Genomic DNA, 56,014 nt, shown 5'->3' with positions numbered 1-56,014 from the left:
TTTCTGGAAGGTTATGGCCAAGAAGGACGGTGCCATCGAGGTCGAGGGCCGCGTGGTCGAGCCCCTGCCCAACGCGATGTTTCGCATTGAGCTGGAAAACGGCCACAAGGTGCTTGCCCACATCAGCGGCAAGATGCGGCAGCACTACATCCGCATCCTGCCCGAGGACCGGGTGGTAGTGGAGCTGTCTCCCTACGACCTGTCTCGGGGCCGCATCGTGTACCGATACAAGTAACAAAGCCCGACCCCTACCAGCGAGAAGACAGAACAGGATCGAAACAGCCGTGAAGGTGAACCCGAGCGTCAAGCCGATCTGCGACAAGTGCAGGGTGATCCGCCGGCACGGGCGGGTCATGGTGATCTGCTCCGATCCGCGCCACAAGCAGCGCCAGGGCTAGAGCGGCGATCGCAAGCGCGGCACAGCCGGGCGCTTCACAACTGAATGCAGACCTCCCAGCACCAGTGAGCGGATAGGCCGCTCATCCACGCCCGGAACGGAGGCCGGGCCCCGGAGCAGTCAGCCGGGAACGGACTGGGATCAGACCTCCGCGAAGAAAAGAGGAACGCCACTTATGGCACGTCTAGTGGGCGTCGACCTGCCGCGCGATAAGCGCATGGAGGTCGCGCTGACCTACATCTACGGCATCGGCCGCACCCGGTCGAATGAGATCCTGGCCGCCACCGGCATCGACAAGGATCTGCGCAGCAAGGACCTGACTGACGATCAGTTGGCCCACCTGCGTGACTACATCGAAGGCAATCTGCGGGTCGAGGGAGATCTGCGCCGCGAGGTGCAGGCCGACATTCGCCGCAAGATTGAGATCGGCTGCTACCAGGGCTTGCGACACCGCCGCGGTCTGCCGGTGCGTGGCCAGCGGACCAAGACCAACGCGCGCACCCGCAAGGGGCCCAAGCGCACCATCGCAGGCAAGAAGAAGGCCAGGTAATCAGCCATGCCACCAGCCAAGAAGGCAGCGTCCGCCCCCAAGAAGGGGCAGAAGACCCGTCGCCGGGAGAAGAAGAACGTCCCCCACGGCGCCGCCCACATCAAGAGCACCTTCAACAACACGATCGTGACGATCACCGATCCGCAGGGCAACGTGATCGCGTGGGCGTCCTCGGGTCACGTCGGCTTCAAGGGGTCGCGTAAGTCGACGCCGTTCGCTGCGCAGTTGGCCGCCGAGAATGCCGCGCGCAAAGCCCAGGAGCACGGCGTGAAGAAGGTCGACGTGTTCGTGAAGGGGCCCGGTTCGGGTCGCGAAACCGCCATCCGGTCGTTGCAAGCGGCGGGTCTGGAGGTCGGTGCGATCTCCGACGTCACCCCGCAGCCGCACAACGGTGTCCGTCCGCCCAAGCGGCGCCGGGTCTAGGAGGAGAAACAACCCATGGCTCGTTACACCGGACCCGCCACCCGTAAGTCGCGCCGGTTAGGCGTCGACCTGGTCGGTGGTGACCAGGCATTCGAGAAGCGTCCCTACCCGCCCGGCCAGCACGGTCGCGCGCGGATCAAGGAAAGCGAATACCGGCTGCAGCTGCAGGAGAAGCAGAAGGCGCGCTTCACCTACGGCGTGATGGAAAAGCAGTTCCGCCGCTACTACGCCGAGGCGGTTCGCCGCGGCGGCAAGACCGGCGAGGAACTGCTGCGCATCCTGGAAAGCCGGCTCGACAACGTGATCTACCGCGCCGGACTGGCACGGACCCGTCGGATGGCCCGCCAGCTGGTCAGCCACGGCCACTTCACTGTCAACGGCGTCAAGGTGAACATCCCCAGCTACCAGGTGTCGCAGTACGACATCATCGACGTCAAGGACAAGTCGCTGAACACGTTGCCGTTCCAGATCGCGCGGGAAACCGCCGGCGACCGTCCGATCCCCAGCTGGTTGCAGGTGGTCGGGGAACGTCAAAAGATCCTGATCCACCAACTGCCGGAGCGGGCACAGATCGACGTCCCGCTCACCGAGCAGCTGATCGTCGAGTTCTACTCGAAGTAGTACGCCCAGCACCAACCGGTGTAGGGACTGACCGGCATCAAATAGCGGGTGCCGAGAAGGAGAAGAAGAAACACCATGCTGATCTCACAGCGACCCACCCTGTCCGAAGAGACCGTCAGCGACAACCGTTCGCAGTTCGTCATCGAGCCGCTGGAGCCGGGTTTCGGCTACACGCTGGGCAACTCGCTGCGCCGCACGCTGCTGTCGTCGATCCCCGGCGCGGCGGTCACCAGCATCCGCATCGACGGCGTACTGCACGAGTTCACCACCGTGCCCGGTGTCAAGGAAGACGTCACCGACATCATCTTGAACCTCAAGAGCCTGGTGGTGTCCTCGGAGGAAGACGAGCCGGTGACGATGTACCTGCGCAAGCAGGGCCCGGGTGAGGTCACCGCCGGCGACATCGTGCCGCCGGCCGGCGTCACCGTGCACAACCCGGATATGCACATCGCGACGCTCAACGACAAGGGCAAACTCGAGGTCGAGCTCGTCGTCGAGCGTGGCCGCGGCTACGTGCCGGCGGTGCAGAACAAGGCGTCGGGTGCTGAAATCGGCCGTATTCCAGTCGATTCCATCTACTCGCCGGTGCTCAAGGTCACCTACAAGGTGGATGCCACCCGTGTCGAGCAGCGCACCGACTTCGACAAGCTGATCCTGGACGTGGAGACCAAGAACTCGATCACCCCGCGCGACGCATTGGCGTCGGCCGGTAAGACCCTGGTGGAGTTGTTCGGCCTGGCGCGCGAACTCAACGTCGAGGCCGAAGGCATCGAGATCGGGCCGTCGCCGGCCGAAGCCGACCACATCGCGTCGTTCGCCCTGCCGATCGACGACCTGGATCTGACCGTGCGGTCCTACAACTGCCTCAAGCGCGAGGGTGTGCACACCGTCGGTGAGTTGGTGTCGCGCACCGAGTCGGATCTGCTCGACATTCGCAACTTCGGTCAGAAGTCCATCGACGAGGTCAAGGTCAAGCTGCACCAGCTGGGCCTGTCGCTCAAGGACAGTCCGGCCAGCTTCGACCCGTCGGAGGTCGCCGGCTACGACGTCGCCACCGGAACCTGGTCCAGCGACGCCAACTACGACGACCAGGACTACGCCGAAACCGAACAGCTCTGATAGCCGGACTCAAGACAGGAGCGTCCAATGCCTAAGCCCACCAAGGGGCCTCGTCTCGGCGGGTCGTCGTCGCACCAGAAGGCGATTCTGGCCAACCTGGCCACGGCGCTGTTCGAGCATGGCCGGATCAAGACCACCGAGCCCAAGGCGCGGGCACTGCGGCCATACGCCGAGAAGCTGATCACCCACGCCAAGAAGGGCACACTGCACAACCGGCGCGAGGTGCTCAAGAAGATCCGCGACAAAGACGTGGTGCACACCTTGTTCGCCGAGATCGGACCGTTCTTTGCCGACCGCAACGGCGGATATACCCGCATCATCAAAGTCGAAGCGCGCAAGGGTGATAACGCTCCGATGGCGGTGATCGAGCTGGTGCAGGAAAAGACGGTGACCTCGGAAGCCAACCGGGCCCGCCGGGCAGCCGGATCCAAGGCGGCGCCCGCGGCTGCCGCGGCAGCGCCGCAGGCCGCCGTCGAACCGGAGGCGGCGGTCGGTCCGGAGGCTCAGGAAGTGTCCGACGCCGAAGCCGGCGAGGCCACCGACACTGTGGCGGACGACGAGGAAGCCAAGGCTGACTCCGACGAATCCTGACAATCCTGTGAACGGGCCCGCCATCGACGCCGGTGGCGGGCACGTTCGTCTTCGGCTCGATATCGCCTACGACGGAACAGAATTCGCGGGCTGGGCCGTGCAGGCGGGCCAGCGCACTGTCGCCGGTGTTCTCGACGAGGCGCTGTCGACGGTGTTCCGCACGTCGGTGCGGCTGCGCGCGGCCGGACGCACCGACACTGGCGTGCACGCCACCGGTCAGGTGGCCCATGCCGATGTCCCCGTCGAGGCGCTACCCAACGCCTATCCGCGCTCGCCGCGACCGGCTGAACCGGAATTCTTGCCGCTGCTGCGGCGACTCGGTCGGCTGATACCCGCCGACGTCCGTATCCGCCGAATCATCCGCGCACCGGCGGCTTTCGATGCCCGCTTCTCGGCGCTACGCCGCCATTACATGTATCGGTTGTCGACTGCGCCCTACGGGGTGGAGCCGCACCAGGCCCGTTACGTCACGGGGTGGCCGCGGGCGCTGGATGTGGAGGCGATGGCGGCGGCGTCGCGGGAGCTGGTGGGATTGCGCGACTTTGCCGCATTCTGTCGTCACCGTGACGGCGCCACCACGATTCGGGATCTGCAGCGGCTGGACTGGTCGCGCGAGGGCGAACTGGTCACCGCCCACGTCACCGCCGACGCATTCTGTTGGTCGATGGTGCGCTCGTTGGTCGGGGCACTGCTGGCCGTCGGCGAACACCGGCGCAGCGCCGTATGGTGTCGTGATCTGCTCACGGTTACCCACCGGTCCAGCGACTTCGCGGCCGCACCGGCGCGGGGGTTGACGTTGGTCGGCGTGGATTACCCGCCGGACGACCAGTTGGCGGCGCGGTCACTGGTGACTCGCGATCTCCGATCGCGTGACTGAGCGGATGGCTAGCGCAACCGGTCTGCGACGAAATCTGCGGCCTGATCGACCATGCCCGCCTTGATGTAGGCGGGAGCCATGTGCTCAGGCCAGTTGGTCCGCCAGGTGTTCGGGTCGGCGGGATTGCAGATCGGATCGGCGCCGTGACACAACTCGATGGTCCGGTCGTTGTAGATCGGGTTGAAACTCGTGATCGGTCCGACCCATTGGCTTCCGTTGCCGAATAGCGCCACCGCGGCGACGTGTTCGTCGGTGCCGGCCGGTAGCGGATTGCTGAACCCGAAAATAGCGGTAGGAACGGCGAGTACCACATCGGTGACTGCGGCGCCCAGCGAATAGCCGCCGAGCACGAGTCGAGTGTCGGGGCAGTTGTCAGTCATGTACTGAACGTGCCCGCTCATATCGTTGGCGCCCCGTTGAACATCGGTGTTGGCCGCGTAGTTGACGGCGTACAGGCCGATGTTCTTCTCCGGCACCCTCGACCGCAGCGCGCTGAGCAAGGCAGTGCCGATCTGGCCGGCGCCGGCCGGCTCCAACCGGCCACGGGCGAACACCAGCTGGGCATCCGAGCAGGATGCCGCGGTGGCCGCCGGTGCGGGTGCAGTGACCAGCATGGCCGCGGCGAGCAATACCGCAACGACGAGCGGCCGTGGATCCACCGAGAGAATGCTCACGGCACGATATTAGCCGCTCTAATTGATGTGCACGCCGTATTGCATGTGCGGCTGCCCTACCAGCAGCTTGGCAGCGACGAACGTCGCGGCCTGAGTGGTGTAGGTGGGCACGTAGCCGTCGGTGTGGTCGCTCCACTCGTTGCCAGGGCCGGCGTGGCAGATCGGGTCACCGGGGTTGCACAGGTCGATGGTCTTCGATCCGAGCAGTGCGCTCTGACTGGAAAGCGGGCTGCCCGACCGGCCGACGATATTGCCGAAGGTGGCCACCGCCGCAATGTTGTCGGCGTATTGGGCGGGCAACGGGCTGCCCCACGAAACGCCGCCCACCGGAACTCCGGCGACGATGTCGATCACCGACGCGCCCTGCGAGTATCCGCCCAGCACGATCTTGGTGTCCGGGCACTCTTGGGCGACCTTCTTGACCCGCGAAATGGTGTCGTTGGCGCCGTCGCCCCCGCCCAGTTGGAGCTTGCCGGCCGGATAGTTCACGCCGTAGGTGTCGATGTTCATCCCGGTCTGCTGGCGCAGCGAGCCGACCAGGGCATCACCCACGCGTCCCAGGCCGCGCGGCTCGCCAGTACCGCGGGCGAAGATCACCTCGGCGTCGGGGCAGTCGGTGGCTGCGGCCGAGGGGACATTGGCCGGGAACACGCTCGGTGCGATCACCATTGCGGCGGCGGCCAGCACTGCAGCGCTCAGGCTTGCCCAGCGACGGTATCGGGACGCCAGCTGACTCATCTGGTGGTAGTGCACGTGGAGATATTACCGTTAGCCTGCCAAATCTTCATTTCGGCGAATGCCGACTGTGGATCGACGGGCACGGCGACGCCGCTCGGTGGCCTATCGTGACGCCAACCCCGGGGGGCCGCATGGCATCACGAACAGCTACTCGATTGCACGTCAGCGGGTACCGATTTCTGCTGCGTCGCATCGAATGCGCGCTGCTGGGCAGAGATATCCGCACCGCCGACGAACCGTTCCGTACCCCGGCGCAGGCCTTGGCGACTGGGGCTGTGCTGGCGGTCGTGGTGATTACCACGTGCGCGGGGCTTGCTGTGCTGCGCCCGCAGCCATCGTTGGGCGACGGGCCGATTCTGATGGGCCAACAGTCCGGAGCGCTCTACGTCCGGGTTGGTGATGTCGTGCATCCGGTGCTGAACCTGGCCTCGGCGCGGTTGATCACGGCAACCGCGAGCAATCCGCAGCCGGTACCGGAGTTGGTGTTGAGCCACACCAAACGCGGTCCGGCCATGGGTATCCCCGGTGCGCCACAAACCCTGGCGCCGCCGCTGCCGGCCGACCAAACGTCGTGGACGGTGTGCGACGACCGCGAGGGCACCACAATCATCGTCGGCTCCGCGCAGACGGCCGCACATCGCCTCTCGGCGGCCCAGACCGTGTTGGTCACACCGGACGCCGGTGCCTCGACCTATCTGCTGTATGACGGGCGGCGAGCGGTGGTCGATGCCGCCGATCCCGCCGTCGCGCGTGCGCTTCGGCTGGAGGGCGTTGTGCCACAACCGGTGTCGCATACATTGCTGAACGCTGTTCCGGAGGTGCCGGCGATTGTGGTGCCGCAGATTGCCCGTGCCGGCCAGCCCGGCCCGGTAGCCGGATTCCTTGTCGGCAGCGTGCTGCGCATTACCCGTGCCGGCGGTGACGAGTTGTATGTCGTGCTCCGCGGCGGAATTCAGCGCATCGGTCAGGTTGCGGCGGATCTGTTGCGGCTCAGTGATGCACACGGCACCCGCAGCATCATCTCGGTGGCGCCCGACCTCATTCGGGGCATTCCGGCCGTGAACGCGTTGCCGGTAGGCAGCTTTCCCTTTGCGTCGACGCCGGTGGCCGTCGATACGGCGCTGTGTGTGCGGTGGGCCATCGCGGCATCGGGTGGCGCCGAGGTCTCCTTGGGTACCGGTGGCCTGCCTGTGCCCGCGGGCGAGGCGCCGGTTCGCCTGTCGCAAGCGGACGGAACCGGTCCCGTCGCCGACGCCGTGTACCTTCCGCCCGGCCGCAGCGCCTATGTACGTTCGGTGGGGATGTCGGGCGGCAACGCCGAAGCCGGCACCCGATATGTGGTGACCGATACGGGGGTGCGGTTCGCCGTCCGCGACGCCGATGCCGAGCGCGACCTTGGCCTGCCCCCGACGCTGATCCCGGCGCCCTGGTCGGCGTTGGCTGCGCTGCCGTCAGGTCCGGAGTTGAGCAGACAAAGCGCATCAGTCGCCCGCGACACCTTGGTCGTGGGAGGTGGCGGCGGCTGACCGCGCACGCCGTAGCCGGGCCGATAGCGTGCCGGTGCTCAGTGCCGCCGCCAGCACCGCCAGGCAGATCGCCGTGCCGGCGAATGCGGTATCGCGGGGGCGGCGATCCGGCGCCGGAGGCGGGACCGCCGACGGGATGGCCAACTCACGCGACTGGGGAGCGGGGTACACCGGTGCATCGCTGCTGACGGCGGCGCCCATGTCGATCATCCCGTTGCCTGTTAACGGATTCCATCCGCCCGGCGGATGGTGCGCGCTGCCTTCGATGCGTTGCATGACTTGCCTGGCTGTGAGTGTCGGGAACCGGGAGCGGACCAGCGCGGCCAGCCCGCTCACCACCGGCGCCGCGTAGCTGGTGCCGGACAGCGGCGTCGAATCACCGCGGTCATCAAGCGAATTCATGGTTCCGGTGCCGGACGGGCTGAGTGAGGTCACCGACTCGCCGGGTGCGGCCACATCTACCCACGGTCCGGCGAGCGTGAACGTGGACGGCTCACCGTGTGCATTGACCGAACCCACCGTCAGGACATAGTCGTCGTACCACGCCGGGCTCACCACGACGGTCGCGGTGTCCCAGGTGGTATCGGCTCGTGGTGCCGGACACTGCCCGGAGCCACCGGTATTGCCGGCCGCGGTGACCACGACGGCGTTCTTGACGTCGACCGCGTAGGAGAGCGCGGCGCCCAGCGCGCGGTCGTCGAGCGCCGATGAGGCCGGGACGCAGGCGACCGACGAGATGTTGATCACCGATGCGCCGAGGTCGGCTGCGGTACGAACGGCTTTCGCCATGGTGTCCACATCACCGAATCCGGCGCTCGACGGATCGCCGACCGCTCCGAATTTGCTGCTGGACTGCCGGATGCTGATCAGTGTGACATCGGGGGCGACGCCGCTGAAGCCATCGATGTGTTTGGGATCGGGTGCGGCAGCGATGATCCCGGCGACGGCAGTGCCGTGCCCATCGCAATCCTGCAGGCCGTCGCCGGTGAAGACGTAGTCACCGCCGGGCGCCGTTTCCGGCAACCTTGGGTGCGGCGAAACACCGGTGTCGATGACGGCGACCCGTTGACCCGACCCGCGGCTGAGTTGCCAGGCCTGCGTCACACCAAGGCCGGCAAGCTGGTCGGCGGCGTGGTCTGCGGCCGGCGCCATCGACGGTACCGCGCACATCTCACGCTGCACGGTGGGCTGCGGCGGCGTCGGCGGCGCCGGTTCGGGCAGTCGGCTGTTGTCGATCGGCGGCGGCGTTACCGCTTCCGCGACCGGCGTAGGGCACGCGGAAAGCGCGAGCAGCACCACAACCGTAACGGCGCGCAACGCGTTCGTCGCAGTCATCACAGGCTGAGACCGCGAGCAACGGTGTAGAAGCCGCAGATCCAACAGGCCAGCGGCGCAATGGTTGCCAGCACCAGACACTCCAGCAGCGCAAAGGCTCGCTGCGCGATCGGAGAGAAGGTGGCCGCGGGAACGATGAAACCCAGCCCCAGCGCAACGGCTGCAAGCGCCGGTGTCGCCGCAGCAGTCCACACGATGTGAGCCGCACCCGCGGTTGCCGCGACGACGAACGCGACGCTGAACACTGCTGATCCGGTCACAACGAGTACCACGGTTCGTGGTATGCCGCGTTGGGAACGTGCCCGTGCCAGCAGCACCAACCCGGTGAGTGCCGCGAACGCCATCCCCAACATGCGCGGTCGTGCGGTAACTGCGGCGCCGGCAGATCCGAACGCCGCTGAGGCCGCGAATGCGGCGACCAGACTGGTCAGCCAGGCGTCGGCCCGAAACACCCTGGCGCGCAGGCTTCCCTGCTCGGGCAGCGCCTCATCGGCGGGCTCTGCGGCCAGTCGCGGTGACAACCCGGCCAACATGACCGACAACCGCGGAGAGGCCTGGAGTAGAGCCAGCGATATCAGCGCGGAAGCCGCGCCGACGGCCTGCAGCGGCGCCGCGGTGGCCACGCGCAGCAACGCGGCAAGGGCGGCAACGCTCGTCGAGCAGGCTATTGCCGTCAATGTGATGGTGCCGCAGCCGCTTCCGTGCATCGCCACTACGGCTGTGACGGCCGCCGCCGCCGCGGCGAGCAACGCTTTCGCGGCGCTGATCCCCCCGGGGACCGCCAGCGCGCCGGCGAGTGCGACGAAGCCGGTGGCTAACAGGCTCAGCGTCAGGCCGGCAACAGCGTCGTCGAATCCGCGATGCGCCATCACGGCCGCCAGCAGCGCGCCGCAACCGGCAGCAGCCGCAACGGCGGTCGCGGCGCCGACATGGCGGGCATCGGTGGTAACCAGCACCGCTCGGATCAGCATCAGCGCGCCGAGACTGGCCAGCCAGGTTGCTGCCAGCGCACCCGCGACCCGAGACGCCCGCAGGTTCCACGGGCGGGCATGCTCGAGCAGTGTGGCCGACACCGCTTCGGCAGCGTCGTCAGCAAAGCAGGGCGGTGCTAATGCAGTTGACGAGCTGGACAGGCTCAGCACGGCTCCATCGCGGATACCATGCTGCGCCAGAGACTTCGATGCGTCCAGTGCGGCCTGGCCGGGGACAGCGAGTTGGTATCGAAGCGTCCTCGGTTCACGGTAATGAGCACGCTCAACGCCGAGGATGTCCACGATCGACGGGATCAACGCTGCGAGCGTCACACCGCCCGGCAGCACCAGGTCGGCGCTGACGCCGTCGGCGTATACCGATACGCGGCGCGGTTGTGAGTCAGCCACCACCATCTCCCTCGAGTGAATGCGGACGTTGATTGCGGCACGTTAGTCACCCGCGCGAGTGTGCGTGTGCACTGATCCACAGCTGACTTGTCAGCGGCTGCGGCACTGCTTACGGTTGCCCATCGCAATTCGGTAGGAGAGGGCCGAGGTGGAGCAGCACGAAAGTAGTTCTGCGACCCAGGGGTTCGTGCCCGGCCTACGTGTTCCGGCGCCTACCGTCGAAACCGGGGACATCGCTGTGGCCGCGCCCCCGCAGGTGTCCCCGGCCGGGCAGGCCAAGCCGGTGACTCGACTGCTGCCGGTCGTGATGGCGGGCGCCACGGCGGCAATGATGGCGATGTTCGTCTTCTCCCGGTCGGGCACTGCGCGCAATCCGATGTTCATGGCGTTTCCGCTGATGATGGTGATCTCGGCGGTCGTCACCGCAATCACGGGACGGGACCGAGTGCGCACGGAGATCGACCGCGACCGCGCGGACTACCTGGACTATCTCGGCGATCTGCGCCGGGCCGTTACCAAGACTGCTGCCGCACAACGCGCATCGCTCGACTGGCGACATCCTCATCCCGACTCGCTGTGGACGCTCGTGGGCAGCGCCCGGATGTGGGAACGGCGACCGACCGACGCCGACTACTGCGAAGTGCGGATCGGCACCGGCACGCAGCGGCTTGCCACCGGCTTGTCGCCGCCACAACTCGAACCCGCGCACACCTCGGATCCGGTCACCAGTACGGCGCTGCGTCGGTTTCTGCGCGCGCACTCCACAGTTGCCGACCTACCCGTCGCGCTCGCACTACAAGGCCAGTCCAGGGTGGTCATCGACGGTGACCAGGCACACGCGCGCGGACTCGTTCGTGCCATGATCTGCCAACTGGTCGCGTTGCACAGCCCGGGCCAACTGTTGATCGCCGGCGCCATACGCGACGATAACCTCGAGCATTGGGACTGGCTGAAGTGGTTGCCGCACAACCATCATCCGAACGCCCGGGATGACAGCGGCCCCGTACGAATGGTGTATCCGACGGTGGCCGCCGTCGAGAACTCGCTCGCCGGCCTGCTGTCGGAGAACACCCTGGCTCCGCAGCTGGTGGTGGTCGTCGACGGTACGGTTTTGGAGGTCAATGTCGGCCACGCTACGTCGGCCGCCTCCTGCAAGCTGCGGGTAACCGACAAAACCCTGGTCCTCGACGGCGAGATGCTCGGCCGTCCGGACCGGATGGATCTGGTCGCCGCGACCGTGTGCGCTCGCAGGCTGGCCGCCTATCACGCGGAGCCGTCCGCGGAGTGCACGCCCGTCGGCTCTGCCCGCTGGCAGGACCTGCTGGGCATCGACGATCTGACCGGGCTTTCACCGAAACCGTTCTGGGACAGTCAGCTTCCGGCCCATCGGCTTCGCATCCCGATCGGCACGACCGACACCGGTGCGACCGTGGAACTCGACATCAAAGAGGCCGCGCACAACGGAATGGGACCACACGGGCTCTGCGTCGGGGCCACCGGATCTGGAAAGTCGGAGCTGCTGCGATGCATTGCGCTGGGCATGATCGCCCGGCACTCACCAGAGGTGCTGAACATGGTCCTCGTCGACTTCAAAGGCGGCGCGACGTTTCTGGATCTGCAATCAGCACCGCACGTCGCGGCGGTGATCACCAACTTGTCGGATGATGCGCCACTGGTTGCGCGCATGCGAGACGCCCTGACCGGCGAGGTGAACCGCCGCCAGGAATTACTCAGGACCGCAGGCAATGTGGAGAGCATCGACGCATACCGGCGGGTACGGCGGGCTAACGCGGAATTGCCGCTGCTGCCCGCGCTGTTCATCGTCGTCGACGAGTTCTCCGAGCTGCTGAGCCAACAGCCGGACTTCGCCGACGTCTTCGTGTCGATCGGTCGACTCGGCCGCTCGCTGGGCATGCATTTGTTACTTGCCAGCCAGCGGTTGGACGAAGGCAGACTACGCGGACTGGACTCGCACCTGTCCTACCGGATCTGCCTGAAGACGCTGTCGGCCAACGAATCGCGAATAGTACTGGGAACTTCGGAGGCGTACGACCTGCCGGGCACACCGGGGGCAGGCTATCTCCGCACTGCGACGGGCGAGCTGACCCGTTTCCAGAGCACATACGTCTCCGGGCCCTGCCCACCAAGTTTCCAGCCTGCTGCATCTGCTTTCACCGACCCGCGCGCCGATGCCGTACAGCGCCCAATTCGACGGTTCACCGCCGCGCCGACGGGACCGATCACAGTCGGTCGCGCTGCGGACATCGTCTCCGACGGACGCACGGTCCTGCAGACGGTGATGGATCGAGTAGCAGGGCATGGACCACCAGCGCATGACGTGTGGCTGCCGCCGTTGGGCGAGGCTCCGGCACTGGATATTCTGCTCCACGACGTGTCAGGGACCGACCTGGTCGTTCCGATCGGCATCGTCGATCGCCCATTCGAGCAGCGCCGCACACCATTGACCATCGACTTATCCGGCGCTGCCGGCAATGTCGCCGCGGTCGGGGCGCCTCAATCCGGCAAGTCGACAGCGCTGCGCACGCTGATCACCGCTCTGGCCGCCACCCACGACCCGAGCCTGGTGCAGTTCTATTGCCTGGACTTCGGCGGTGGTGCGCTGACGTCGGTGCGGCCGCTGCCGCACGTAGGGTCGGTGGCCGGCCGGACGGAAGCCGACCTGGTGGTTCGCATGGTCGCCGAACTGGAGTCACTCGTCGCGTCCCGGGAGGCGCTGTTCCGTGGCCACGGGATCGAGTCGATCTCGCAGTATCGGCGGCTCAAAGCTCGTCGTGACCCGGTGTGCGATCGATTCGGCGACGTGTTTCTGGTCATCGACGGCTGGACTGGGCTGCGCCACGATTTCGAAACGCTCGAGCCATCGATCAGCACCCTAGCCGCCCAGGGGCTTTCGGTGGGCATGCACGTGGTGGTGGCCGCGTCGCGCTGGGCGGAGCTGCGGCCGGCGTTGCGGGATCAACTCGGCACCCGCATCGAGTTGCGGCTCAGCGATCCGGCCGATTCCGAACTGGACCGCCGACGCGCTCAACAGGTGCCCGACGGGAAGCCCGGGCGGGGACTTACCCGTGACGGCCTGCACATGGTGATCGCGCTACCCCGCCTGGACGGCGTCGCCTCCAATACGGGGCTGGCGGAGGCGAGTGTGCAGGCGGCGGAGGTGCTGCGAAGCCGCTACCCGGGAGAATCCGCCCCGCCGATACCGCTATTACCTGCGCGCGTCGATCACCACGATGTCGTCTCGTCGGCCGGCGATGAACTGCGAACAGCTATCCTGCTCGGTCTCGAGGAACGGCAACTACGTCCGGCGACAGTCGATTTCGAGCAACACCCGCATCTGCTGATTCTCGGTGACGGTGGGTGCGGGAAGACGGCTACGTTGCGCACCCTATGCCGTGAAATTGTGCGGACCGCGACCGCCACCCACGCGCAGCTGTTCATCGTCGACCTCCGCCGCACGCTGCTCAGTGTGATTGAGTCCGAACACCTTGCTGGCTACGCGATGTCGCGGGCGGGGCTTGACGCGCTGTTGCCGGAACTTCTCGACCTGCTGCAGAGCCGACTGCCCCCGCCGCAAATCACCCAGGCACAGCTGCGCGCCAAGTCCTGGTGGTCCGGACCGAATACCTATGTCATCGTGGACGATTACGATCTGGTGGCCACCGACGCCGGCAATCCGTTGACACCGATCCTCGAGTTCCTACCGCACGCCGGGGACGTGGGTCTGCGGCTGGTGGTGGCCCGGCGCAGCGGCGGGGCCGCGCGTGCCATGTTCGATCCGTTGCTGGCCGGGCTGCGTGACTTCGGTTGCACCACACTGATGATGAGCGCACACCCCGACGAGGGCCCGCTGATCGGCTCACTTCGGCCGATGCCATTGCCGCCCGGGCGTGGCACCCTGATCACCCGAGCAGGCAGAGATCTGGTGCAGGTGTCTTGGAGCCCGCCGCCGTGAGCACCCACATCGTCGCGGCGGGCCCGACAGCTATCCGGCATTTGTGTTGCGGCACAAAGGCTGACGTTGATCACGAGATCGCGAGGGCCGCGCTGGACGGCATCGACGACCCGGTGGCTCTGGTCGGAGACCATCCGGTATCGGTCGAGTCGTTATGGCGCACAGCGCTGCAGTCACTGGGCTGCGCAGGGCGGCAGGGTGCGATCGTCGTTCATCCGTCGTGGTGGTCGCCGGCACGGATCGAGTTGGTCAGCGCCGCCGCCCACAACCTGGCCGGCGACGTCGCGATGCGACCGCGGTCGTGGTTGCTGGCCCGAAAGCCGCCGGCAGACTCATCGCCTGCCCCGGTGATCGTGGAGATCGCAGAACACATGGTGGTGATAACCGGACCGGTGATCCGGGCACAACCTCGCCGCGGAGAGCCGCAGCGGGTCGCCGACGCCGTCGCGCGCCTCATCGCCGGGATGACCGCGAACGATGTCGCGACGCTGGCGATCGACGCACCGGATGCGGTGGGCGGCGCCGGTGTGCTGGCGAGGATGATCGCCGATCGATTGCGCCAGAGCAGCGGGATGACGGTGTTTCGCGTCGACGATGCCGAGTTTCGGCGACTCGCCGAGGCTGTCGTCGCCGATCACGCGACCTCGTCGACCCAGTCCTCGCCGGCGCGTGGCGGCCGTCGTGGTCATCGGTGGGTCATGCTGGTCGCCCTGGTGATCGCGGCGACGCTCGGCTTCACGGCAGTCGGCCATCGCCAAACACCGGCGCCCAACGGGATGGCGACGACGTTTCTGGTGGAAGGCCGGGTGGTGATAGAGGTGCCGGCGGCATGGGCGACGCAGCGGATCCTCGCCGGACCTGGATCGGCGCGGGTGCAGATCACCTCCCCGTCGGATCCGAATGTGGCGTTGCACCTCACTCAGTCTCCCGTCGCCGCGGAGACACTGGCCGACGCTGCCGAAGTGCTGAAGCGCGCGATCGACGCGGAGGCGCCGGGTGTCTTCGTCGACTTCAACCCGTCGGGGTCCACCGCCGGCCGGGCTGCGGTGACCTACCGCGAGGTGCGCGTCGGGCACGACATCCGCTGGACCGTCCTACTCGATAGGGCTGTGCGGATCAGCATCGGATGTCAAAGCCGATCGGTTGACGACGACGCCGTGCGCGACGCGTGTGAGCTGGCGGTCCGGTCCGCCCGCACGCTGAGTTGAATTCGGCGGAACCCAACACGGCTCGTCGCAGTCCTACTTGTGTGACCAACACCCTGCGCACCGACTTCGATTTGATGCGTTCCATTGCGGCGACCACTGATGCCCGCAATGAGGAGCTCCGGGCGATGCTGCACACGTTCATCTCCCGCATCAGCAGCGTGCCGCCGTCGGTGTGGGGCGGAGCCGCGGCCACCCGGTTCAGAGAAGTGGTGGATCGCTGGAACGCCGAGTCGATCAAACTGCATCACGCGTTGCACGGCATTGCCGAGACGATCCGCTACAACGAGGCCGCGCTGCGCGAAGCGGCCGACCATCACGCACACCACATCGCCGCCACCGGCGGGAGGCTGTGACCATGGACCCGGTGCTGTCGTACGACTTCGGCGAGATCGAGTGTTGTGTTCGCCAGGAGATCCATGCCGTCTCTGCTCGTTTCAATGCCGCTCTGGAGGAGTTGCGGTCTCAGGTTGCGCCGTTGCAGGAAATGTGGACCCGCCAGGCTGCCGCGGCTTATCGGGCTGAGCAGCTCAAATGGCATCAGGCGGCCAGCGCGCTCAACGAAATCCTGGTCGATTTGGGAAATGCGGTGCGTGACGGCGCCGACGACGTCGCCGGCGCCGATCACCGAGCGGCCGGCATTTGGGCGCGATAGCGCCTTGAGGCTCTGCGGGGGTCCCGGCGGAGGGAGAGGCCGTCGGGACCCCGCAGTCATGGACCGAGCGTTTTGACCTGCGCGGATGCCCACCGGTAAGCTGCACCGTTGGCGTACGGATACGCCGGGGCTCGGGTCAATGTCGGTCGCCGAGAACTCCCCCTCCGTTAACGCCTGACCGGCACCCGGGACACCGGGATCCAACCCGAGAGAGGTCAAGCGCTGTGCCTACATACGCGCCTAAGGCGGGTGACACCACGCGGGCGTGGTACGTCATCGACGCCACAGACGTGGTGCTCGGCCGCCTTGCCGTCGCGGCAGCCAACCTGCTGCGCGGCAAGCACAAGCCGACATTCACCCCCAACGTCGACGGTGGCGACTTTGTGATCATCGTCAACGCCGACAAGGTCGCCATCAGCGGCGACAAACTGCAGAACAAGCTGGCCTACCGCCACTCGGGTTACCCCGGCGGTCTGCGCAAGCGCACTATCGGTGAGCTGATGCAGCGCCACCCCGACCGGGTCGTGGAGAAGGCGATCATCGGCATGATCCCCAAGAACAAACTCGGCCGTCAGATCAAGCGCAAGCTGCGCGTCTACGCGGGCCCGGAACACCCGCACACCGCCCAGCAGCCGGTTCCGTTCGAGATCAAGCAGGTGACGCAATGACTGAAGCGGTAGAGACCGAAACGACCGAAGCCCCGGCTGCCGAGACCGCGGACGCCGCAGCCCCGCGCTCGGATTCCTTTGTGATCGAGCGCCCCATCCAGACCGTCGGCCGCCGCAAAGAGGCCGTGGTACGGGTGCGACTGGTGCCCGGCACCGGCAAGTTCGACCTCGACGGCCGCAGCCTGGAGGCGTACTTCCCCAACAAGGTGCATCAGCAGCTCATCAAGGCTCCGCTGGTTACCGTCGACCGGCTGGAAAGCTTCGACATCTACGCCCACCTCGACGGCGGCGGCCCGTCCGGGCAGGCCGGCGCGCTGCGGCTGGCGATCGCCCGGGCATTGATCCTGGTCACGCCCGAGGACCGACCCGCGCTGAAGAAGGCCGGTTTCCTCACCCGTGACCCACGGGCCACCGAGCGCAAGAAGTACGGGCTGAAGAAGGCCCGCAAGGCGCCGCAGTACAGCAAGCGCTGATCGGCGATCACTTTCTGGGCCGCGAGCGTGCGCAAAAACGGCCCCTCGCTGGCGTGTCGGGCCGGGGACACGCACGCTCGCGGCGGATAAAGGATGGCTATGGGTCGACTGTTCGGCACCGACGGTGTCCGCGGGGTCGCCAACCGTGAGTTGACCGCCGAACTCGCGCTGGCACTGAGCGCCGCGGCGGCCCGGCACCTGGCCGGCCCGGACGGCGACCGCCGCCGGGTCGCCGTCGTGGGCCGCGATCCGCGCGCTAGCGGCGAGATGCTGGAAGCCGCCGTGATCGCCGGCCTGACCAGCGAGGGCGTCGACGCGCTGCGGGTCGGCGTGCTGCCGACGCCGGCGGTGGCCTGCCTGACCGGCGCGTACGACGCCGACTTCGGCGTGATGATCTCGGCCTCGCACAACCCGATGCCCGACAACGGGATCAAGATCTTCGGGCCGGGCGGGCACAAACTCGACGACGCCACCGAGGACCTGATCGAGGAGGCGGTGGCGGCCGGGCCGGGGCTGCGCGTGGTCGGCGCTGAAATCGGCCGGGTCGTCGACGCCGAGGACGCGCTGGACCGCTACCTACGCCAGGTGAGCAAGGCCAACGCCGTCCGGCTCGACGGGCTGACCGTCGTTGTCGACTGCGCCCACGGCGCGGCGTCGGTCGCGGCGCCGCGCGCCTACCGCGCGGCCGGTGCGCGGGTCATCGCGATCAACGCCGAACCCGACGGGATCAACATCAACGACGGCTGCGGGTCCACCCACCTGGATGTACTGCGGTCGGCGGTGCTCGCCCATGGCGCCGACCTGGGGCTGGCCCACGACGGCGACGCTGACCGGTGTCTGGCGGTGGACGCCACCGGTCAGGTCATCGACGGTGACCACATCATGGTGGTGCTGGCACTGGCGATGCAGGAGGCCGGCGAACTGACCGGCAACACCCTGGTGGCCACCGTGATGAGCAACCTCGGCCTGCACCTGGCGATGCGCTCGGCCGGAGTCACCGTGCGCACCACCGGAGTCGGCGACCGCTACGTGCTGGAGGAGTTGCGCGCCGGCGACTACCGGCTCGGCGGCGAACAGTCCGGTCACATCGTGCTGCCGGCGCTCGCCACCACCGGTGACGGCATCCTGACCGGGCTGCGGCTGATGTCACGGATGGCGCAAACCGGCTCACCGCTAGCTGAGCTGGCCTCGACGATGCGCACCTTGCCGCAGGTGCTGATCAACGTCGAGGTTGTCGACAAGGCCACCGCCGCTGCGGCGCCCGGTGTGCAAACCGCGGTGCGACAAGCCGAGGCGGAACTCGGCGATACCGGGCGAATCCTGTTGCGCCCCTCCGGAACCGAGCAACTGATCCGCGTCATGGTAGAAGCCGACGACGAGGACACCGCGCGCCGGCTCGCCACTGTTGTCGCGGATTCGGTGCGCGCTCAGAGCTGAACGGGAACCCGCGCCCGGCGCCACGCGTCCTAACAGGTATGCGCCAAACCTTCGTCGACGTCAGCGCCGTGCGCGCGGTCGCCAACCGGTTCGATGCCACCGCGGAACTCATCCATGGCGCAGCGCGTGATCGGTTGTCGCGGCTGGCTTTCGACGGCGCCACCGCCGGGCAAGCACATGTCGCCAGCGGTGACGCCCTGCACACGGCGCTGTACCGGCTCAGCGATGCGCTGGCGCTGTGGGCCAGAGCGTCGGCGGAAATCGCTTCGGCGCTGCGGGCCGGCGCCGACCGGTACGCCGACGCGGACCGGCGCGGCGCGGTCCGGATCGGCTAGATCCGCGCCAGCGACGATGCAGAGCGAAGCGATGAGAAGGAGCGGCGCAGGCGGCCAAGCCGAGCGGTGGGACGTCGCGGCGCGACTGGCCGAGGGTGCACCGGCCGTCGAGCACACCCAAACGTATGTGGACGCATGCCAGGCAGTGGGTTATCAGCATCCGGATCTCACCGCGCACCGCTCGCAAGCCCGTGATTGGTACGAGGCCGAAGCCGGCCTGCAACTTCAGACGCTCGACAATGACTGTGCCGCGCTGTGGGCCGCGCTCAGCGCGACCGAGGAAGCGCTGGCAACACAGCGGGCGCAGATCGCGGAGCTCGACGCGGCCTGGCGCGGGCCGGGGGCCGACTCGGCGATGCAGTTCCTGCATCGGCACTGCGAAACCGCCGCCGCGGTGGACGCCGCGGTACGCACGGCGTCGCAGGAATGCAGCGCGCTACGCGACAACTTGTGGCACGTGGTGGACGACAAAGTCGCGACGGCCATCGCCATCGACGACCGCAGATGTGCGGAGCAGGCCGCCTGGCTGGCTGCTGCACATACTGTCGCGACCGGAGCGGGGGAGCGATCAGTCGCCGAGGAGATTATTCGCCAGCAGATGATCCCCTACGTGGACAACGACATTCGCGGCGACTGGGTTACCGCGATGCGCTCGGCCACCGGGTCGGTGGCGACGTCGTATGAGGCCGTCCTCGACGCGCTGGCGGCGTCACCGGAGGTGCGTTTCGAGCTCCCAAGCGACCTCGGGCCGCGGCCGCAGCCCGAGGAGGCGCCCGGCCCGACCAGCGGGCCGTTGCCCACACCGGAAGCGCCGCCGTCGGTCAACACCACGCCTGCAGCCGTATCGACCCCGTTGCCCCCGCCGACCCCAACGGCTCCGGTTCCGGCGGACATGCTCGACGCATTGCCGTCCGAATCACCGCTACCCGAGGCTGCATTAGGAGATGCCGCCGGAATGCCAGCCGGCGCAGGCAATCTGGGTGGATTTGGCGGTCCTACCGGCGGTATCGGCGGGGTGGTCGGCCAGATCATCGACGGTATTGCTGGTCTGGTGGGCTCCCTGGCCGACGGGCTCGGCGATCCGTCGGTCTCCGACGACTTGCCCTTCGACGACGGGCTCGAGGACGACGATCCACTCGACGAGGCGGCCGATGATCGGGCCGACGATGAGCAACCGCCGGCACCGGCCGGCGCCGTCGATGCCGACGACACCGAGACTCCAGGAGAAAGTCCGCCAACGACCGAGCAAGTCGGCGACACACCGCATGACGGCGCGCCACCGCCGGTCACTGCGGCACCGGCCGCACCGCCCGTCGTGCCGACGCCACCGGGACCGGCACCGCAGGAACCCGCGCCCGACGACCCCACCCCGTGCCAAATCGCCGCCGACGAACTGCCCCAGGCAGGGCAATAGCTAGGGCAGCAGGGCCTTCAGTTCCTCGACATACTGCACTGCTTCGGACCGGTCGGTGGTGACCGGCGTGGCTAACAGCGTCGTCACACCGGCTTCGGCAAACGCCGCCACCCGCTCGGCGACGAACCCGCGCGGACCGATCAACGAAATCTGGCGCACCAACTCGTCGGGCACCGCGGCGATCGCCTCGGTCTTGCGGCCGGACAGATACAACTCCTGGATCCGGTTGGCCACCTCACCGAAGCCATACCGGGTTGCCAGGTTGTGGTAGAAATTGCGCCCCTTGGCGCCCATGCCGCCGATGTAAAGTCCGAGCTGCGGCTTGACCCACGTCAGCCGGTCCTCGACGTCGTCGCCGATGGCCAGCGACGTGCCCACCATCACGTCCAGCGGGCCCAGCGACGGATCACGTTTGGCCCGACCGGCTTCCAGCGCCTTGCCCCACACCGCCTGCGCCTTCTCCGGATAGAAAAACACCGGCTGCCAGCCCTCGGCGATCTCGGCGGTCAGCTCGACGTTCTTGGGTCCCAACGCCGCGATCGTGATCGGAATCCGTTCGCGTACCGGGTGATTGATGATGTGCAGGGCCTTGCCCAGACCGGTTCCCCGCTCGGCGGGCAGCGGGACCTGATAGTGCTTGCCGGTGTAGGTAACGCGGTCGCGCCGCCACACCTGGCGACAGATGTCGACCATCTCTCGGGTGCGGCCCAGCGGGGCGTCGAACGGCACACCGTGAAAACCCTCGATGACTTGCGGCCCGGACGTGCCGATGCCCAGCCGGAACCGGCCGTCGGACACGAAGTCCAAACCGGCGGCGGTCATCGCCAGCAGCGACGGGGTGCGCGTATAGATCGGAAACACCCCCGACGCCAATTCGATGGCCGAGGTCTTGGCGGCCAGATACCCCAACTGACTGACCGCGTCGTACGAATATGCCTCGGCCACCACAGCGACGTCGATGCCGGCTTTTTCGAGTGCTACGACACGGTCGGCCGCTTCGTGAAATCCGCCCGAGTAGTCGAGCATGATGCCGATTTGCATTTACGACACATACCACGCGGGCCGGACGCCGCAGTGAGGTGCTCAGTGCTTCAGCAGCGCGACGACTTTTTCCTCGGGGGTCACCGGCGTCAGGGCCTCCTCCACCGCCACGGTTCTGGGCAGCTGCACCTCGGGATCGGCGAAGTCGCGATAGGTCTTGTCGCCTGCGAGCGCATAGCGCAGGTACCCGGTCAGCAGCGCGCGGACTGCCTGCTGCGTCTTGCGGTGCGCCCCCGGCAGTCCGACCATTGCCGATAACCGGCGTCCTTCGGCCAGCCCGCCGGGCTGGGCTTTGCCGACGATTCGCAGAGTCGCTCCATCCCAGGCCTGGGAAATCGCAAGCGCGTTGGAGCGCAACGTTTTCGCGTCCCCCGGCGCGCTGAACACCACACCGGGCACCTGCAGCGTCGCGGCGGGTTGCTCGGCAGGTGGTGCGGTGACTGACGGGAAAACCGCCGCAACGGCTTTGGGTTTGGCCGGCATCCCGGCCGCCGCGAACACCGCGGCCGAACCGCCGAAGCCGTGACCGACCAGGCCCAGTTTGGTCGGATGCACGCTGATCTTGCCCGGCCCGAGGCGGACGCCCGCGGCGATGTCGAGTGCGGTACCCAGGTCGAACGCCAGGTTCAGGACTGAGGGGGCCAGTCCCCGTTCGGTGTCGGGGGCGGCCGCGACGATGCCCCATGACGCCAGGTGCTCCAGCAATTTTGAGTAGCGCTCGACGCCGGCAAGCCAGTCGTGGCCGAAGGCGATCGCGGGCAGGTTCAGCCCCGCCTCCGGGGTGTACACCACACCGGGCAGACCGGCAAAGGCCAGGTCGCCGCGCAACACGCGGTGCGGTCCACGCCGGGTCAAAGCGGCGAAAAGCTTCCTCATGCTGGCCACGCGTTGACGGTAGCGCACTAGGGCGATGCGCAAGTCTGACTATCAGCGCCATGATTCCGGGCCGCAGGCCGCCGCCGCAGAGTGATACTCCCAAGATGGCGGGAGAAGACCAGAGCATCGACGACGCGCTGCGCGACAGTCATCGGGAGCTGGAACGGTTTTTCGACCTGTCCACGGACCTGTTGGTGATTGCCGACCGGCACCGGTTGATCCGGGTGAACCCGGCCTTCAGCCGAATCTTCGGCTACGCGCCCGGTACCGCGGTGAAGGCGACTGATTTCGCCGCGCCCGAGGACCGAGCGGATGTGGCCGCAGCCATCAAAGAGCTTTTCCGCGCCGGCGTTCCGATGGGTTTCGAAAGCCGGGTCGTCTGCCCCGACGGCAGCCGGCGCTGGTTCGAATGGAACGTGGTGCCGCAGCACGGCCTGATTTGCTGCCTTGGCCGTGACGTCACCGAGCGCCGCCTCGAACAGCAGCAGTTGCGGCATCTCGCAACCCAGCAGGCCGCGTTGCGGCGGGTGGCGACACTGGTGGCGAGCGGGGTCAGCCCTCAAGAGGTGTTCGGCGCGGTGGCCGAGGAGATGGGCCGATGCCTGGAGGTGCCGTACGCCGAGGTGCTGCGTTATGAGGACGACGGCACGGCGATCGTTGTCGTCGCCTGCTACGCCGAAGCCGGCGCGCATGGCCTTGCCATCGGGGAGCGACTGCCCTTGGAGGGCCAGAACGTGGCCGGAGAGGTGTTCCGCACCGGCCGCGCCTACCGAATGGAAAGTATCGACAACGCCGCCGGGCCGCTCGTGGCGCGGATGCGGGAATTGGGCATGCATTCCCGGGTGGGCGCACCGATCATCGTCGACGAACGGGTGTGGGGCCTGGCGTTGGTCGGCTCGTCACGGCCTGAGTCGCTGCCGGCCAACAGCGAGCAGCGCATCGCCGAATTCGCCGAGTTGATCGCGACCGCCATCGCCGCGGCCACCACCCGCGCCGAGCTGGTGGCGTCCCGGGCCCGGATTGTCGCCGCCGCCGACGATGCACGGCGCCGCATCGAACGCGACCTGCACGACGGTGCTCAACAACGGCTGGTCTCGTTGGGCCTGCGGCTGCGGATGGCAGAGGAATTGGTGCCGGCCGATCTGACCGACGTTAGAAATGAGCTGTCCGAGGCGGTCGCCGGTTTGAACGAAGTGTTCACCGACTTGCAGCAGCTCTCTCGCGGCATCCATCCGGGCATTCTCGCCAAAGGGGGACTTGGCGCCGCACTGCGCAACCTTGCACGACGATCCGCCGTTCCGATCACCCTCGACGTGGCGATCGACCGGCGGTTGCCGGAGCCTGCCGAGGTCGCCGCCTATTACGTGGTGGCCGAAGCGCTGACCAACGCCGACAAGCACGCTCAAGCATCCGAAGTCACGGTCGCCGCGCACGTCGACGACACGAATTTGTATTTGTCGATTGGCGACGACGGGGTCGGTGGCGCGGATGCCGGCAACGGATCCGGCCTGATTGGGCTGAAAGACCGCGTCGAGGCGGTCAGCGGACAGTTCAAGGTCGAATCCCGGGCGGGTAAGGGGACGTCGCTGGACGTCACGATTCCCGTCGACGGCGCCTAGCGCTACAGCGGATAGAGCTCAGGCAGATTGACGACGATCGCCTCCTGGGTGCTGCGGGCGATCACCACCACGGCCGGCTCGTCGGGTTTCGGATTCTCTTCGCGGTGCGGCAGATACGGCGGAATGAAGACATAGTCGCCGGGACTGGTCGAGATACGGACCTCATGGTTGCCGTCATGAAAGACGAAATCGGGGTGGCCGCTGCGGACAAAGATCGCCGTTTCGGATTCGCCGTGGTGATGGTTGTCCGACGCCATCTGCGGCCGCACGTGTGTCTCGCCCATCCAGAGCTTCTCGGCCCCGACGGCACGTCCAGTGATCGCGGCGAACCGCTGCATCCCCGCGCTTTGCGCGGTATCGCTGTCAAGTTCCGACGATTTGATGTGATGCACCCGATTGCGCACCATCTGCTCGTGCGGCTGCAAGTCCGGATGAAACCCGTCATGCGGCATCGGTTTCTCCTTCCGGCGAGGGCTGTCGATACTACCTACGCCCTGACCTCCAGCAGCCCGATCCGCCACAGCGCCGCGTAGGCCTGGCGCAGCGGGACGGTCAACAAACGGGCCACGGCGTCCACAAGCGGGTCGTCGCCGGCGGTCATCATCAGCTCGTCGTGCAGAACAGCAGTCATGGGTGCCTCCGGGGAAGTTTGCGCCGAGATTTGCCTTGCCCAGAATCGCGTGGCGGGCATCGGCGATCATCGAAGCTCGCATCCAATGCCGTTACCGGGTAGCCCGACCAGGCGAAGTGGTGCCAGCGCTATGGGCGGCGGGGTATTCCTGCTAGCAGGTAGGCCGATATTGCAGGTCGCCGCAGGCGGTAATGGTTGCCAGCCTAGACGACATCTCCGGGGCTACGCCCGAGTCTTGATGGTGTCACCACGTCGGCATCACGAAGGGACTCAACCGAAATGGACCACGACAATTTCACCCAACTGCGCTTGGTCGCCGGATCGTATCCGGCCGGGTCGGGCAAAGGGTGCGCGATGAACGCCATCTCCTACATCAACGGCGACACCGAGATCACCGACTTTCCGGACTGCTCGGCGCGGCCGCTGGCTGCGTTCGTCCAGTGGTGCAACGACCTGCTCGCCGGCCCCGGCGGCTTCCTGTCCCGCGAAGACGGCGCCGTTGCGCTCGACCTGGGCTGGCAGACGGTGGGGACCGCGGAGGTTGCCGACACCGTGATCCACGCGTGGGTGGCCGAACTGCTGGAAAATCCCGTCTGGGGCGTTATTCGCTATGCGGAAAGCGATGCTGCCCAAGCAATTTCGGACATCGCCGCGTTGCACCGCAAAGTCGCATCCGGCGAAACGCCACCGGCGGCCGCCTGGGGTGCTGCGCATCGCGCCGCCTATGCGGCGTCCCGCGCGACAAAGCGGATGCTGAACGCGGCCGAACTCTATGCCCTGCGGGCGGCCTACCAATCGACGGCAGCAGTCGACGCTGAGCACCGGACGACACTGGACGCCGTGACCGGTAATGCTCTGCGCGCCCACTCGGTGGTCGTGGGAAGCACGGATTGCAGCCACGCGGTCGACCTCGCTCGCTGCGCGATCCGGTCCTGGCGCGCGCTGGCCGGGCTGGCCGGCGACGTCCGCTACCGCGTGCGGCTGTCGGCGTAGCGGCGATCGCAAGCGCGGCGTGTCCGGGCGCGGCGGGTCGTCGCCATGGGTCTAGCGGCAGGCGGATTCCGGCAGCCCACCCCCGCCGGCATCCCGCTTTGGTGCAAGATGTGTCCCAACGCAACGGTCACCGTTTCCCGAAGGGCACACGCTGAGCGCCGACACGACTACTACCGACACGCCGTCGCCGCTGCGCGCGGTGGTGGCCGACGACGAAACACTGCTGCGCGAAGGCCTGACCAGCTTGCTGGACCGGTCGGGGTTCACGGTGGTGGGCCAGGCTGGCGACGCCACCGAACTGCTCGCGCAAGCGCGCAGCCATGCCCCCGATGTGGTTGTCGTCGATATCCGGATGCCGCCGACCCATACCACCGAGGGCCTGGACGCCGCCCGAACGATCCGCGAAGAGCTGCCGGACACCGGGATCATGGTGCTGTCTGCTCACGTCGACGTCGAGCACGCAATGGAGTTGTTGGCCGGCGGCGGCGGGATCGGCTATCTGCTCAAAAGCCGGGTCACCGACGTCGCCGATTTCGTCGCCACCCTGCGCCGGATCGCCAACGGCGCCTCGGTGGTCGACCCGGCTCTGGTGCAGGAGCTGGTATCGGGCCGGCGACGCGACGACCCGCTGTCGGTGCTATCGCCGCGCGAACTGGAGGTGCTGGAGTTGATGGCCGAGGGCCGCTCGAACGCGGGCATCGCGCGGCGGCTGTGGGTGACCGAAGGCACCGTCGAAAAGCATGTCCGCAGCATCCTGACCAAACTGGATCTGGCCGAAACAGACGACGACCACCGCCGGGTGCGGGCGGTGATCACGTTCCTGGACTCCAGGTAAACCCCTCGCTTAGCTGGCTCGGTCCAGAATTTCGCGGATCGCGGCACCGGACACGACGGACTTCGGCAAGAAAGCCACCGCCGGGCTCGTCGAGATCAACTCCGCAAAGTCCTCCTCCGCATGGGTCGAGATCAAAATCACCCGCGGGGCGGCGTCGGCGCCACCCCGATGCAGTTGTTCAGCCAGGTCGAATCCGCTCTCCCCGTCCAACTCGATATCGACCAGCGTGATGTCGGGGCGCAAGTCTTGGACGCATTGCACCCCGGCCGACGACGACTGCGCCACCCCCACGACGTCGATGTTCTGCCGCTCGAGCAATCGAGCCGCAGCATTAAGGAAGTCGCGGTTGTTGTCCACAATCACGCAGCGCAATACCCCACCCGTTGCCACCCATCCAGTGTCGCGGCGCAGGCGGGTCGAGCGCATACCTGCTAGCTGGAAACTATTGCTCGGCCGCGCGTGTCTCACCGGTGATACAGTGGGTTGGTGGTGTCCGTAACCGTGCGCGAACTGCGCAACAAGGGCGGAGAAGTGCTGGACCGTGTCGAGCGGGGCGAACGTGTAGTGGTAACCCGAGACGGGCGTCCTATCGCCGAGCTTCGGCCGCTGCCCCGTCGCAGCGCCCGACCTGAGGAACTGATTGAGCGCTGGAAGCGGTTGCCGCCCGTTGACCCCGAAGCGCTGCGACGAGACATCGATGCCCTCATCGATCCGTCGCTGTGATCGAAGAGCCAGCTTCGAGAGGCTTGCTCGATACCTCGGTGGTGATCCTGCTGGGCCGAATTACCGATCCGTCGGCGCTGCCGGAGGAAGCGGTTATTAGCGCCATAACGCTGGCGGAACTATCGCTTGGACCGCACGTGGCCCAAACCGAAGAAGAACGCGCAGCACGGCAGGCGCGTCTACAGCAAGCCGAATCCGATTTCGACGCACTGCCTTTCGATGGCGCAGCAGCCCGGGCATTCGCCGTAGTGGCGGCGTCACTGCGCGCTTCGGGACGGAAACCGGCGGCCCGCGCCTACGACGCTTTGATTGCCGCCACTGCGATCGCGCATGGTGTGCCGCTGTACACGTGTAATCCCAGTGATTTCGACGGCATCCCGCACCTGGACTTACGCGTTGTGGCGCATCCGGAGCAGAGCCGATTTTGAGCTGCGGTCTGACCGGCCCACGGGAACCCGCCCTGACCTGCTGGATTCGACGCTGGTGACCCCCACTGCACTACCCTGATGGGCTATGTGCGGAATCGTCGGCTACGTCGGGCAGCAGTCTGCCTGCGAGGCCGTCGTCGAAGCGCTGCGCCGGATGGAGTACCGCGGCTACGACTCGGCCGGCATCGCGCTGATCGACGGGGCCGGCGAGCTCACCGTCCGTCGGCGAGCCGGCCGACTGGCCAACCTGGAGGAGTCGCTGCGCGATACCGATTCCGCAGCGCTGAGCGGCACCACCGGCCTCGGGCATACCCGCTGGGCTACCCACGGTCGCCCCACCGACCGCAATGCGCACCCACATAGTGACGCGGCCGGCAAGATCGCCGTCGTTCACAACGGGATCATCGAGAACTTCGCCACCTTGCGCCACGAGTTGGAGGCCGCCGGTGTGGAGTTCGCCAGCGACACCGACAGCGAGGTCGCCGTTCATCTGGTGGCGCAGGCATACCGACATGGGCCGACTGCCGGTGATTTCACTGGCTCCGTGCTGGCAGTCGTGCGCCGGCTGGAAGGGCACTTCACCCTGGTCTTCGCCAACGCCGACGAGCCCGGCACCATCGTCGCCGCCCGTCGCTCCACGCCGCTGGTGGTCGGCATCGGCGACGGCGAGATGTTCCTCGGCTCCGACGTGGCCGCATTCATCCCGCATACCCGCGAGGCGGTCGAGCTGGGCCAGGACCAGGCCGTGGTGATCACCGCCGATGGCTACCGGATCACCGACTTCGACGGCAACGACGACGCCGCCAACGCTCGTCCCTTCCATATCGACTGGGACCTGGACGCCGCCGAGAAAGGCGGCTACGAGTACTTCATGCTCAAGGAGATCGCCGAACAGCCCGCCGCGGTGGCCGACACGCTGCTCGGGCACTTCGTCGACGGCCGGATCGTGCTCGACGAGCAGCGGCTCTCCGACCAGGAGCTACGCGAGGTCGACAAGGTGTTCGTGGTCGCCTGCGGCACCGCCTACCACTCCGGGCTGCTGGCCAAATACGCGATCGAGCACTGGACCCGGCTACCCGTCGAGGTGGAGCTGGCCAGTGAGTTCCGCTATCGCGACCCGGTACTCGACCGCAGCACGCTGGTGGTGGCGATCTCGCAGTCAGGCGAGACCGCCGACACCCTCGAGGCGGTCCGGCACGCCAAGGAGCAGAAGGCCAAGGTGCTGGCGATCTGCAACACCAACGGCAGCCAGATTCCGCGGGAATGCGACGCGGTGCTCTACACCCGCGCCGGACCGGAGATCGGCGTGGCGTCGACCAAGACGTTTTTGGCGCAGATCGCGGCGAACTACCTCGTCGGCCTGGCGCTGGCGCAGGCTCGCGGCACCAAATACCCCGACGAGGTCGAGCGCGAGTACCACGAACTGGAGTCGATGCCGGATCTGGTGGCCCGCGTGCTCACCGGAATCAGGCCGGTTGCCGACTTGGCCTACCGGTTCGCTCAATCGTCGACGGTGCTGTTCCTCGGCCGCCACGTCGGGTACCCGGTGGCGCTGGAAGGCGCGCTGAAACTCAAGGAATTGGCCTACATGCACGCCGAGGGGTTTGCCGCCGGCGAGCTCAAGCACGGCCCGATCGCGCTGATCGAAGACGACCTGCCTGTCATCGTCGTGATGCCCTCGCCGAAGAACTCAGCCACGTTGCACGCCAAGCTGCTGTCCAACATCCGCGAAATCCAGACCCGTGGTGCGGTGACCATCGTGATCGCCGAAGAGGGCGACGACACGGTGCGTCCCTACGCCGATCACTTGATCGAAATCCCCGCGGTATCAAGGCTTTACCAGCCGCTGCTGTCGACGATCCCGCTGCAGGTGTTCGCGGCGTCGGTGGCCCGCGCCCGCGGCTACGACGTGGACAAGCCGCGCAACCTGGCCAAGTCGGTCACCGTCGAATAGGAACTTTCGCGAAACAGCAGCCACGGCCGTGATTCGGTCAGGATCACAGCCCTAGCTTCTGACTGCCGTGCGATCGTGGATGCGTGGCGACGGCATCGAGATTGAGAACGTGGCTGGCGGCTGGGTGGCGGTTTGTCAGCAGCGCACCGTTGACCTACCTGTGGCTGACCGTATTGCTGGTCACCACCATCATTCAGCACCGGCTGACCCGGCGGCAGTTGCACACCGTGCTGGTCGACGGCTCCACCAATCTGTATCACCTGGCGCGGGATCCGCTGGAAGTGCTGTTTTCCAGCCTGCTCTGGATCGACGGCCGGTACTGGACGCCGTACCTGGTCCTCTTCACGCTGTTCCTGGCGCCCGCAGAGCGGTGGCTCGGTCAAATACGTTGGCTGACAGTGGGGTTGACGGCTCATATCGGAGCTACATATATCAGCGAAGGGTTGCTCTACCTGGCCATCGAGCAGCATCTGGAATCCGAGAGGCTGGTGCACGCCCGTGATATCGGGGTCAGCTACTTCCTTGTCGGGGTCATCGCGGTGCTGGCTTATCACATTGCCCGGCCCTGGCGGTGGGGCTACTTGGCGATCTTGCTGATCGTCTTCATCGTGCCGTTGGTCATCCATGTGAACTTCACCGCGATCGGGCATTTCGCGGCGATCGTCATCGGTCTCTGCTTTTATCCGATGGCGCAAGGCCGCGGCCGCCCCTCAATCGGGCCGGCGAAGCTCACGGATGCCGGGCGGTGACGCCGCCGTCGACGACGACGTGCGTGCCGGTGATGAACGACGCCCGCGGCGACATCAAGAACGCCACTGCTTGCGCCACCTCGGCGGGCTCGCCGATCCGGCCCAGCGGCGCGGCTTGCACGAAGCCGGCGCGAACCTCCTCGACGTCGAGGGCGATCTGCAGCATCGGGGTGTGGATGAAGCCGGGGCACACCGCGTTGACCCGGATGCCGGCCGGGCCCAGCTGAGCGGCCATCGACCGGGTCAAGCCCAGCAGGCCGGCCTTGGAAGCGCAGTAGGCCGGGATGAACGGGTTGGCGGCCAGCCCCTCGATGCTGGAGATCCCCACCACTGCCGGCGAGCGGCCGTCGCGCGCAGACTGTTCCAGCTGCGGCAGCAGCAACTGCACCAGCATCGCCTGGGCGCGAAGGTTCACGTCGAGGATGGCGTCCCAGGAGTCGCCGGTGTAGGCGCCGACCGGCTCGGCGAGCACCCGCCCGGCGGCGTGCACCAGGCCGTCGACGCCATCGAGCGCGGCAGCGGCCGCGGCGACCGCGTCGGGCAGCGCGGCGTCGTCACTGACGTCGACCAGGAAACCTGGCATACCCAGCTCCGCGGCGACCTGCTGCACCGCCGGGGCGATGTCCCACAGCGCCACCCGCCGGCCGTCGGCGATCAGCGCCTCGGCGCTCGCCCGCCCGATGCCCGACGCGCCGCCGGTGACGATGACTCCGCTCACTGGGTTCCTTCCGCACCGATTTTTCGAACCACGAACTGTGACCAGTCCGGTTCACGGACCGCCGTCCAGTACTCGTTGAGGCGCCACGGGCTGACGGTGTGAATCTCCCCGTCGGTGTTCTTGAAGTAGGAGTGCTTGACCGCGGGGTGCGACCACACCATCTGTTTGATCTCGGCCTGGGTGCGTTGATGCCACGCGCTGGCCGCCTCGGCGGTCGGCTCGACCGAATGCACGGCGCCCCTGACTAATTCCTCCAGGCAGCTGTTGATGTAGCGCATCTGCAGTTCGGAGTTGAAGATCAAGCTGCCGCCGTGGGCAAGATGCGCGCCCGGCCCGTAGAGCAGAAAGAAGTTGGGGAACCCCGGAACGGTGATTCCCAAGTAGGCATACGGCCGCTGGCCCCACACGGCGTGCAGGTCGGCCCCGTCGCGGCCGGTGACCGTCATCGGCCACAGCACATCGGTATGCCGAAACCCGGTGGCGTAGACGATGACATCCACCTCGTGGTTGACGCCGTCGTCGGTCAGGACACCGCCGGGAGTGATCTGCTGGATCGGGGTGCGCACCAGCTCGACGTTGTCGCGGCGCAGCGTTGCCAGCCAGGTGCCGTTGTCCTGCAGCGTTCGTTTGCCGGTGGCCGGGTAGTCCGGCAGCACCTTGGCCAGCAAATCCTGATCTGCCCCAACCTGATTGGTGATCCAGTCGGTGAACATCAACCGCGCGGCGGCGTTGATCTCGCTGACCGCATAATCCTGATCGGAGTAATCCGGGTCGACACGTGCAGCGTCGAGTCCCTTGTCGGCGCCGGGCCACAACACCAGGAAGCGATACCAGCGACCGTAGAACGGCAGGTGGTCCATCGCCCAGCGCACTCCGTCGGCGACGCACTCGTGATACATCGGATTGGGGAACATCCACTGGGCGCTGCGTTGAAAGACCGTCAGATGCTCGACGTCCTCGGCGATGGCGGGCGCGATCTGAAATCCGCTGGCGCCCGCGCCGATCAGCGCCACCCGCTTGCCGATCAGGTCCACCGAGTGGTCCCAGGCCGCCGAGTGAAACGACGGCCCACTGAAAGTGTCCGCTCCGGCGAAGGCCGGGACATGGGGCCGGTTGAGCTGACCGACCGCGGTAATAACGGCGCGGGCCCGCAAAGTGGTGATCTGGCCGTCGTGAGACCGGACGGTCAGCGTCCACGTCCCGTCGCCGTCGTGCCATTCGGCCGCAGTCACCTCGGTCTGCCACCGAACCTGCTCGCCTAGGCCGTATTTGTCGATCAGCGTGGTGAAATACGCCTGCAACTCGGGTTGCTCGGCGAAGAAGTGCGTCCAATCGTTACTGGGTTCGAAGCTGTAACAGTAGAAGTGGTTGGCCACGTCAACACGAGCCCCGGGATAGGTGTTTTCCCACCAGGTTCCACCCGGCCCGGCGTTCTTCTCAATGATGGTGAACGGAATGTTGGCCTGGCGCAGCCGGATTCCGGCCAGGACGCCGGATTCGCCGCAGCCGATGACCACGACGGGCAGCTCCTGGGTTCGGCCGGGATCCAGCGGCGCCGGGCGGCGCGGGTCGATTCCGCCGAGGTCCATCTCTTCCAGCAGCAGCTCGACGTAGTCGTCGGGCACGGTTTCGCAGGCCGCCCAGTCCATCATCTCTTTGACGAGGTCGCGGGGCAGCGGCGCGGGCTCGGGGCAGCCGCGGTCGCGGTAGTCGACGATCACCGGCAGCGCCGCCGCGCGGGCGCGGGCTTTGTCGTCTTCGGACATGAATCCCTGGACCTCGTTGAGAAAGATCCCGGCGGGCTTGAACTCGCGGATGAAGTGCGGCTCGCCGGTGATGTGCACCAACGAGAGCAGCAATGTCGGGATGCTCACCTGTTCCAGGGCGGCGGCGATATCGGCTGTGGAGGTGGCGAAGGGCCGGCCGGCATAGCGGCTGCGCGTCAAGTCGGGTCCTTCCGTCCGCCTATTACGCTACGCATAGTTGCGTAATCGCTGGATACCCTACGCGGACGGTTATGCCGGATCAAGGGTGCAGTCCGGCCGCGCCGGACTAATTCACCGAAATTGATTTCGCGGGCGTTAGTTTCATGCTCAAATCCGAGTCATTGTGTCGGCGAGGGGATCTGATTGTGCAAAACGAGTCGGTGGAGCGGCTAACGGGCATCGGGTTTGGGCGTTCGTGAAAGTCGCTATCGCCGGACTCGTCGTGGCGGTCCTGGGGGCGTATGTCGCGTCGGTCCTGCTCTACGCCAATGGCGGCATGGGGCACCGTCAGACCAACCACGCGCTCCCGGGCGACGTGACCGTCGCGAACTTCAATGTGGAAGACATCCAATCGAACAACACCGTTCTCGTCGCCAACCTCACCATTTCGCCGGGGTCGGCGCTGCTGGATCCGCACACCCACCGGCTGGCCGACGAGCTCAGTGTCGCAGTCACATCAGTGGCCCAACCGACCACGCGCACATGGTCAAAAGACGTACTTCCCGGTGTGTTTCCCGTCCCGCTGACCCTCAGCGGCCAGGCTGAAGACTGGCCCTTCGATAGCTATCATTCCGGCCCGATCACGGTCGAGCTGTTTCGCGGGGCTGCGAAGGTACCGGAGCCCGCGATGGTGACCTTCACCAATCGCCTGCCCGGCTGGAGAGTCGACGCGGGCCTGGCCGCCCAGAGCGAAATGTTCGCCCCGCATCGGGTGGAGCTGCGGCGATCAACGAGTACGGCAGCGTTCGCGATCGTCATCGTCACCGTTCTCGTGGTGATTGCTGCGCAAGCTCTGTTCGTTGCGATTCAAACGTTGCGCAACCGCCGTCCGTTTCAGCCGCCCATGACGACGTGGTACGCCGCGATGCTGTTCGCGGTGGTCCCGCTGAGAAACGCGCTGCCGGGTTCGCCGCCGTTCGGTAGCTGGATCGACGTCACCGTCGTGCTCTGGGTCATCGTGCTGTTGGTCGTCGCGATGCTGCTCTATATCGCTTGTTGGTGGCACCATCTGAGGCCACACGTCGCCGGCGACTTTGGCGGCTGACCCGGCAGGGAGCGCAGCGCGCCGCGGCGCGGCATGCAATCCTGGGGTTGATGCGGCACTACTACTCCGTTGACGCGATTCGCGAAGCCGAAGCGCCGCTACTGGCCACCCTGCCCGACGGCGCGTTGATGCGCCGGGCCGCCTACGGGCTGGCCACCGAGATCCTCCGCGAGCTGACCGCCCGCACCGGTGGAGTGACGGGCCGGCGGGTGTGCGCTGTCGTCGGCTCCGGCGACAACGGCGGCGACGCGCTGTGGGCGGCGACGTTTCTGCGTCGCCGGGGCGCGGCCGCGGCCGCCATCCTGCTCAACCCCGAGCGTGCCCACCGCCAGGCGCTCGCGGCGTTCCGGAAGTCCGGCGGGCGCATCGTCGACTCCATCGCCGGCACGACCGACCTGGTCATCGACGGCGTGGTAGGCATTTCCGGGTCCGGGCCGCTGCGACCGGCGGCAGCCGAGCTTTTCGCCGCCGCCGGCGCGATCCCGGTCGTGGCCGTCGACATTCCCAGCGGCATCGACGTGGCCACCGGAGCGATCACCGGCCCTGCCGTACACGCCGCGTTGACCGTGACGTTCGGCGGCCTCAAACCCGTGCACGCACTGGCCGACTGCGGCCGCGTCCGATTGGTCGACATCGGTCTGGAGCTCCCCGACACCGACGTGCGCGGTTTCGAGGCCCTCGATGTGGTGGCGCGCTGGCCGGTGCCCGGACCCGACGACGACAAGTACACCCAGGGCGTGACCGGCATCCTGGCGGGTTCGTCGACCTATCCCGGTGCGGCCGTGCTGTGCACCGGCGCGGCGGTGGCCGCCACCTCTGGCATGGTCCGCTATGCGGGCAGCGGGCACGCCGAGGTGCTCGCGCACTGGCCCGAAGTCATCGCCACGCCCACCCCCGGCACGGCCGGACGCGTGCAGTCCTGGGTCGTCGGGCCGGGTCTGGGCACCGAGGACACCGGCGCTGCCGCGCTGTGGTTCGCGCTGGACACCGACCTGCCGGTGATCGTCGACGCCGACGCGCTGACCATCCTGGCCGCACACCCCGAGCTCGTCAGCTCTCGACGCGCGCCCACCGTCCTCACCCCGCACGCCGGTGAATTCGCCCGGCTGGCCGGCGCCCCGCCGGGCGAGGACCGCATCGCCGCCACCCGCAAGCTCGCCGACGCGTTCGGCGCGACGGTGCTGCTCAAAGGCAACGTCACCGTCGTCGCCGAACCCGAAGGCCCGGTCTACCTGAGCCCGGCCGGACAATCCTGGGCGGCCACCGCCGGATCCGGTGACGTGCTGTCCGGGATGATCGGCGCGCTGCTGGCAGGTGGCCTGCCGACGGGCGAGGCCGCCGCGGCGGCAGCCTTCGTACATGCCCGCGCGGCGGCGTTGTCGGCCGGCGATCCCGGACCCGGCGACGCCCCCACGTCGTCGTCGCGCATCCTCGGCCACATCCGCACCGCCCTGGCCGGTCTGTAGCCCGCACCAACGAAAGGATCCGCCGTGCCCCACCCATCAGTTCCTGCGCATTCGGTGAGCCCGGCCTACACCGGCCGGCTGTTCACCGCGCCGGTGCCCGCGTTGCGGATGCCCGACGAGTCGATGGATCCCGAAGCCGCCTATCGCTTCATCCACGACGAGTTGATGCTCGACGGCAGCTCGCGGCTGAACCTGGCCACGTTCGTCACCACCTGGATGGATCCCGAGGCCGGGAGGCTGATGGCCGAAACGTTCGACAAGAACATGATCGACAAGGACGAATACCCGGCGACCGCGGCCATCGAGCAGCGCTGCGTGTGCATGGTCGCCGATTTGTTCCATGCCGAGGGGCTGCGCGACGACGACCCGTCCAGCGCGATCGGGGTGTCGACGATCGGCTCGTCTGAGGCGGTGATGCTGGGCGGGCTGGCGCTGAAGTGGCGCTGGCGCCAAAAGGTCGGCGCGGGCTGGAAAGGCCGCACCCCCAACCTGGTGATGGGCTCCAACGTGCAGGTGGTCTGGGAGAAGTTCTGCCGCTACTTCGACGTCGAGCCCCGCTACCTGCCGATGGAAGAAGGCCGCTACGTCATCACCCCCGAGCAAGTGGTGGAGGCCGTCGACGAGGACACCATCGGTGTGGTCGCCATCCTGGGCACCACCTACACCGGTGAGCTCGAACCGGTCGCGGAGATCTGCGCGGCGCTGGACAAGCTGGCCGCGGGCGGCGGGGTCGACGTTCCGGTGCACGTCGACGCGGCCAGCGGCGGTTTTGTGGTGCCGTTTTTGCACCCGGGCCTCAAGTGGGACTTCCGGCTGCCGCGGGTGGTGTCGATCAATGTCAGCGGCCACAAATACGGCCTGACGTATCCGGGCATCGGGTTCGTGGTGTGGCGCAGCCCTGAACACCTGCCCGAGGACCTGGTGTTCCGGGTCAACTACCTGGGCGGCGACATGCCGACCTTCACACTGAACTTCTCCCGACCGGGCAACCAGGTGGTCGGCCAGTACTACAACTTCCTGCGGCTGGGCCGGGAAGGCTACACCCAGGTGATGCAGTCGCTGTCGCAGACGGCGCGCTGGCTGGGCCAGCAGCTCAAGGCGGGCGAGCATTTCGAGCTGATCTCCGACGGATCGGCCATCCCGGTGGTGGCCGCCCGGCTGCGCGGAGACCGCGGCTACACCGAGTTCGATGTCTCCCACGAACTGCGCACCTTCGGCTGGCAGGTGCCGGCCTACACCATGCCCGACAACGCCACCGACGTCTCGGTGCTGCGCATCGTGGTACGCGAAGGGCTCTCCGCCGATCTGGCGCGGGCATTGCATGACGACACCGCGACCGCGCTGAGCCACCTGGACAAGCTCAAGCCCGGCGGCCACTTCGACGAGCAGCACTTCGCCCACTGAGGTCTCTTTGCGCCGAGCGTGAAGCCACTGCGAGATTTGTAGCGTTTTTTCGCAACAGCTTCACGCTGGGCGAGGCCGGCAGCCCGCTTCTGGGACAATAGCCGGGAGATGACTGCGATTTCCCAGACGAGCGGCCTGATCGCCGAGGCGGTCGTCGACCTCGGTGCCATCGCGCACAACGTGCGGGTCCTGCGTGAACACGCCGGGCCCGCGCAGCTGATGGCCGTCGTCAAGGCCGACGGATACGGGCACGGTGCCACGCCGGTCGCCCGCGCGGCGCTGACCGCCGGCGCTGCCGAACTCGGGGTGGCCACCATCGAGGAAGCGCTCGCATTGCGCGCCGACGGCATCACGGCACCGGTGCTGGCATGGCTGCATCGCCCCGGCACCGACTTCGCGCCGGCGGTGAGCGCCGACGTCCAGATCGCCGTGTCCTCGCTGCGCCAACTCGACGAACTGCTCGACGCCGTGCGCCGCACCGGTCAGACGGCGACGGTGACGGTCAAAGCCGACACCGGGATGAACCGCAACGGTGTCCGCGCCGGCGAATACCCGTCGATGCTGGCCGAACTGCGCCGTGCCATCGCCGACGATGCCATCCGGGTGCGTGGATTGATGTCGCATCTGGCGTGTGCCGACGAGCCTGCACACCCCGCCAACGACCTGCAGGCTCAACGGTTCGGCGAGATGCTGGCGCAGGCCCGAGATCACGGTGTGCACTTCGAGGTGGCGCACCTGGCTAATTCACCGGCCGCGCTGACCCGCCCCGACTTTTGCTTCGACATGGTGCGGCCCGGCATCGCGGTCTATGGGCTCAACCCCTTCCCGGAACGCGATGACCTGGACCTGGTGCCGGCGATGACGGTCAAATGCGTTGTCGCACTGGTTCGCTCGGTGCGCGCCGGTGAAGGCGTGTCCTACGGGCACACCTGGATCGCCGAGCGTGACACCAATCTGGCGTTGCTGCCGCTGGGCTACGCCGACGGAGTGTTCCGCTCGCTGAGCGGTCGCCTCGACGTGCTGATCAACGGCAGACGCCGCCGTAGCGTGGGGCGGGTTTGCATGGACCAGTTCGTGGTCGATCTGGGTCCGGGTACCCCAGACGTCGCTGAGGGCGATGAGGCGATCCTGTTCGGGCCGGGCACCCACGGTGAGCCCACCGCGCAGGACTGGGCTGACCTATTGGGCAGCATCCACTACGAAGTGGTAACGAGCCCTCGTGGTCGTGTTACCCGGACGTACCTTGAGGCCGAAAGTCGTTGAGCGGCGACGACCTTGACGGCGCGCACCCGGCCCGAGTGGGACTAGCCCGCTGGCTGGCCGGTGCGGCCGGTGTGGGCGCGGTGGGCACGATAGCCGGAGTGACGGTCGCTCGGCAGGTGACTCGGCGTGTCATCGCGGACGACCCTTACGTCCACGAGAACTTCGAGGCGCTCGACGGCGACCGCAGCTATGTGGTGACGACGCCCGACGGGGTGCCGCTGGCGGTGCGTGAGGTGGGGCCCGTCGACGCACCGCTGACGGTGGTGTTCGCCCACGGATTCTGTCTTCGGATGGGCGCCTTCTACTTTCAGCGCAAGCGGTTGTGCGAGGAGTGGGGCCCGCGGGTCCGGATGATCTTCTACGACCAGCGGGGACACGGCCGCTCGGGCGAAGCGTCACCGGAAACCTACACGGTGTCGCAGTTGGGCATGGATTTGGAGACCGTGCTGCAGGTGATCGCGCCACGGGGTCCGATTGTGATGGTCGGTCATTCAATGGGCGGCATGACCGTGTTGTCGCATGCCAGGCAGTACCCGCACCACTACGGCAGCCGGATCGTCGGCGCGGCGTTGATTTCGTCTGCAGCCGAGGGTGTTTCGAAATCGCCGCTGGGCGAGATCCTGGAGAACCCGGCGCTGAACGCCATTCGGCTAGCTGCCCGGTCCGCGCCGAAGCTGGTACACCGTGGCCGCAATGCGGCGCGTTCGCTGATCGGCCCGATTCTGCGGGCAGCGTCCTATGGCGATTTCGACGTCAGCCCCAGCGTGGTGGCCTTTTCGCAGAAGATGATGCACGGCACGCCAATCCCGACAATGGTGGAGTTCTTGCATGCCCTGGAGGTGCACGACGAAACCGCCGCGCTGCCTACGTTGGCGAAGGTTCCGACCTTGATCGTCTGCGGTGATCACGACCTGCTCACCCCCGACGAATATTCGCGGCGGATGGCCGACGCGCTGCCCAATTCAGAGCTGATCATCATGTCGCGGGCCGGTCATTTGGTGCTGCTGGGCAAGCCGGACCGGATCAACGACGCCTTGGTCCGGCTGGTCAGGCGGGCCACTCCGGGCCGGCTGGCGGCGCTGAGTCGGCGGTGGCGCGAACGGTCGTGGCGGCGTGGCTGAACTCGGAGCAGGTACGGCGACCCTCGCGCAGGTCGAAGACACCATAGCGCTGGGGTCGCGGCTGGGCGCCCAGCTGCGCACCGGAGACGTGGTGGTGCTCTCCGGTCCGCTTGGCGCCGGCAAGACCGTGCTTGCCAAGGGGATTGCCGAGGCACTGGATGTCGACGGGCCGGTCACGTCGCCGACATTCGTGCTGGCGCGGGTGCACCCGCCGAGGCGCGCCGGCGCGCCGGCGATGATCCATGTCGACGTCTACCGGCTGCTGGATCACCACGGGGCCGACTTGCTCGGCGAGCTCGATTCGCTGGACCTGGACACCGATCTCGACGACGCCGTCGTCGTCGTGGAGTGGGGCGAGGGCCTGGCCGAACGACTTTCCGAGCGTCACCTCGACATCCGCCTCGAACGGATCACCAACTCCGACGTGCGCACCGCGACCTGGCAGTGGAGCTGCTGATGTCACGCCGCGTCTTGGCCATCGACACCGCCACACCGTCGGTCACGGCGGGAATCGTCACCGACGACCTTGATGTGCTCGCCGAGCGAATCACCGTCGACGCCCGCGCCCACGCCGAACGGCTCACGCCGAATGTGTTGGCCGCGCTCACCGATGCCGGGCTGACGATGGCCGACCTCGATGCCGCGGTGGTCGGTTGCGGGCCTGGCCCGTTCACCGGCTTGCGGGTGGGGATGGCGACCGCGGCCGCCTACGGACACGCGCTGGGCATCCCGGTGTACGGCGTGTGCAGCCTGGACGCCATCGGCGGGCAGACGACCGGCGAGACGCTGGTCGTCACCGACGCCCGCCGGCGTGAAATCTATTGGGCCCGTTACCGCGACGGTGTTCGCGTCGACGGGCCGGCCGTCAATGCACCGGCCGACGTGGACCCCGGCGCGGCGCGCGCGGTCGCCGGATCCCCGCAGCACGCGACGCTGTTCGACCTGCCGCGCTGCGACCCGACCCACCCGACGCCGGCCGGACTGGTAGCCGCGGTCGACTGGTCGGACGAGCCGGCGCCGCTGGTGCCGTTGTACCTGCGCCGGCCGGACGCCAAACCAGCGGCTGAGCGCAACGTGGTGTGCGGTCCGCTCACGCCCGCGGATGCCAGGCGGTGCGCCGAACTGGAGGCGCTGCTGTTTCCCGGCGACGACCCGTGGCCCAAGGCCGCATTCGTCCGCGAACTCGCCGCCAAGCACAACCATTACGTCGCCGCGCGCATTGGCGACGTGCTGGTGGGGTACGGGGGCATTTCACGGTTGGGCCGCACGCCGCCGTTCGAGTACGAGGTGCACACCATCGGCGTTGACCCGGCCTACCAGGGTCGCGGCATCGGGCGCCGGCTGCTGGGCGAGCTACTGGACTTTGCCAATGACGGCGTTATCCACTTGGAGGTCCGCACCGACAACGCGGCGGCGATCGCGCTCTACCGCAGCGTCGGGTTCACCGATGTCGGGCTGCGCCGACGGTACTACCGGATCAGTGGCGCCGACGCCTACACGATGCGACGGGACCCAGCATGACTGTCATTGTGGCCATCGAAAGCTCCTGCGACGAAACGGGTGTCGGCATCGCCCGACTCGACTCCGACGGCACCGTGACGCTGCTGGCCGACGAAGTGGCATCCAGTGTCGACGAACATGTCCGGTTCGGCGGCGTGGTGCCCGAGATCGCCTCTCGAGCGCATCTGGAGGCACTCGGCCCGACGATGCGCCGCGCGCTGGCATCAGCCGGCATCAGCCGGCCAGACGTCGTCGCCGCCACGATCGGACCCGGGCTAGCCGGCGCGCTGTTGGTGGGAGTGGCTGCGGCCAAGGCCTATTCGGCGGCCTGGGACGTGCCGTTCTACGCGGTGAACCATCTGGGCGGGCATTTGGCTGCCGACGTCTACGAGCACGGGCCGCTGCCGCACAGCGTGGCATTGCTGGTATCCGGCGGGCACACCCATCTGTTGCACGTGCGCTCACTGGGCGAGCCGATCGTCGAGTTGGGCGGCACCGTCGACGACGCCGCGGGAGAGGCCTATGACAAGGTGGCCAGGCTGCTCGGGCTCGGTTATCCGGGCGGCAAGGTGCTCGACGAGCTGGCCCGCACCGGTGATCGCGACGCAATTGTGTTCCCTCGCGGCATGACCGGGCCGCGCGACGATCCGCACGCATTCAGCTTCTCCGGTCTCAAGACCGCCGTCGCCCGGTATGTGGAAAGCCATCCCGACGCCCCGACCGCCGACATCGCGGCCGGCTTTCAGGAGGCGGTCGCCGACGTGCTGACAATGAAGGCCGTGCGTGCCGCCACCGGACTGGGAGTCTCGACACTGCTGATCGCCGGGGGAGTGGCAGCCAACTCGCGGCTGCGCGAATTGGCCGAAGAACGTTGTGCCGCAGCCGGATTGACGTTGCGGATTCCGCGGCCGCGGCTGTGCACCGACAACGGTGCGATGATCGCTTCGTTCGCGGCGCATCTGGTGTCGGCGGGCGCGCCGCCGTCGCCGCTGGACGTGTCGACCGACCCGGGCCTGCCGGTGGTCACCGGCCAGCTGCCCTGACGGTTACTGGTTGCCGGTTTGGTGGGTGACGATGAGCAGGTTGTCGCTGGTTGACCAGGCCTGCGTGAACGTGGCCATCGGGATCTGCTCGTTGCGGCCGGTGGGGATGCCGCTGTCGTTGAGGTGCACGGTGTCGTCGCGGGTGTCGACGCCGGTGACCACGACGGCATGGTCCGGGTCGGTGCGCTGGCCCTGGCCCGGGGGGTAGTTCCAGATGGTTTCGGCGTTGAGCCCGGCGATCACCTTGTGGCCGCCGGCCAGGTCCTGCTCCAGCGTCTGCATGGTGTTGCCGGTGGTCAGGTCGGATTGGATGCCGTAGTGCTCGAGCAGCACCACCATGTCGCCCGGGGAGGTGCCGTCGAACTCGTAGATCTGGCCGTGGTGGGTTTGGCTGGGGGTGAAGAACCCGCGCATCTCGATGCCGAGCTGGGAGGGCTCGTGGCCGGTGAGTTGCCCGACCACGTCGGCGACGGCCATCAGCCCGCAGTCTTCCTGATGCTGATAGCGCCAGTAGGGGGCGGCGGCTTCGGGATTGCCATACATTTGGCCGTTCGGGTCGGCGTGGCTGACCCCGGCCCCGCCGAGCGCGGCCGCGACGATCATTGCGGCCACACCGGCCGTCCAGGTCGCTTTGCGGATGCCAATGGACATGACCTCAAGTATCAGCGATGGTCCCCCCTTGCGCGAGCGTGCGTGTCCCCGGTCCGACACGCCGCGTGCGGACCGGGAACACGCACCCTCGCGCCGAAGGGAGCCAGAAGCAACAGGGGGACCTTGAGTGCTAGCACTCGCGTGTATAGAGTGCTAGGTGGCAATCGGGCAATCCCTGTGTCGGCACCCGCGACGACGACGCTAGGGCGCGGCCGAAAGCCGAACACCTGGTAATTCGAAGGGCTCGGGGAGCAGCCCCGAGCTCACACACTGATCAAGTGGAGGGCTCCAATCGTGGCGAGCGTGAACATCAAGCCACTCGAGGACAAGATCCTCGTACAGGCCAACGAGGCCGAGACCACGACCGCTTCCGGTCTGGTCATTCCCGACACCGCCAAGGAGAAGCCGCAGGAAGGCACCGTCGTCGCCGTCGGCCCCGGCCGGTGGGACGAGGACGGCGAGAAGCGAATCCCGCTGGACGTGTCCGAGGGTGACACCGTCATCTACAGCAAGTACGGCGGCACCGAGATCAAGTACAACGGCGAGGAGTACCTGATCCTGTCGGCCCGCGACGTGCTGGCCGTCGTCTCCAAATAGCAACAGGCGTGTTCCGCCCCGGCGATCCCCGCAGTACGCGGGTGATTTCCGGGGCGGTTCGCTCTAGCCGGGACAGGAAAGACTTATGAGCAAGCAGATTGAGTTCAACGAAACCGCGCGCCGCGCCCTGGAAACCGGGGTGGACAAGCTCGCCGACGCGGTGCGCGTCACCCTCGGCCCGCGTGGCCGGCATGTGGTGCTGGCCAAAGCTTTTGGCGGGCCTGCGGTCACTAACGACGGCGTCACCGTGGCCCGGGAGATCGACCTGGAAGACCCTTTCGAGAACCTCGGCGCCCAGCTGGTGAAGTCGGTGGCCACCAAGACCAACGACGTCGCCGGCGACGGCACCACCACCGCCACCGTGCTGGCCCAGGCGCTGATCAAGGCCGGTCTGCGCAACGTGGCCGCCGGCGCCAACCCGATCGCGTTGGGCGCGGGCATTTCCAAGGCCGCCGACGCGGTCTCGGAGGCGCTGCTGGCAGCGGCCACCCCGGTGTCCGGCAAGACCGGCATCGCGCAGGTGGCCACGGTGTCGTCGCGCGACGAACAGATCGGCCAGCTGGTCGGCGAGGCGATGACCAAGGTCGGCCACGACGGCGTGGTCAGCGTCGAGGAGTCGTCGACGCTGTCCACCGAGCTGGAGTTCACCGAGGGTGTCGGCTTCGACAAGGGCTTCCTGTCGGCGTACTTCGTCACCGACTTCGATGCGCAACAGGCCGTGCTCGACGACGCCCTGATCCTGTTGCATCGCGACAAGATCAGCTCGTTGCCCGACTTGCTGCCGTTGCTGGAGAAGGTGGCCGAAGCGGGCAAGCCGCTGCTGGTGATCGCCGAGGACGTCGAGGGTGAGGCGCTTTCGACACTGGTGGTCAACGCGATCCGCAAGACACTGAAGGCCGTCGCGGTCAAGGCGCCGTTCTTCGGGGATCGCCGCAAGGCCTTCCTGGAGGATCTGGCGGTGGTGACCGGTGGCCAGGTGGTCAACCCCGACGTTGGCCTGGTGCTACGGGAGGCAGGCCTGGACGTGCTGGGCTCGGCGCGACGCGTGGTGGTCAGCAAGGACGACACCGTCATCGTCGAGGGCGGCGGCGGCCAAGACGCCATCGCTGACCGGGCCAAGCAGTTGCGTGCGGAGATCGAGACGACCGACTCCGACTGGGACCGCGAAAAGCTCGAAGAGCGGCTGGCCAAGCTGTCCGGTGGGGTGGCTGTCATCAAAGTTGGTGCCGCCACCGAGACCGCGCTCAAGGAGCGCAAGGAAAGCGTCGAGGACGCTGTCGCCGCCGCCAAGGCCGCGGTCGAAGAGGGCATTGTCACTGGTGGTGGATCCGCTTTGTTGCAGGCCCGCAAGGCGTTGACCGATCTGCGCGGGTCGCTGTCGGGTGACGAGATCCTCGGGGTCGACGTGTTCTCCGATGCGCTCAGCGCGCCGCTGTACTGGATTGCCGTCAACGCCGGGCTGGACGGCTCGGTGGCGGTCCACAAGGTCAACGAACTGCCGGCTGGGCATGGTCTGAATGCGGCCACGCTCGACTACGGCGACTTGGCCGCGGCCGGCGTTATCGACCCGGTCAAGGTGACCCGCTCGGCGGTGCTCAACGCGGCGTCGGTTGCGCGGATGGTGCTGACCACCGAGACGGCCGTCGTGGACAAGCCCGCCGAGGAGGAGGAGCACGGTCACGGTCACCATCACCACTAGGTAGTGCCGAAGAAACACCCCCGGCTCATCGCCGGGGGTGTTTCGTTATCGGCATGGATCGCATCTGGCAATCGACGTGGGATCGGTACAAGTCCCGGTATTCGTGGGCGTGCTGGGCGCTCATGTTCACCCTGGCACTCCCGGTCTATCTCGCCTGGTCGTTGGGAATCGTCGCTTTCGAGAGATCTGATCACTACACCGAGGCGGCCGCAGTGACCGTAATCGCCGTGCTCGCGTACCTGTATGTGGTGGCAGTTCCCGGCGGAAGGTATCCCCGCCTCATTGAGCGGTGGGCGGCCGGCGGCGACGTTGATCGAGAGAGCGCGCTGCGCGCCAGCTATAGCTATGGCCGGCAGTTGCTTGCGAGGGGGGTGGTCGTCACCTTTTTTTGGATCGCGGCGCTGTTCGTTGGTATCGGGATGATTGCCGGAGCGAGCGGGTCGCGGCTCATCCAGTACGCGATTCTGGGCGCCATTGCCGGAACTACCGGCCAGCTGATCACTGTGCACGGCCTCGTCGAAGCAATCTTGCGGCCCGTCAGGGCTGCGCTTGCCTCGGATACGGAGATCGGCGATTCCCTGCCCCGCTCTCGTCCGGCATTCGCCACGTGGACCAACGTGGCCATGCTTGCCGTGGGATTCGCGTTTGCCGTTGCGGGCGCGATTCTGGGAGCCGTGTTAGACGTGACCAGGAACGGCCCTGCCCTCGCCATGTTGATCGGCGGTGTACTGGTGCTCGTTATCGGGCCGTCGCTCTGGGCCGCGTACTCGCCACTCCTGCAACCCGTTCGCGATCTCGCCGCAGGAACCGAACGTGTTGCGGCGGGTGATTTCAGCCGACGGCTGGCGGTGGTTCAGGACGACGACCTGGGCGCGCTGGCGGCGTCGTTCAACCGCATGCAGGCGGGTTTGGCTGAGCGACAACGACTTCAGGGCGCATTCGGCACCTACGTCGATCCTGCGTTGGCGGCGCGGCTGCTTCAGCAGGGCGACGACGTCTTCACCGGCGAGCGCCGCGAGGTGACGGTGATGTTCGTCGACATCCGCGACTTCACCCCGTTCGCGGAGACCAACACCGCCGAGGACACCGTCGCCCGCCTCAACGCCCTGTTCGAAATCGTGGTGCCTGCCGTCGTCGACGCCGGCGGACACGTCAACAAGTTCCTCGGCGACGGTGCACTGGCCGTCTTCGGCGCCCCCAATGATCTCGCCGATCACGCCGACGCTGCGGTGGCTGCGGCGGTGCTGATTCAGCGCCTCGTGGCCGAGCGATTCGGCGATGAGCTTCACATCGGCATCGGCATCAACACCGGAAAGGTGATTGCCGGAACCATTGGTGGCGCAGCCAAACTGGAGTTCACGCTGATCGGCGACACCGTCAACGTCGCGGCGCGCGTCGAGCAGCTCACGAAGGCCACCGGGGACGCCATCCTGCTCACCCACCACACCGTCGACGCCCTGGTTTCTCGACCGCCCACCCTTGCCCAACGCGGGGCTCACGCGCTGAAAGGCAAGTCAGTTCCCACAGAGGTTTTCGGGCTCGACCCATCGGCCACGCATTCACATCGCCTCGGCTGAATGCCGAAAGCTTGTCTACTTGTGTCAGCTACCGGGCGGAAGGCTCGGGGGAGTCGTGGCGGTCGTGGTCGGCGTCGACGTGACGGTTGGGGCGCTGGTCACCGTGACGGTGCTAGTGCTAGTGCTCGCCGACGGCGGCGGGACAGCCGTCGTGGTGGTGACCGTCGTTGTCGCCGTGCTGGACGAGGTTGTCGTTCCGGCCGAGATCACCCCGCAGGCCACCCGCTTGCCCGAATCACCAGGGGGATTACTGCCCAAGGTATCCGGGTCCTGGTGCACGATCAGCGCGGTACCCGAGCCATTCTTCAGGTCTGCGGCGGTGAACGCGCTCGTTGTCGTGACGAGTTTGGCCGCGCCGTCGGGGCGCACTTGCAACGCAGTCAGTTCACCGCTAGCCGGATACCCGGTATGGTCCGGCGCCTGGAAGACGTCCCCGGCCGAGTTGAAGTCGGCTTCGCATTTGCCCACCGAGTGGATTTGCAGCCCGTGGAAACCGGGAGTCAGGACTTGGTTGGGACCGGCTTCCACGGTCACCGTCGCATAGCCATTGGCGAACTCGAGGGTGGCGTTGGCGACCACAGTCTCGTCGGCGCTCTTGAGCTGCGTCGTCATCTTCTCCGCGCCGGGCGGAGTGACGGTGAGTGGTGACGTATTGGGCTGGCTGATGTTCTGCTTCGTGCATGCGCCTAACGGTGCAATGCTCGCGGTGAGCACCGCGACGGCTACGGCTGCGCCCTTTTTCATGCGCGGGGCCTACCCCGATTGGCCGATGTAGAAACGGGAGCGACTTGGACTACGGAATTTCAACTGCGTCGGCCGCTGTTGCATTTCGGCATGACTATTCGACTCGGATTGCAGATTCCCAACTTTTCCTATGGCACGTCAGTCGCCGAACTATTTCCCGCTGTCACGGCCCAGGCACAGGAGGCAGAGGCCGCTGGATTCGACACCGTCCTGCTGATGGACCACTTCTATCAATTGCCGGGACTGGGCGAACCCGACGAACCCATGCTGGAGGCCTACACCGCGCTGGGCGCTTTGGCCACGGCAACCGAGCGGGTCAACCTGTCAACCTTGGTGACCGGCAACACCTATCGCAACCCGACGTTGCTCGCCAAGACAATAACGACGCTGGACGTTGTGAGCGCGGGGCGTGCCATCCTGGGTCTCGGAGCGGGCTGGTTCGAGCTGGAGCATCGACAGCTGGGCTTCGAGTTCGACACGTTCACGGAGCGATTCGAAAAACTCGAGGAGGCGTTGCAGATCATCGTTCCGATGTTGCACGGCGAGCGACCTAGCTTCGCCGGGAAGTGGTACCACACCGAGAACGCGATAAACGAGCCGCGCTATCGAGACCATATTCCGGTCATGCTCGGCGGCGGCGGTGAGAAGAAGACGTTCCGAATGGCCGCCCGCTACGCCGACCATCTCAACATCATTGCCGGCATCTCCGAGCTACCCGCCAAGCTGGCGGCCCTGCGGCAGCGCTGCGCCGAAATAGACCGGGACCCAACAACTTTGGAAACCAGCTGCCTGCTGACGGTGGTGCTCGACGGTTACGATGCGCCACGCGATATCGGCGAGGCGCGCGGTGACCGGGCGGTTACCGGCACGCCCGATCAGGTAGCCGACGAGATCAAACGCCGGGTGCTTGACCCAGGCATCGATGGCGTGATCATCAATCTTCCGACACACCGCCACACACCCGGTGTCATCACGAAGATGGGCGAGGTACTCAGGCCGCTGGTCGACGCATAATTGCCCGGCCAATCGGCAGCTCGACGAATAGCCGCAGCTCAGCAGCGTTTACGTTTAATCTCGCTCCATGGACCGCTTTTGCCAGTGGGCATGGGATCGCTACGGAGCGAGGTACTCATGGGTGTCCTTCGCGGTCGCGATCGTGGTACCGGTTCCGATCTACCTCACCTTGTCGTTCGCCATCGTGGCTTTCGAGAACTCCAGTCGCTACCTCGACGCGGCCGCCGCCACCGGTGTCACCATGCTGGTGCTCGCGTATGGGTTGGTGTTGCCTGGCCGTGGCGCGTGGCGGGCCATCCAGCGATGGGCCGCGGGCGACGAGGTCGATGCAGCGACGGCACTGGAGGCCACCTACGCCTGGTCCCGCCGTGCTGTTGTCCGAGGGCTGGCGGTCATCTCGGTGTGCGCGACGCTGTTGTCGGTCGTCGTCGGGAGCCTGGCCGGCGCGAACGGACTGCGGCTGCTCCAGTACGCGGTCGTGGGTGCCGCTCTCGGGGCCGGCTCCCATCTGGTCGGGGTGCACAGTGTGCCGGAAACGCCGATGCGGCCGGTACGGGCCGCCCTTGCCGGTGACACCGGCATCGGCGACGCGCTGCCTCGCTCTCGCCCTACGTTCGCGGCGTGGTCGAACGTGTCCGCAGTCGCGGTCGCATTCGGGTTTTCCATCGCGGGTGCGATGCTGGCGGCTGTCTTCGATCGGGCCAGCCAGGACCCGGTGCTGTGGGTACTGATCGGCTGCGGATTGACGCTTGGCCTGGGGGTGCCGATAACGGTCGGCGGCGTCTTCGTGCCGTCGTTGCAGCCGATTCGCGACCTTGCCGAGGCCACCACACGCGTCGCGGCCGGTGACTACAGCCGCCGTTTGCCAGTAGTCCAGGACAGCGATCTCGGCGCGTTGGCCGCGTCGTTCAACCGCATGCAGGCGGGTTTGGCTGAGCGGCAGCGACTTCAGGCGGCGTTCGGCACCTACGTCGACCCGGCTCTGGCGGCGCGGTTGCTGCAGCAGGGCGACGACGTCTTCACCGGTGAGCGCCGGGAGGTGACGGTGATGTTCGTCGACATCCGCGATTTCACCCCGTTCGCCGAGGCGAACACCGCCGAGGACACCGTCGCGCGCCTCAACGCCTTGTTCCAGATCGTGGTGCCTGCTGTCGTCGACGCCGGCGGGCACGTCAACAAGTTTCTCGGCGACGGCGCACTGGCGGTCTTCGGCGCCCCGAATGACCTCGCCGATCATGCCGGCGCGGCGCTGTCCGCGGCTGTGCTGATTCAGCGCCTCGTGACCGAGCAATTCGGCGATGAACTTCGCATCGGTATCGGCATCAACACCGGAAAGGTGATCGCCGGGACCATCGGCGCCGGAGGCAAGCTCGAGTTCACCTTGATCGGGGACACCGTCAACGTCGCTGCCCGCGTCGAGCAGCTCACCAAGACCACCGGTGACGCGATTCTGCTCACCCAGCAGTCAGTCGACGCCCTGGTTTCCCGGCCACTGGGACTGATCGACAGGGGATCTCACGCCGTGAAAGGAAAGTCTGCTGCCGTACAGGTTTACGGCCTGGACCGTGATCCGGTACCGCTCAGCTAGGCCGTGCGGCGAATCCCGCGGGAGCGGCCCAGGTCGCGCTTGAGCAACAGATCGCGTTCGGTCTCCGACAGACCGCCCCAGATGCCGTACGGTTCGCCGACCTCCAGCGCGTGGGTGCGGCACTGCTCGATCACCGGGCAGCTTCGGCACATTTCCTTGGCGCGGCGTTCGCGTTGCAGTCGGGCGCGGCCGCGCTCGCCGTCGGGATGGAAGAACACCGACGAATCCACCCCTCGGCAAGCGCCTTGCAGTTGCCAATCCCAGATATCGGCGTTGGGTCCCGGTAGTTGCTCTGGCTGTGGCATGGAAACTCCTCTCCGCGTGCGCATGTGGAGACCAGTTTTCGAACAGGCAGGTCGCCAGCTGATTCGAGCAACGTCGCCGATGACTACTCGTTGACATTAAGGTATGGGTATCGCGGAAATTCCGTCAATCTCGGCCTGTGTGACCGAATATCCAACTGTGCCTTGAGAATTTACTTCGCGTTCATCGTCGCGATGCAATTGTTAGGGGCATCAGGTGCTACCGCGACGGTGCTCTATGTCGGGATTTGCCTGTTCGTGCCCGGGCTGTATGGGATCGGCGATAATTGTTATCGGCACTGGGTTAATGTCGCCGTAACAAAGAAACCACGAACTTTTAACTAATGCTCACAGTGATCGATACTCATTGCGCTTCGAAGATCGAGGCAATGCTGGCCGCGGCGGCGTTCGGAGATCAGCCCGGACATTGGCCGCTACCGGCTGCGGATACACCGCAGCAGCTGTGGTTGCGCGCGGTCGCAGCGGGCGGGCAGGGCCGCTACGGCAGCGCACGTACCGATTTGGCGGCGCTTATCCGCGCCGCGCCCAGAGGCCGCCTGGCCTCGCTGGCGCACAGCACGCAGGCATCGTTTCTGCGTCAGCTCGGGTGGCATACCCTTGCCCGCGGCTGGGACGGCCGCGCGCTGGCGCTGGCCGGCAGCGATCCGGAAGCGGGCGCCGACGCGTTGATCGGGCTGGCGGCCGACGCGCTGGGTGTCGGCCGCTTCGCGGCGTCGGCGGCGTTGCTGAGCCGCGCGGAGCCGTTGACGGAACCCGCGGGCCACCGGTTGGCGGTGCGCCGCGCGTGGGTCACTGCCGAGCTGGCGATGGCGACCGGCGACGGCCAGCGCGCCGTCCGGCACGCCGAGGTCGCGGTCGAGGCGGCTGCGGCCGCCGAATCGGCGCGGCACCGGGCCAAAAGCGACGTGGTGCTGGCCGCGGCGCTGTGCAGCGCCGGCGACCTGGATCGGGCCAGAGCAGTCGGTGAGGCGGCGCTGGAAGACACCGGCCGGTTGGGTCTGGTGCCGTTGCGCTGGGCCGTGGCCTGTCTGCTGGTCGACCTCGGCAGCGCCGCGCACACCAGCCAAGCGCTGCGCGAGATGCGCGACACGTCGGCCGAACAAGTGCGCCACGCCGGAGGCGCCTGGAGCGCACGCTAACCGGGAAACGGCGTATCGGACCTTATGGTTTTAGCTGGGTCGCCGTGCCGGGCTGTGTTCGGTTCGTAACGTTGGAGATATCGCCGTCGATGACAGTGCAGGAAGAACGTCTCGACGCTGTTGTCGCTGACGCCGTGGCAGGTGATCGGGACGCACTTCGAGAAGTGCTGGAAACGATCCGCCCGATCGTCATTCGATACTGCCGCGCACGCCTCGGCACGGTCGAGCGGGGCGGCCTTTCGGCCGATGACGTCGCGCAGGAGGTGTGCTTGGCCGCCATCACGGCGCTGCCGCGCTACCGAGACCGCGGGCGTCCCTTCCTGGCTTTCGTGTACGGCATCGCCGCACACAAGGTGGCTGACACGTACCGCGCCGCCGGGCGCGACCTGTCTTACCCCGCCGAATCGCTTCCCGAGCGACGCTCACTCGACGCGGGGCCCGAGCAGCTGGCCGTCGAAGCCGATTCGGTGAGCCGGATGAAGGAATTGCTCGAGATCCTGCCCGACAAGCAGCGCGAGATCCTGATTCTGCGGGTCGTGGTCGGGCTGAGCGCCGACGAGACCGCCACCGCCGTCGGCAGCAGCGCGGGAGCGGTCCGAGTGGCACAACACCGTGCGCTGACCCGGTTGAAGACCGAAATTGTTGCAGCGGGACGTGACTATGTCTGAATACGGCCGCACCCCGTTTGACCAGCCCGACCTGGCCGCGCTGGCGCACACCGATCGGCTGCTCGACGCACTGGCGACACGTCAGCCCGTTGACTTCCCCGAGTTCGAGGAACCCGGCGACGACGTGCTGGCCGCGCTGCTGGCGGACTGGCGGGACGACTTGAGGTGGCCGCCGGCAAGCGCCTTGGTCAGCGACGCCGAGGCGATCGCGGCGCTGGAACGCGGGCTGGCCGATCAGCCCCCCAACCGGCGCGGCCTGGCGTTGGCTGGGTCGGCGGCTGCGGCTGTGCTGGCGCTGGGCGGGTTCGGCGCCCTGGTGGGCAACGCGCAGCCCGGCGACGCGCTCTACGGGATGCACACGATGCTGTTCGGCGAACCGCCCTCAGTGCATGACGACCGCGTCGAACTGGCCGCCAAAACCGAGCTGGAACAAGTCGAGCAAATGATCAACCAAGGTCAGTGGAGCCAGGCGCAGGACAAGCTCGCCGCCGTCAACGACAGCGTGCAAACCGTCAACGACACCAGCCGCAAACAGCAGCTGGTCGACCAGATGACCCAGTTGAACGCCAAGGTCGCCACTCACGACCCCAACGCGACCGTCGCGCCCAGCGCGCTGCCCGACCCCGGTGTGCCACCGGCGACGACCACGACGATCCCGGTGAGCGCCTCGGCGTCCAGCTCCCAACCCCCGACATCGGTCGCGTCCTCTGCCGCGGCTTCGACCACGACCGCCCCGGCCCCGACGACCACAGCAAGCCCGGTGCCGGCCTCGCAAACGCCGACGTCGGCTCCGACCACCGCGGCCTCGCAAACGCCGCCGAGTCCGTCGTCCTCGGCACTGCCGACCGCCAACGCGACCACGCCGACGACGTCAGCGCCGGCGCCCGCTCAGTCGCCCTCGCAGGTGGTCAGTGTGACCCAAACCACGGAAGCGCCGTCGACTGCGGCGAAAAGCACCAGCCAACAACCCATTCCGGGAAGTGGCGGAAAAAACGGCGGGCCAGGTGAGGGTTAGGTTTCCGTCGTCGCCTCGTTGAGCGAGGCATCGGCGTACCCGCGGCAGTAATCCCAGGTCACGTAGGCGTCTGGTTCCGGGTCGTAGGCCGGCTCATGGGGACGGACGGTCCCGTCGACGAGCAACTGCAACAGGTTGGCGCGCAACATGTCCCAGTCGTGGTAGTGGTCCTGCTGACATTCGTCGCAGCACACCACCAGACCGCGAATACCCTTGTGCGCCAACAGTGCCTCATATACCGCGAGGTCGGCCAAGTCGGCTTCGACCGCCATCCGCTCCTGGGCATCCAGCGGCTGACCCGGCTCGACGGCATCCAGCGCCGCCGACGGATCGCATGGGTCATCGGCAAAGGGGTCGGGCGGCAAACCCGGTGGGAGGTAGTCGCGCACGTCTCCACATTACGCAGCCGGGTTGGGATCGCGCCAGCGGTCTGGTCGCCGCCGAACGGCCGCGCCGTGGTCCGCGAGCCACAGTCCAGTGCGAGGCGGCAAGCCGATAGGATGGAATCTTCACTCCGCCTGCGTATGGAGGCCTCATCGATGTCCGGTCTTGACGGCAGCGCCGACCTGATTGTCAGCCCGTCCGCCCGCGTCGGTGGCATGCCTGACGATGCGGTGCCCACCGGCGGGGACGACCCGCACAAGGTCGCGATGCTGGGGCTGACTTTCGACGACGTTCTGCTGTTGCCTGCGGCCTCCGACGTGGTGCCCGCCACTGCGGATACTTCCAGCCAGCTCACCAAGAAAATCCGGCTCAAGGTGCCGTTGGTCAGCTCGGCGATGGACACCGTCACCGAGGCGCGGATGGCGATCGCGATGGCCCGCGCCGGCGGCATGGGGGTGCTGCACCGCAACCTGCCGGCCGCCGAACAAGCCGGCCAAGTCGAGACCGTGAAGCGCTCGGAGGCCGGCATGGTCACCGATCCGGTTACCTGCCGCCCGGACAACACGCTGGCCGAGGTCGACGCGATGTGCGCCCGGTTCCGCATCTCGGGACTGCCGGTGGTCGACGATGCCGGCGCGCTGGTGGGCATCATCACCAATCGTGACATGCGCTTTGAGGTCGACCAATCCAAGCCGGTCGCCGAGGTGATGACCAAAGCGCCGCTGATCACCGCCCAGGAAGGTGTCACCGCCGACGCGGCGCTGGGCCTGCTGCGCCGGCACAAAATCGAGAAGCTGCCGATCGTCGACGGCCGCGGCCGGCTGACCGGGCTGATCACCGTCAAGGACTTCGTCAAGACCGAACAACACCCGCTGGCAACCAAGGACAGCGACGGCCGGTTGCTGGTCGGTGCGGCCGTCGGGGTCGGCGACGACGCCTGGACACGTGCCATGACGTTGGTCGACGCCGGCGCCGACGTGCTGATTGTCGACACCGCGCACGCCCACAACCGGCTGGTGCTCGACATGGTCGGCAAACTCAAGGCCGAAGTCGGCGAGCGGATCGAGGTGGTCGGCGGCAACGTCGCCACCCGCTCGGCGGCCGCGGCGCTGGTCGAGGCCGGCGCCGACGCCGTCAAAGTCGGTGTTGGCCCGGGCTCGATCTGCACCACCCGGGTGGTGGCCGGAGTCGGGGCGCCGCAAATCACCGCGATCCTGGAGGCCGTCGCGGTGTGCGGGCCCGCAGGCGTGCCGGTGATCGCCGACGGCGGGCTGCAGTACTCCGGTGACATCGCCAAGGCGCTGGCCGCCGGCGCGTCGACGGCCATGCTGGGCTCGCTGCTGGCCGGGACCGCCGAGTCACCCGGCGAGCTGATCTTCGTCAACGGCAAGCAGTACAAGAGCTACCGCGGCATGGGATCGCTGGGCGCCATGCAGGGGCGGGCCGAGGGCAAGTCGTACTCCAAGGACCGCTATTTCCAGGACGACGTGCTCTCCGAGGACAAGCTGGTGCCCGAGGGCATCGAGGGCCGGGTGCCGTTCCGCGGCCCGCTGTCGACGGTGATCCACCAGCTCACCGGCGGGCTGCGCGCGGCGATGGGATACACCGGGGCCACCACGATCGAGGCCCTGCAGCACGCGCAATTCGTCCGGATCACCGCAGCGGGCCTGAAGGAAAGCCACCCGCACGACATCACGATGACCGTCGAAGCGCCCAACTACTACGTGCGGTGAATGGGTCGTTCATGCGTGACATGGTCGAGATCGGCATGGGCCGGACCGCCCGCCGTACCTACGAACTCGACGACATCAACATCGTGCCGTCCCGGCGTACCCGCTCTTCGCAGGACGTGTCGACGGCCTGGCAGCTCGACGCCTACCGGTTCGAGATCCCCGTCATCGCCCACCCGACCGATGCCCTGGTGTCGCCGGAATTCGCGATCGAGCTGGGCCGGCTCGGCGGGCTGGGAGTGCTCAACGGCGAAGGGCTGATCGGCCGGCACGCCGACGTGGCCGCCAAGATCGACCAGGTCGTCGAAGCCGCGGCTAAAGAACCCGAACCGTCGGCGGCGATTCGGCTGCTGCAGCAATTCCACGCCGCGCCGCTGGACCCCGAGCTGCTGGGCGCCGCGGTGGCCCGCATCCGCGAGGCCGGCGTGACCACCGCGGTGCGGGTGAGCCCGCAGAATGCGCAGGCGCTGACCCCGGCGCTGGTGGCCGCCGGCATCGACCTGCTGGTCATCCAGGGCACGATCATCTCCGCCGAACGCGTCGCGAGCGACGGCGAGCCGCTCAACCTCAAGACGTTCATCTCCGAGCTGGACGTGCCGGTGGTGGCCGGCGGGGTGCTCGACCATCGCACCGCGCTGCACCTGATGCGCACCGGGGCCGCCGGTGTCATCGTCGGCTATGGCTCGACGCGGGGCGTGACCACCAGCGACGAGGTGCTGGGGATCAGCGTCCCGATGGCCACCGCGATCGCCGACGCCGCCGCGGCCCGCCGCGAATACCTCGACGAGACGGGCGGCCGCTACGTGCATGTGCTGGCCGACGGGGACATCCACACCTCTGGCGAGCTGGCCAAGGCGATTGCCTGCGGCGCCGATGCGGTGGTGTTGGGCACGCCGCTGGCCGAGGCGGCCGAGGCGCTCGGCGACGGATGGTTCTGGCCGGTCGCCGCGGCGCACCCGTCGCTGCCGCGCGGCGCGCTGCTGCAGGTCGCCATCGGTGAACGGCCGCCGTTGCGGCAGGTTCTCAGCGGCCCGTCCGACGACCCGTTCGGCTCGCTGAACCTCGTCGGCGGTTTGCGCCGTTCGATGGCCAAGGCCGGGT

58 protein-coding genes and 1 pseudogene (1 of these 59 running past the window's edge) are annotated in these 56,014 nt (G+C 67.2%); 44 read left to right on the top strand and 15 right to left on the bottom strand.

Features of this window, described 5'->3' with window-relative positions:
- The first annotated feature begins 13 nt into the window (after positions 1-13).
- The 8 genes from infA to truA all read left to right on the top strand — a co-directional run bounded on the left by infA (position 14) and on the right by truA (position 4,578).
- On the top strand, positions 14-235 hold the full coding sequence (gene infA / locus AC5Y49_RS14860; RefSeq protein WP_003418601.1) for a translation initiation factor IF-1: 222 nt from the start codon (positions 14-16) through the stop codon (positions 233-235).
- 49 nt (positions 236-284) lie between these two features.
- Entirely contained in the window at positions 285-398 is a 114-nt protein-coding gene (gene rpmJ / locus AC5Y49_RS14855) for a 50S ribosomal protein L36 (RefSeq protein ID WP_003879483.1), read from the top strand.
- Positions 399-572: 174 nt separating this feature from the next.
- Positions 573-947: a 30S ribosomal protein S13 gene (rpsM, locus tag AC5Y49_RS14850; RefSeq protein WP_065013436.1), complete on the top strand. Its 375-nt coding sequence runs from the start codon at positions 573-575 to the stop codon at positions 945-947.
- 6 nt (positions 948-953) lie between these two features.
- Positions 954-1,370, top strand: a complete 417-nt coding sequence (gene rpsK, locus AC5Y49_RS14845) for a 30S ribosomal protein S11 (protein ID WP_008260256.1) — start codon at positions 954-956, stop codon at positions 1,368-1,370.
- A 15-nt stretch (positions 1,371-1,385) separates the two neighbouring features.
- Entirely contained in the window at positions 1,386-1,991 is a 606-nt protein-coding gene (rpsD, locus tag AC5Y49_RS14840; RefSeq protein ID WP_499888215.1) for a 30S ribosomal protein S4, read from the top strand.
- A 75-nt stretch (positions 1,992-2,066) separates the two neighbouring features.
- Entirely contained in the window at positions 2,067-3,110 is a 1,044-nt protein-coding gene (locus AC5Y49_RS14835) for a DNA-directed RNA polymerase subunit alpha (RefSeq protein ID WP_065013434.1), read from the top strand.
- A gap of 27 nt (positions 3,111-3,137) precedes the next feature.
- Positions 3,138-3,701 carry a 50S ribosomal protein L17 gene (rplQ, locus tag AC5Y49_RS14830; RefSeq protein WP_499888212.1) on the top strand — a complete coding sequence of 188 codons (564 nt, stop codon included), beginning with the start codon at positions 3,138-3,140 and terminating at the stop codon, positions 3,699-3,701.
- Positions 3,702-3,708: 7 nt separating this feature from the next.
- Positions 3,709-4,578 carry a tRNA pseudouridine(38-40) synthase TruA gene (truA, locus tag AC5Y49_RS14825; protein ID WP_499888210.1) on the top strand — a complete coding sequence of 290 codons (870 nt, stop codon included), beginning with the start codon at positions 3,709-3,711 and terminating at the stop codon, positions 4,576-4,578.
- An 8-nt stretch (positions 4,579-4,586) separates the two neighbouring features.
- Here the strand turns inward: truA and AC5Y49_RS14820 are convergent, their stop codons facing one another.
- The gene (locus AC5Y49_RS14820) at positions 4,587-5,192 is read right to left on the bottom strand and encodes a cutinase family protein (protein ID WP_499888808.1); all 606 of its coding nucleotides are present in this window, start codon (positions 5,190-5,192) and stop codon (positions 4,587-4,589) included.
- Between the two features lie 78 nt (positions 5,193-5,270).
- Complete coding sequence (locus tag AC5Y49_RS14815) at positions 5,271-5,990, bottom strand: cutinase family protein (RefSeq protein WP_499888208.1); 720 nt, start codon at positions 5,988-5,990, stop codon at positions 5,271-5,273.
- Between the two features lie 131 nt (positions 5,991-6,121).
- Here AC5Y49_RS14815 and eccB point away from each other — a divergent pair, with 131 nt between their 5' ends.
- Complete coding sequence (gene eccB, locus AC5Y49_RS14810; RefSeq protein ID WP_499888207.1) at positions 6,122-7,516, top strand: type VII secretion protein EccB; 1,395 nt, start codon at positions 6,122-6,124, stop codon at positions 7,514-7,516.
- On the opposite strand, the gene mycP is transcribed toward eccB, so the two are convergent.
- Both mycP and eccD read right to left on the bottom strand, forming a co-directional pair.
- Positions 7,472-8,851 (bottom strand): type VII secretion-associated serine protease mycosin, encoded by a 1,380-nt coding sequence (gene mycP, locus AC5Y49_RS14805; RefSeq protein WP_499888206.1) that lies wholly within the window; start codon positions 8,849-8,851, stop codon positions 7,472-7,474. The two genes, eccB and mycP, sit on opposite strands and share 45 nt — an antisense overlap.
- Positions 8,851-10,236: a type VII secretion integral membrane protein EccD gene (gene eccD, locus AC5Y49_RS14800; RefSeq protein WP_499888205.1), complete on the bottom strand. Its 1,386-nt coding sequence runs from the start codon at positions 10,234-10,236 to the stop codon at positions 8,851-8,853. The genes mycP and eccD overlap by 1 nt, the downstream gene beginning before the upstream one ends.
- A gap of 181 nt (positions 10,237-10,417) precedes the next feature.
- Between eccD and eccCa the strand changes: the two genes are divergently transcribed.
- From eccCa to AC5Y49_RS14755, 9 genes are all read left to right on the top strand, one after another.
- Positions 10,418-14,203: a type VII secretion protein EccCa gene (gene eccCa, locus AC5Y49_RS14795; protein ID WP_499888806.1), complete on the top strand. Its 3,786-nt coding sequence runs from the start codon at positions 10,418-10,420 to the stop codon at positions 14,201-14,203.
- Positions 14,200-15,411, top strand: coding sequence for a type VII secretion-associated protein (locus AC5Y49_RS14790; RefSeq protein ID WP_499888203.1), 1,212 nt, complete (start codon positions 14,200-14,202; stop codon positions 15,409-15,411). The genes eccCa and AC5Y49_RS14790 overlap by 4 nt, the downstream gene beginning before the upstream one ends.
- 53 nt (positions 15,412-15,464) lie before the next feature.
- Positions 15,465-15,764, top strand: coding sequence for a WXG100 family type VII secretion target (locus tag AC5Y49_RS14785; RefSeq protein WP_499888804.1), 300 nt, complete (start codon positions 15,465-15,467; stop codon positions 15,762-15,764).
- Complete coding sequence (locus AC5Y49_RS14780) at positions 15,761-16,063, top strand: WXG100 family type VII secretion target (protein WP_499888201.1); 303 nt, start codon at positions 15,761-15,763, stop codon at positions 16,061-16,063. Before AC5Y49_RS14785 ends, AC5Y49_RS14780 begins: the two co-directional genes overlap by 4 nt.
- A 224-nt stretch (positions 16,064-16,287) precedes the next feature.
- Positions 16,288-16,731 (top strand): 50S ribosomal protein L13, encoded by a 444-nt coding sequence (gene rplM / locus AC5Y49_RS14775; RefSeq protein ID WP_499888199.1) that lies wholly within the window; start codon positions 16,288-16,290, stop codon positions 16,729-16,731.
- Positions 16,728-17,204, top strand: coding sequence for a 30S ribosomal protein S9 (gene rpsI, locus AC5Y49_RS14770; RefSeq protein WP_499888197.1), 477 nt, complete (start codon positions 16,728-16,730; stop codon positions 17,202-17,204). The genes rplM and rpsI overlap by 4 nt, the downstream gene beginning before the upstream one ends.
- Positions 17,205-17,303: 99 nt before the next feature.
- Complete coding sequence (gene glmM, locus AC5Y49_RS14765; protein ID WP_499888195.1) at positions 17,304-18,641, top strand: phosphoglucosamine mutase; 1,338 nt, start codon at positions 17,304-17,306, stop codon at positions 18,639-18,641.
- Between the two features lie 38 nt (positions 18,642-18,679).
- Positions 18,680-18,976 (top strand): type VII secretion target, encoded by a 297-nt coding sequence (locus tag AC5Y49_RS14760; RefSeq protein WP_499888193.1) that lies wholly within the window; start codon positions 18,680-18,682, stop codon positions 18,974-18,976.
- 31 nt (positions 18,977-19,007) lie between these two features.
- Entirely contained in the window at positions 19,008-20,390 is a 1,383-nt protein-coding gene (locus AC5Y49_RS14755) for a hypothetical protein (RefSeq protein ID WP_499888191.1), read from the top strand.
- On the opposite strand, the gene AC5Y49_RS14750 is transcribed toward AC5Y49_RS14755, so the two are convergent.
- Positions 20,391-21,431, bottom strand: a complete 1,041-nt coding sequence (locus AC5Y49_RS14750) for an LLM class F420-dependent oxidoreductase (RefSeq protein WP_499888189.1) — start codon at positions 21,429-21,431, stop codon at positions 20,391-20,393.
- A 42-nt stretch (positions 21,432-21,473) separates the two neighbouring features.
- Positions 21,474-22,316, bottom strand: a complete 843-nt coding sequence (locus AC5Y49_RS14745; RefSeq protein ID WP_499888187.1) for a dienelactone hydrolase family protein — start codon at positions 22,314-22,316, stop codon at positions 21,474-21,476.
- Positions 22,317-22,411: 95 nt separating this feature from the next.
- On the opposite strand from AC5Y49_RS14745, the gene AC5Y49_RS14740 reads away from it, so the two are divergent.
- The gene (locus tag AC5Y49_RS14740) at positions 22,412-23,926 is read left to right on the top strand and encodes a GAF domain-containing sensor histidine kinase (RefSeq protein ID WP_499888185.1); all 1,515 of its coding nucleotides are present in this window, start codon (positions 22,412-22,414) and stop codon (positions 23,924-23,926) included.
- 2 nt (positions 23,927-23,928) lie between these two features.
- Here AC5Y49_RS14740 and AC5Y49_RS14735 read toward each other — a convergent pair whose 3' ends face one another.
- Together AC5Y49_RS14735 and AC5Y49_RS14730 are read right to left on the bottom strand one after the other, a co-directional pair.
- Positions 23,929-24,378 carry a cupin domain-containing protein gene (locus AC5Y49_RS14735; protein WP_499888183.1) on the bottom strand — a complete coding sequence of 150 codons (450 nt, stop codon included), beginning with the start codon at positions 24,376-24,378 and terminating at the stop codon, positions 23,929-23,931.
- A 35-nt stretch (positions 24,379-24,413) separates the two neighbouring features.
- Positions 24,414-24,617 (bottom strand): Rv1535 domain-containing protein, encoded by a 204-nt coding sequence (locus AC5Y49_RS14730; protein ID WP_499888181.1) that lies wholly within the window; start codon positions 24,615-24,617, stop codon positions 24,414-24,416.
- Between the two features lie 219 nt (positions 24,618-24,836).
- On the opposite strand from AC5Y49_RS14730, the gene AC5Y49_RS14725 reads away from it, so the two are divergent.
- Both AC5Y49_RS14725 and AC5Y49_RS14720 read left to right on the top strand, forming a co-directional pair.
- Positions 24,837-25,550: a hypothetical protein gene (locus AC5Y49_RS14725; RefSeq protein WP_499888180.1), complete on the top strand. Its 714-nt coding sequence runs from the start codon at positions 24,837-24,839 to the stop codon at positions 25,548-25,550.
- A 202-nt stretch (positions 25,551-25,752) separates the two neighbouring features.
- On the top strand, positions 25,753-26,385 hold the full coding sequence (locus AC5Y49_RS14720) for a response regulator (protein WP_499888178.1): 633 nt from the start codon (positions 25,753-25,755) through the stop codon (positions 26,383-26,385).
- 9 nt (positions 26,386-26,394) lie between these two features.
- Here the strand turns inward: AC5Y49_RS14720 and AC5Y49_RS14715 are convergent, their stop codons facing one another.
- A complete protein-coding gene (locus tag AC5Y49_RS14715) occupies positions 26,395-26,775 on the bottom strand; it encodes a response regulator (RefSeq protein ID WP_499888177.1) in 381 nt (126 codons plus the stop codon).
- Positions 26,776-26,871: 96 nt separating this feature from the next.
- On the opposite strand from AC5Y49_RS14715, the gene AC5Y49_RS14710 reads away from it, so the two are divergent.
- The 4 genes from AC5Y49_RS14710 (at position 26,872) to AC5Y49_RS14695 (ending at position 30,239) form a co-directional block, all read left to right on the top strand.
- Positions 26,872-27,108, top strand: coding sequence for a type II toxin-antitoxin system Phd/YefM family antitoxin (locus AC5Y49_RS14710; protein ID WP_499888175.1), 237 nt, complete (start codon positions 26,872-26,874; stop codon positions 27,106-27,108).
- A complete protein-coding gene (locus tag AC5Y49_RS14705; protein WP_499888173.1) occupies positions 27,105-27,536 on the top strand; it encodes a type II toxin-antitoxin system VapC family toxin in 432 nt (143 codons plus the stop codon). The genes AC5Y49_RS14710 and AC5Y49_RS14705 overlap by 4 nt, the downstream gene beginning before the upstream one ends.
- A gap of 85 nt (positions 27,537-27,621) precedes the next feature.
- Complete coding sequence (gene glmS, locus AC5Y49_RS14700) at positions 27,622-29,490, top strand: glutamine--fructose-6-phosphate transaminase (isomerizing) (RefSeq protein WP_499888171.1); 1,869 nt, start codon at positions 27,622-27,624, stop codon at positions 29,488-29,490.
- An 83-nt stretch (positions 29,491-29,573) separates the two neighbouring features.
- On the top strand, positions 29,574-30,239 hold the full coding sequence (locus AC5Y49_RS14695; protein ID WP_499888170.1) for a rhomboid-like protein: 666 nt from the start codon (positions 29,574-29,576) through the stop codon (positions 30,237-30,239).
- On the opposite strand, the gene AC5Y49_RS14690 is transcribed toward AC5Y49_RS14695, so the two are convergent.
- Complete coding sequence (locus tag AC5Y49_RS14690; protein WP_499888168.1) at positions 30,220-30,957, bottom strand: SDR family NAD(P)-dependent oxidoreductase; 738 nt, start codon at positions 30,955-30,957, stop codon at positions 30,220-30,222. The genes AC5Y49_RS14695 and AC5Y49_RS14690 overlap by 20 nt on opposite strands.
- Positions 30,954-32,903 carry a flavin-containing monooxygenase gene (locus AC5Y49_RS14685; protein WP_499888166.1) on the bottom strand — a complete coding sequence of 650 codons (1,950 nt, stop codon included), beginning with the start codon at positions 32,901-32,903 and terminating at the stop codon, positions 30,954-30,956. Before AC5Y49_RS14685 ends, AC5Y49_RS14690 begins: the two co-directional genes overlap by 4 nt.
- 235 nt (positions 32,904-33,138) lie before the next feature.
- On the opposite strand from AC5Y49_RS14685, the gene AC5Y49_RS14680 reads away from it, so the two are divergent.
- The 9 genes and pseudogenes from AC5Y49_RS14680 (at position 33,139) to tsaD (ending at position 41,784) form a co-directional block, all read left to right on the top strand.
- The gene (locus AC5Y49_RS14680) at positions 33,139-33,987 is read left to right on the top strand and encodes a DUF4436 domain-containing protein (protein ID WP_499888164.1); all 849 of its coding nucleotides are present in this window, start codon (positions 33,139-33,141) and stop codon (positions 33,985-33,987) included.
- A 50-nt stretch (positions 33,988-34,037) separates the two neighbouring features.
- Positions 34,038-35,453 (top strand): NAD(P)H-hydrate dehydratase, encoded by a 1,416-nt coding sequence (locus AC5Y49_RS14675; RefSeq protein WP_499888802.1) that lies wholly within the window; start codon positions 34,038-34,040, stop codon positions 35,451-35,453.
- A gap of 24 nt (positions 35,454-35,477) precedes the next feature.
- Complete coding sequence (gene gad / locus AC5Y49_RS14670; RefSeq protein WP_499888163.1) at positions 35,478-36,857, top strand: glutamate decarboxylase; 1,380 nt, start codon at positions 35,478-35,480, stop codon at positions 36,855-36,857.
- Positions 36,858-36,965: 108 nt separating this feature from the next.
- On the top strand, positions 36,966-38,120 hold the full coding sequence (alr, locus tag AC5Y49_RS14665; RefSeq protein WP_499888161.1) for an alanine racemase: 1,155 nt from the start codon (positions 36,966-36,968) through the stop codon (positions 38,118-38,120).
- Complete coding sequence (locus tag AC5Y49_RS14660) at positions 38,117-39,241, top strand: alpha/beta fold hydrolase (RefSeq protein ID WP_499888159.1); 1,125 nt, start codon at positions 38,117-38,119, stop codon at positions 39,239-39,241. Before alr ends, AC5Y49_RS14660 begins: the two co-directional genes overlap by 4 nt.
- A complete protein-coding gene (gene tsaE, locus AC5Y49_RS14655) occupies positions 39,234-39,698 on the top strand; it encodes a tRNA (adenosine(37)-N6)-threonylcarbamoyltransferase complex ATPase subunit type 1 TsaE (protein WP_499888157.1) in 465 nt (154 codons plus the stop codon). The genes AC5Y49_RS14660 and tsaE overlap by 8 nt, the downstream gene beginning before the upstream one ends.
- A pseudogene (gene tsaB, locus AC5Y49_RS14650) lies at positions 39,698-40,306 on the top strand (tRNA (adenosine(37)-N6)-threonylcarbamoyltransferase complex dimerization subunit type 1 TsaB); the annotation flags it as partial. The gene tsaE and the pseudogene tsaB, both read left to right, overlap by 1 nt.
- A gap of 9 nt (positions 40,307-40,315) precedes the next feature.
- Positions 40,316-40,762 (top strand): ribosomal protein S18-alanine N-acetyltransferase, encoded by a 447-nt coding sequence (rimI, locus tag AC5Y49_RS14645; protein ID WP_499888801.1) that lies wholly within the window; start codon positions 40,316-40,318, stop codon positions 40,760-40,762.
- Entirely contained in the window at positions 40,759-41,784 is a 1,026-nt protein-coding gene (gene tsaD, locus AC5Y49_RS14640) for a tRNA (adenosine(37)-N6)-threonylcarbamoyltransferase complex transferase subunit TsaD (protein ID WP_499888155.1), read from the top strand. The genes rimI and tsaD overlap by 4 nt, the downstream gene beginning before the upstream one ends.
- A 3-nt stretch (positions 41,785-41,787) precedes the next feature.
- Here tsaD and AC5Y49_RS14635 read toward each other — a convergent pair whose 3' ends face one another.
- Positions 41,788-42,435, bottom strand: coding sequence for a C39 family peptidase (locus tag AC5Y49_RS14635; RefSeq protein ID WP_499888153.1), 648 nt, complete (start codon positions 42,433-42,435; stop codon positions 41,788-41,790).
- A gap of 294 nt (positions 42,436-42,729) precedes the next feature.
- Between AC5Y49_RS14635 and groES the strand changes: the two genes are divergently transcribed.
- The 3 genes from groES to AC5Y49_RS14620 all read left to right on the top strand — a co-directional run bounded on the left by groES (position 42,730) and on the right by AC5Y49_RS14620 (position 46,308).
- Positions 42,730-43,032: a co-chaperone GroES gene (gene groES, locus AC5Y49_RS14630; RefSeq protein WP_045384501.1), complete on the top strand. Its 303-nt coding sequence runs from the start codon at positions 42,730-42,732 to the stop codon at positions 43,030-43,032.
- 85 nt (positions 43,033-43,117) lie between these two features.
- Complete coding sequence (groL, locus tag AC5Y49_RS14625; RefSeq protein ID WP_499888151.1) at positions 43,118-44,731, top strand: chaperonin GroEL; 1,614 nt, start codon at positions 43,118-43,120, stop codon at positions 44,729-44,731.
- A 53-nt stretch (positions 44,732-44,784) separates the two neighbouring features.
- Entirely contained in the window at positions 44,785-46,308 is a 1,524-nt protein-coding gene (locus tag AC5Y49_RS14620) for an adenylate/guanylate cyclase domain-containing protein (protein ID WP_499888150.1), read from the top strand.
- 24 nt (positions 46,309-46,332) lie between these two features.
- Here the strand turns inward: AC5Y49_RS14620 and AC5Y49_RS14615 are convergent, their stop codons facing one another.
- Positions 46,333-47,052, bottom strand: a complete 720-nt coding sequence (locus AC5Y49_RS14615; RefSeq protein WP_499888148.1) for a superoxide dismutase family protein — start codon at positions 47,050-47,052, stop codon at positions 46,333-46,335.
- A 90-nt stretch (positions 47,053-47,142) separates the two neighbouring features.
- Here AC5Y49_RS14615 and AC5Y49_RS14610 point away from each other — a divergent pair, with 90 nt between their 5' ends.
- Complete coding sequence (locus AC5Y49_RS14610; RefSeq protein WP_499888146.1) at positions 47,143-48,066, top strand: LLM class F420-dependent oxidoreductase; 924 nt, start codon at positions 47,143-47,145, stop codon at positions 48,064-48,066.
- 67 nt (positions 48,067-48,133) lie between these two features.
- Complete coding sequence (locus AC5Y49_RS14605) at positions 48,134-49,654, top strand: adenylate/guanylate cyclase domain-containing protein (protein WP_499888144.1); 1,521 nt, start codon at positions 48,134-48,136, stop codon at positions 49,652-49,654.
- Here AC5Y49_RS14605 and AC5Y49_RS14600 read toward each other — a convergent pair.
- Entirely contained in the window at positions 49,651-49,959 is a 309-nt protein-coding gene (locus AC5Y49_RS14600) for a WhiB family transcriptional regulator (protein ID WP_499888142.1), read from the bottom strand. The genes AC5Y49_RS14605 and AC5Y49_RS14600 overlap by 4 nt on opposite strands.
- Positions 49,960-50,345: 386 nt before the next feature.
- Here AC5Y49_RS14600 and AC5Y49_RS14595 point away from each other — a divergent pair, with 386 nt between their 5' ends.
- From AC5Y49_RS14595 to AC5Y49_RS14585, 3 genes are all read left to right on the top strand, one after another.
- Complete coding sequence (locus AC5Y49_RS14595) at positions 50,346-51,116, top strand: hypothetical protein (RefSeq protein ID WP_499888800.1); 771 nt, start codon at positions 50,346-50,348, stop codon at positions 51,114-51,116.
- Positions 51,117-51,205: 89 nt separating this feature from the next.
- Positions 51,206-51,784 carry a sigma-70 family RNA polymerase sigma factor gene (locus tag AC5Y49_RS14590; RefSeq protein ID WP_499888140.1) on the top strand — a complete coding sequence of 193 codons (579 nt, stop codon included), beginning with the start codon at positions 51,206-51,208 and terminating at the stop codon, positions 51,782-51,784.
- Positions 51,777-52,799 carry an anti-sigma-D factor RsdA gene (locus tag AC5Y49_RS14585; protein WP_499888139.1) on the top strand — a complete coding sequence of 341 codons (1,023 nt, stop codon included), beginning with the start codon at positions 51,777-51,779 and terminating at the stop codon, positions 52,797-52,799. The genes AC5Y49_RS14590 and AC5Y49_RS14585 overlap by 8 nt, the downstream gene beginning before the upstream one ends.
- Here AC5Y49_RS14585 and AC5Y49_RS14580 read toward each other — a convergent pair.
- On the bottom strand, positions 52,796-53,188 hold the full coding sequence (locus AC5Y49_RS14580; RefSeq protein WP_499888137.1) for a DUF5319 domain-containing protein: 393 nt from the start codon (positions 53,186-53,188) through the stop codon (positions 52,796-52,798). The genes AC5Y49_RS14585 and AC5Y49_RS14580 overlap by 4 nt on opposite strands.
- A gap of 150 nt (positions 53,189-53,338) precedes the next feature.
- On the opposite strand from AC5Y49_RS14580, the gene guaB reads away from it, so the two are divergent.
- Both guaB and AC5Y49_RS14570 read left to right on the top strand, forming a co-directional pair.
- On the top strand, positions 53,339-54,916 hold the full coding sequence (guaB, locus tag AC5Y49_RS14575; protein WP_499888135.1) for an IMP dehydrogenase: 1,578 nt from the start codon (positions 53,339-53,341) through the stop codon (positions 54,914-54,916).
- A 20-nt stretch (positions 54,917-54,936) separates the two neighbouring features.
- On the top strand, positions 54,937-56,014 hold the 5' portion of the coding sequence (locus tag AC5Y49_RS14570; protein WP_499888799.1) for a GuaB3 family IMP dehydrogenase-related protein. 50 nt of this gene lie beyond the right edge of the window; the window shows 1,078 of its 1,128 coding nt (coding positions 1-1,078); it begins with the start codon at positions 54,937-54,939; its stop codon lies beyond the right edge, outside the window.

It is taken from the genome of Mycobacterium sp. NGS62, assembly GCF_059812285.1.
This window is presented reverse-complemented; position numbering and strand designations above follow the sequence as displayed.

Coding starts and splice junctions, on each gene's coding strand:
- AC5Y49_RS14595 (WP_499888800.1), top strand. CDS start 50,346: ATGCTGGCCGCGGCGGCGTTCGGAGATCAGCCCGGACATTGGCCGCTA.
- AC5Y49_RS14750 (WP_499888189.1), bottom strand. CDS start 21,431: ATGCAAATCGGCATCATGCTCGACTACTCGGGCGGATTTCACGAAGCG.
- eccB (WP_499888207.1), top strand. CDS start 6,122: ATGGCATCACGAACAGCTACTCGATTGCACGTCAGCGGGTACCGATTT.
- AC5Y49_RS14820 (WP_499888808.1), bottom strand. CDS start 5,192: ATGCTGGTCACTGCACCCGCACCGGCGGCCACCGCGGCATCCTGCTCG.
- rpsI (WP_499888197.1), top strand. CDS start 16,728: ATGACTGAAGCGGTAGAGACCGAAACGACCGAAGCCCCGGCTGCCGAG.
- AC5Y49_RS14600 (WP_499888142.1), bottom strand. CDS start 49,959: ATGCCACAGCCAGAGCAACTACCGGGACCCAACGCCGATATCTGGGAT.
- mycP (WP_499888206.1), bottom strand. CDS start 8,851: ATGACTGCGACGAACGCGTTGCGCGCCGTTACGGTTGTGGTGCTGCTC.
- AC5Y49_RS14760 (WP_499888193.1), top strand. CDS start 18,680: ATGCGCCAAACCTTCGTCGACGTCAGCGCCGTGCGCGCGGTCGCCAAC.
- glmS (WP_499888171.1), top strand. CDS start 27,622: ATGTGCGGAATCGTCGGCTACGTCGGGCAGCAGTCTGCCTGCGAGGCC.
- AC5Y49_RS14635 (WP_499888153.1), bottom strand. CDS start 42,435: ATGTCCATTGGCATCCGCAAAGCGACCTGGACGGCCGGTGTGGCCGCA.
- rpsM (WP_065013436.1), top strand. CDS start 573: ATGGCACGTCTAGTGGGCGTCGACCTGCCGCGCGATAAGCGCATGGAG.
- rpsD (WP_499888215.1), top strand. CDS start 1,386: ATGGCTCGTTACACCGGACCCGCCACCCGTAAGTCGCGCCGGTTAGGC.
- guaB (WP_499888135.1), top strand. CDS start 53,339: ATGTCCGGTCTTGACGGCAGCGCCGACCTGATTGTCAGCCCGTCCGCC.
- alr (WP_499888161.1), top strand. CDS start 36,966: ATGACTGCGATTTCCCAGACGAGCGGCCTGATCGCCGAGGCGGTCGTC.
- rplQ (WP_499888212.1), top strand. CDS start 3,138: ATGCCTAAGCCCACCAAGGGGCCTCGTCTCGGCGGGTCGTCGTCGCAC.
- AC5Y49_RS14590 (WP_499888140.1), top strand. CDS start 51,206: ATGACAGTGCAGGAAGAACGTCTCGACGCTGTTGTCGCTGACGCCGTG.
- AC5Y49_RS14615 (WP_499888148.1), bottom strand. CDS start 47,052: ATGAAAAAGGGCGCAGCCGTAGCCGTCGCGGTGCTCACCGCGAGCATT.
- AC5Y49_RS14755 (WP_499888191.1), top strand. CDS start 19,008: ATGAGAAGGAGCGGCGCAGGCGGCCAAGCCGAGCGGTGGGACGTCGCG.
- glmM (WP_499888195.1), top strand. CDS start 17,304: ATGGGTCGACTGTTCGGCACCGACGGTGTCCGCGGGGTCGCCAACCGT.
- tsaD (WP_499888155.1), top strand. CDS start 40,759: ATGACTGTCATTGTGGCCATCGAAAGCTCCTGCGACGAAACGGGTGTC.
- AC5Y49_RS14740 (WP_499888185.1), top strand. CDS start 22,412: ATGGCGGGAGAAGACCAGAGCATCGACGACGCGCTGCGCGACAGTCAT.
- AC5Y49_RS14585 (WP_499888139.1), top strand. CDS start 51,777: ATGTCTGAATACGGCCGCACCCCGTTTGACCAGCCCGACCTGGCCGCG.
- AC5Y49_RS14620 (WP_499888150.1), top strand. CDS start 44,785: ATGGATCGCATCTGGCAATCGACGTGGGATCGGTACAAGTCCCGGTAT.
- AC5Y49_RS14815 (WP_499888208.1), bottom strand. CDS start 5,990: ATGAGTCAGCTGGCGTCCCGATACCGTCGCTGGGCAAGCCTGAGCGCT.
- AC5Y49_RS14725 (WP_499888180.1), top strand. CDS start 24,837: ATGGACCACGACAATTTCACCCAACTGCGCTTGGTCGCCGGATCGTAT.
- AC5Y49_RS14730 (WP_499888181.1), bottom strand. CDS start 24,617: ATGCCCGCCACGCGATTCTGGGCAAGGCAAATCTCGGCGCAAACTTCC.
- eccD (WP_499888205.1), bottom strand. CDS start 10,236: ATGGTGGTGGCTGACTCACAACCGCGCCGCGTATCGGTATACGCCGAC.
- AC5Y49_RS14675 (WP_499888802.1), top strand. CDS start 34,038: ATGCGGCACTACTACTCCGTTGACGCGATTCGCGAAGCCGAAGCGCCG.
- AC5Y49_RS14605 (WP_499888144.1), top strand. CDS start 48,134: ATGGACCGCTTTTGCCAGTGGGCATGGGATCGCTACGGAGCGAGGTAC.
- AC5Y49_RS14610 (WP_499888146.1), top strand. CDS start 47,143: ATGACTATTCGACTCGGATTGCAGATTCCCAACTTTTCCTATGGCACG.
- rpsK (WP_008260256.1), top strand. CDS start 954: ATGCCACCAGCCAAGAAGGCAGCGTCCGCCCCCAAGAAGGGGCAGAAG.
- AC5Y49_RS14835 (WP_065013434.1), top strand. CDS start 2,067: ATGCTGATCTCACAGCGACCCACCCTGTCCGAAGAGACCGTCAGCGAC.
- infA (WP_003418601.1), top strand. CDS start 14: ATGGCCAAGAAGGACGGTGCCATCGAGGTCGAGGGCCGCGTGGTCGAG.
- AC5Y49_RS14735 (WP_499888183.1), bottom strand. CDS start 24,378: ATGCCGCATGACGGGTTTCATCCGGACTTGCAGCCGCACGAGCAGATG.
- groL (WP_499888151.1), top strand. CDS start 43,118: ATGAGCAAGCAGATTGAGTTCAACGAAACCGCGCGCCGCGCCCTGGAA.